The 57,671-nt window shown below is 38.2% G+C and carries 53 protein-coding genes and 2 pseudogenes (1 of these 55 running past the window's edge); 34 read left to right on the top strand and 21 right to left on the bottom strand.

The window, feature by feature from the left end; all coding sequences use genetic code 11:
• The 8 genes from JM83_RS05800 to can (JM83_RS05765) all read left to right on the top strand — a co-directional run.
• Window positions 1-55 carry the final stretch of a vWA domain-containing protein gene (locus JM83_RS05800; protein WP_144960234.1) on the top strand. The gene continues 950 nt to the left of window position 1, outside the view, so 55 of the gene's 1,005 nt are visible here — the last part of the coding sequence; its start codon lies beyond the left edge, outside the window; its stop codon occupies window positions 53-55.
• A 42-nt stretch (window positions 56-97) separates the two neighbouring features.
• Window positions 98-1,138 (top strand): vWA domain-containing protein, encoded by a 1,041-nt coding sequence (locus JM83_RS05795; RefSeq protein ID WP_144960232.1) that lies wholly within the window; start codon window positions 98-100, stop codon window positions 1,136-1,138.
• A gap of 1 nt (window position 1,139) precedes the next feature.
• Entirely contained in the window at window positions 1,140-2,039 is a 900-nt protein-coding gene (locus JM83_RS05790) for a tetratricopeptide repeat protein (RefSeq protein WP_144960230.1), read from the top strand.
• A 35-nt stretch (window positions 2,040-2,074) separates the two neighbouring features.
• Entirely contained in the window at window positions 2,075-3,835 is a 1,761-nt protein-coding gene (locus JM83_RS05785) for a BatD family protein (protein ID WP_144960228.1), read from the top strand.
• A gap of 2 nt (window positions 3,836-3,837) precedes the next feature.
• Window positions 3,838-4,587: a tetratricopeptide repeat protein gene (locus JM83_RS05780; protein WP_144960226.1), complete on the top strand. Its 750-nt coding sequence runs from the start codon at window positions 3,838-3,840 to the stop codon at window positions 4,585-4,587.
• Window positions 4,588-4,664: 77 nt separating this feature from the next.
• On the top strand, window positions 4,665-4,952 hold the full coding sequence (locus JM83_RS05775; protein WP_144960224.1) for a hypothetical protein: 288 nt from the start codon (window positions 4,665-4,667) through the stop codon (window positions 4,950-4,952).
• Between the two features lie 279 nt (window positions 4,953-5,231).
• Window positions 5,232-6,821 (top strand): SulP family inorganic anion transporter, encoded by a 1,590-nt coding sequence (locus JM83_RS05770; RefSeq protein WP_144960221.1) that lies wholly within the window; start codon window positions 5,232-5,234, stop codon window positions 6,819-6,821.
• A gap of 23 nt (window positions 6,822-6,844) precedes the next feature.
• On the top strand, window positions 6,845-7,480 hold the full coding sequence (gene can / locus JM83_RS05765) for a carbonate dehydratase (RefSeq protein WP_144960219.1): 636 nt from the start codon (window positions 6,845-6,847) through the stop codon (window positions 7,478-7,480).
• Window positions 7,481-7,883: 403 nt separating this feature from the next.
• Here the strand turns inward: can (JM83_RS05765) and JM83_RS05760 are convergent, their stop codons facing one another.
• Window positions 7,884-8,096: a hypothetical protein gene (locus JM83_RS05760; protein ID WP_144960217.1), complete on the bottom strand. Its 213-nt coding sequence runs from the start codon at window positions 8,094-8,096 to the stop codon at window positions 7,884-7,886.
• Between the two features lie 187 nt (window positions 8,097-8,283).
• Between JM83_RS05760 and JM83_RS05755 the strand changes: the two genes are divergently transcribed.
• Both JM83_RS05755 and can (JM83_RS05750) read left to right on the top strand, forming a co-directional pair.
• Window positions 8,284-10,131, top strand: a complete 1,848-nt coding sequence (locus JM83_RS05755) for a SulP family inorganic anion transporter (RefSeq protein ID WP_144960216.1) — start codon at window positions 8,284-8,286, stop codon at window positions 10,129-10,131.
• An 18-nt stretch (window positions 10,132-10,149) separates the two neighbouring features.
• A complete protein-coding gene (can, locus tag JM83_RS05750; protein ID WP_144960214.1) occupies window positions 10,150-10,785 on the top strand; it encodes a carbonate dehydratase in 636 nt (211 codons plus the stop codon).
• A 66-nt stretch (window positions 10,786-10,851) separates the two neighbouring features.
• On the opposite strand, the gene JM83_RS05745 is transcribed toward can (JM83_RS05750), so the two are convergent.
• Window positions 10,852-11,379: a CvpA family protein gene (locus tag JM83_RS05745; RefSeq protein WP_144960212.1), complete on the bottom strand. Its 528-nt coding sequence runs from the start codon at window positions 11,377-11,379 to the stop codon at window positions 10,852-10,854.
• A gap of 46 nt (window positions 11,380-11,425) precedes the next feature.
• On the opposite strand from JM83_RS05745, the gene JM83_RS05740 reads away from it, so the two are divergent.
• From JM83_RS05740 to JM83_RS05730, 3 genes are all read left to right on the top strand, one after another.
• Window positions 11,426-11,782 carry a hypothetical protein gene (locus JM83_RS05740; RefSeq protein ID WP_144960210.1) on the top strand — a complete coding sequence of 119 codons (357 nt, stop codon included), beginning with the start codon at window positions 11,426-11,428 and terminating at the stop codon, window positions 11,780-11,782.
• Window positions 11,783-11,850: 68 nt separating this feature from the next.
• Complete coding sequence (gene pheS, locus JM83_RS05735) at window positions 11,851-12,873, top strand: phenylalanine--tRNA ligase subunit alpha (protein ID WP_144960208.1); 1,023 nt, start codon at window positions 11,851-11,853, stop codon at window positions 12,871-12,873.
• Complete coding sequence (locus tag JM83_RS05730) at window positions 12,874-13,269, top strand: hypothetical protein (protein WP_144960206.1); 396 nt, start codon at window positions 12,874-12,876, stop codon at window positions 13,267-13,269. It begins immediately after the preceding gene.
• A gap of 4 nt (window positions 13,270-13,273) precedes the next feature.
• On the opposite strand, the gene JM83_RS05725 is transcribed toward JM83_RS05730, so the two are convergent.
• Together JM83_RS05725 and JM83_RS05720 are read right to left on the bottom strand one after the other, a co-directional pair.
• Window positions 13,274-14,185 (bottom strand): EamA family transporter, encoded by a 912-nt coding sequence (locus JM83_RS05725; protein ID WP_144960204.1) that lies wholly within the window; start codon window positions 14,183-14,185, stop codon window positions 13,274-13,276.
• Window positions 14,186-14,224: 39 nt separating this feature from the next.
• Window positions 14,225-15,220: an NAD(P)H-dependent glycerol-3-phosphate dehydrogenase gene (locus JM83_RS05720; protein WP_144963692.1), complete on the bottom strand. Its 996-nt coding sequence runs from the start codon at window positions 15,218-15,220 to the stop codon at window positions 14,225-14,227.
• Window positions 15,221-16,685: 1,465 nt separating this feature from the next.
• On the opposite strand from JM83_RS05720, the gene lysM reads away from it, so the two are divergent.
• The gene (gene lysM, locus JM83_RS05715) at window positions 16,686-17,186 is read left to right on the top strand and encodes a peptidoglycan-binding protein LysM (RefSeq protein WP_144960202.1); all 501 of its coding nucleotides are present in this window, start codon (window positions 16,686-16,688) and stop codon (window positions 17,184-17,186) included.
• 234 nt (window positions 17,187-17,420) lie between these two features.
• On the opposite strand, the gene nadD is transcribed toward lysM, so the two are convergent.
• The 4 genes from nadD to JM83_RS05695 all read right to left on the bottom strand — a co-directional run bounded on the left by nadD (window position 17,421) and on the right by JM83_RS05695 (window position 20,485).
• The gene (nadD, locus tag JM83_RS05710) at window positions 17,421-18,005 is read right to left on the bottom strand and encodes a nicotinate (nicotinamide) nucleotide adenylyltransferase (protein WP_144960201.1); all 585 of its coding nucleotides are present in this window, start codon (window positions 18,003-18,005) and stop codon (window positions 17,421-17,423) included.
• Window positions 18,002-18,589 carry a guanylate kinase gene (gene gmk, locus JM83_RS05705; protein ID WP_144960199.1) on the bottom strand — a complete coding sequence of 196 codons (588 nt, stop codon included), beginning with the start codon at window positions 18,587-18,589 and terminating at the stop codon, window positions 18,002-18,004. The genes nadD and gmk overlap by 4 nt, the downstream gene beginning before the upstream one ends.
• The gene (locus JM83_RS05700) at window positions 18,589-19,446 is read right to left on the bottom strand and encodes a YicC/YloC family endoribonuclease (RefSeq protein ID WP_144960197.1); all 858 of its coding nucleotides are present in this window, start codon (window positions 19,444-19,446) and stop codon (window positions 18,589-18,591) included. The genes gmk and JM83_RS05700 overlap by 1 nt, the downstream gene beginning before the upstream one ends.
• Window positions 19,447-19,519: 73 nt before the next feature.
• Complete coding sequence (locus JM83_RS05695) at window positions 19,520-20,485, bottom strand: YheT family hydrolase (protein WP_144960195.1); 966 nt, start codon at window positions 20,483-20,485, stop codon at window positions 19,520-19,522.
• A 95-nt stretch (window positions 20,486-20,580) separates the two neighbouring features.
• On the opposite strand from JM83_RS05695, the gene JM83_RS05690 reads away from it, so the two are divergent.
• Entirely contained in the window at window positions 20,581-21,069 is a 489-nt protein-coding gene (locus JM83_RS05690; protein WP_144960193.1) for an acyl-CoA thioesterase, read from the top strand.
• On the opposite strand, the gene JM83_RS05685 is transcribed toward JM83_RS05690, so the two are convergent.
• From JM83_RS05685 to JM83_RS05675, 3 genes are read right to left on the bottom strand one after another with little or no spacing between them, the layout of a single operon-like run.
• A complete protein-coding gene (locus JM83_RS05685; protein ID WP_144960191.1) occupies window positions 21,041-21,952 on the bottom strand; it encodes a DMT family transporter in 912 nt (303 codons plus the stop codon). The two genes, JM83_RS05690 and JM83_RS05685, sit on opposite strands and share 29 nt — an antisense overlap.
• Entirely contained in the window at window positions 21,945-22,298 is a 354-nt protein-coding gene (locus tag JM83_RS05680; protein ID WP_144960189.1) for an arsenate reductase family protein, read from the bottom strand. Before JM83_RS05680 ends, JM83_RS05685 begins: the two co-directional genes overlap by 8 nt.
• Before the next feature lie 37 nt (window positions 22,299-22,335).
• Window positions 22,336-23,088, bottom strand: coding sequence for a DUF3298 and DUF4163 domain-containing protein (locus JM83_RS05675; RefSeq protein ID WP_261376367.1), 753 nt, complete (start codon window positions 23,086-23,088; stop codon window positions 22,336-22,338).
• A gap of 91 nt (window positions 23,089-23,179) precedes the next feature.
• On the opposite strand from JM83_RS05675, the gene JM83_RS05670 reads away from it, so the two are divergent.
• Complete coding sequence (locus JM83_RS05670; RefSeq protein WP_144960187.1) at window positions 23,180-24,322, top strand: cystathionine gamma-synthase; 1,143 nt, start codon at window positions 23,180-23,182, stop codon at window positions 24,320-24,322.
• A 58-nt stretch (window positions 24,323-24,380) separates the two neighbouring features.
• On the opposite strand, the gene JM83_RS05665 is transcribed toward JM83_RS05670, so the two are convergent.
• Entirely contained in the window at window positions 24,381-25,157 is a 777-nt protein-coding gene (locus JM83_RS05665) for a THC0290_0291 family protein (protein WP_144960185.1), read from the bottom strand.
• 198 nt (window positions 25,158-25,355) lie between these two features.
• Here JM83_RS05665 and gdhA point away from each other — a divergent pair, with 198 nt between their 5' ends.
• From gdhA to JM83_RS05630, 7 genes are all read left to right on the top strand, one after another.
• The gene (gene gdhA, locus JM83_RS05660) at window positions 25,356-26,699 is read left to right on the top strand and encodes an NADP-specific glutamate dehydrogenase (protein WP_144960183.1); all 1,344 of its coding nucleotides are present in this window, start codon (window positions 25,356-25,358) and stop codon (window positions 26,697-26,699) included.
• A 74-nt stretch (window positions 26,700-26,773) separates the two neighbouring features.
• Window positions 26,774-27,493, top strand: a complete 720-nt coding sequence (gene recO, locus JM83_RS05655) for a DNA repair protein RecO (protein ID WP_144960181.1) — start codon at window positions 26,774-26,776, stop codon at window positions 27,491-27,493.
• Window positions 27,494-29,899 (top strand): TonB-dependent receptor, encoded by a 2,406-nt coding sequence (locus tag JM83_RS05650; protein WP_144960180.1) that lies wholly within the window; start codon window positions 27,494-27,496, stop codon window positions 29,897-29,899.
• 172 nt (window positions 29,900-30,071) lie between these two features.
• A complete protein-coding gene (gene ileS / locus JM83_RS05645; protein ID WP_144960178.1) occupies window positions 30,072-33,473 on the top strand; it encodes an isoleucine--tRNA ligase in 3,402 nt (1,133 codons plus the stop codon).
• A 4-nt stretch (window positions 33,474-33,477) separates the two neighbouring features.
• On the top strand, window positions 33,478-33,861 hold the full coding sequence (locus tag JM83_RS05640; protein WP_144960176.1) for a TraR/DksA family transcriptional regulator: 384 nt from the start codon (window positions 33,478-33,480) through the stop codon (window positions 33,859-33,861).
• Between the two features lie 74 nt (window positions 33,862-33,935).
• Window positions 33,936-34,553: a hypothetical protein gene (locus tag JM83_RS05635; protein ID WP_144960174.1), complete on the top strand. Its 618-nt coding sequence runs from the start codon at window positions 33,936-33,938 to the stop codon at window positions 34,551-34,553.
• Window positions 34,554-34,595: 42 nt separating this feature from the next.
• Window positions 34,596-35,222 carry a lipoprotein signal peptidase gene (locus tag JM83_RS05630; RefSeq protein ID WP_144960172.1) on the top strand — a complete coding sequence of 209 codons (627 nt, stop codon included), beginning with the start codon at window positions 34,596-34,598 and terminating at the stop codon, window positions 35,220-35,222.
• Here the strand turns inward: JM83_RS05630 and JM83_RS05625 are convergent.
• From JM83_RS05625 to JM83_RS05600, 6 genes are all read right to left on the bottom strand, one after another.
• Complete coding sequence (locus JM83_RS05625) at window positions 35,219-35,638, bottom strand: response regulator (protein ID WP_144960170.1); 420 nt, start codon at window positions 35,636-35,638, stop codon at window positions 35,219-35,221. The genes JM83_RS05630 and JM83_RS05625 overlap by 4 nt on opposite strands.
• 6 nt (window positions 35,639-35,644) lie before the next feature.
• Window positions 35,645-37,096, bottom strand: a complete 1,452-nt coding sequence (locus JM83_RS05620; protein WP_144960168.1) for a PAS domain-containing sensor histidine kinase — start codon at window positions 37,094-37,096, stop codon at window positions 35,645-35,647.
• A gap of 68 nt (window positions 37,097-37,164) precedes the next feature.
• On the bottom strand, window positions 37,165-37,725 hold the full coding sequence (locus tag JM83_RS05615; RefSeq protein ID WP_144960167.1) for a 5-formyltetrahydrofolate cyclo-ligase: 561 nt from the start codon (window positions 37,723-37,725) through the stop codon (window positions 37,165-37,167).
• Window positions 37,715-38,704: a succinylglutamate desuccinylase/aspartoacylase family protein gene (locus JM83_RS05610; protein WP_144960165.1), complete on the bottom strand. Its 990-nt coding sequence runs from the start codon at window positions 38,702-38,704 to the stop codon at window positions 37,715-37,717. The genes JM83_RS05615 and JM83_RS05610 overlap by 11 nt, the downstream gene beginning before the upstream one ends.
• 2 nt (window positions 38,705-38,706) lie before the next feature.
• The gene (gene rimK / locus JM83_RS05605; RefSeq protein ID WP_144960163.1) at window positions 38,707-39,579 is read right to left on the bottom strand and encodes a 30S ribosomal protein S6--L-glutamate ligase; all 873 of its coding nucleotides are present in this window, start codon (window positions 39,577-39,579) and stop codon (window positions 38,707-38,709) included.
• Entirely contained in the window at window positions 39,551-40,000 is a 450-nt protein-coding gene (locus JM83_RS05600; protein ID WP_144960161.1) for an ATP-dependent zinc protease, read from the bottom strand. Before JM83_RS05600 ends, rimK begins: the two co-directional genes overlap by 29 nt.
• A 187-nt stretch (window positions 40,001-40,187) precedes the next feature.
• Here JM83_RS05600 and uvrC point away from each other — a divergent pair, with 187 nt between their 5' ends.
• Window positions 40,188-41,981 carry an excinuclease ABC subunit UvrC gene (uvrC, locus tag JM83_RS05595; RefSeq protein ID WP_144960159.1) on the top strand — a complete coding sequence of 598 codons (1,794 nt, stop codon included), beginning with the start codon at window positions 40,188-40,190 and terminating at the stop codon, window positions 41,979-41,981.
• Window positions 41,982-44,207 carry a patatin-like phospholipase family protein gene (locus tag JM83_RS05590; RefSeq protein WP_144960157.1) on the top strand — a complete coding sequence of 742 codons (2,226 nt, stop codon included), beginning with the start codon at window positions 41,982-41,984 and terminating at the stop codon, window positions 44,205-44,207. It abuts the gene before it with no gap.
• A 121-nt stretch (window positions 44,208-44,328) separates the two neighbouring features.
• Here the strand turns inward: JM83_RS05590 and JM83_RS05585 are convergent, their stop codons facing one another.
• From JM83_RS05585 to JM83_RS05575, 3 genes are read right to left on the bottom strand one after another with little or no spacing between them, the layout of a single operon-like run.
• Entirely contained in the window at window positions 44,329-45,576 is a 1,248-nt protein-coding gene (locus JM83_RS05585) for a hypothetical protein (RefSeq protein WP_144960155.1), read from the bottom strand.
• Window positions 45,548-45,979 carry a ubiquinol-cytochrome c reductase iron-sulfur subunit gene (locus JM83_RS05580; RefSeq protein WP_144960153.1) on the bottom strand — a complete coding sequence of 144 codons (432 nt, stop codon included), beginning with the start codon at window positions 45,977-45,979 and terminating at the stop codon, window positions 45,548-45,550. The genes JM83_RS05585 and JM83_RS05580 overlap by 29 nt, the downstream gene beginning before the upstream one ends.
• Before the next feature lie 3 nt (window positions 45,980-45,982).
• A complete protein-coding gene (locus JM83_RS05575) occupies window positions 45,983-47,170 on the bottom strand; it encodes a di-heme oxidoredictase family protein (RefSeq protein ID WP_144960151.1) in 1,188 nt (395 codons plus the stop codon).
• A gap of 225 nt (window positions 47,171-47,395) precedes the next feature.
• On the opposite strand from JM83_RS05575, the gene JM83_RS05570 reads away from it, so the two are divergent.
• The 9 genes and pseudogenes from JM83_RS05570 (at window position 47,396) to JM83_RS05540 (ending at window position 57,388) form a co-directional block, all read left to right on the top strand.
• On the top strand, window positions 47,396-47,674 hold the full coding sequence (locus JM83_RS05570; RefSeq protein ID WP_144960149.1) for a hypothetical protein: 279 nt from the start codon (window positions 47,396-47,398) through the stop codon (window positions 47,672-47,674).
• A 224-nt stretch (window positions 47,675-47,898) separates the two neighbouring features.
• Window positions 47,899-50,469 (top strand): annotated as a pseudogene (locus JM83_RS05565) (efflux RND transporter permease subunit).
• Window positions 50,375-51,049: pseudogene (locus JM83_RS19760) on the top strand (efflux RND transporter permease subunit); the annotation flags it as partial. The pseudogenes JM83_RS05565 and JM83_RS19760, both read left to right, overlap by 95 nt.
• Before the next feature lie 87 nt (window positions 51,050-51,136).
• Window positions 51,137-51,598, top strand: a complete 462-nt coding sequence (locus tag JM83_RS19755) for a TolC family protein (RefSeq protein ID WP_409994702.1) — start codon at window positions 51,137-51,139, stop codon at window positions 51,596-51,598.
• A gap of 119 nt (window positions 51,599-51,717) precedes the next feature.
• Window positions 51,718-52,689 carry an efflux RND transporter periplasmic adaptor subunit gene (locus JM83_RS05560; RefSeq protein WP_144960147.1) on the top strand — a complete coding sequence of 324 codons (972 nt, stop codon included), beginning with the start codon at window positions 51,718-51,720 and terminating at the stop codon, window positions 52,687-52,689.
• Window positions 52,690-52,734: 45 nt separating this feature from the next.
• Window positions 52,735-53,157: a Fur family transcriptional regulator gene (locus JM83_RS05555; protein WP_144960145.1), complete on the top strand. Its 423-nt coding sequence runs from the start codon at window positions 52,735-52,737 to the stop codon at window positions 53,155-53,157.
• 205 nt (window positions 53,158-53,362) lie between these two features.
• Window positions 53,363-53,923 (top strand): hypothetical protein, encoded by a 561-nt coding sequence (locus JM83_RS05550; protein ID WP_144960143.1) that lies wholly within the window; start codon window positions 53,363-53,365, stop codon window positions 53,921-53,923.
• Window positions 53,924-54,090: 167 nt separating this feature from the next.
• A complete protein-coding gene (locus tag JM83_RS05545) occupies window positions 54,091-56,028 on the top strand; it encodes a heavy metal translocating P-type ATPase (protein WP_144960141.1) in 1,938 nt (645 codons plus the stop codon).
• Window positions 56,029-56,227: 199 nt separating this feature from the next.
• Entirely contained in the window at window positions 56,228-57,388 is a 1,161-nt protein-coding gene (locus tag JM83_RS05540) for a homogentisate 1,2-dioxygenase (protein ID WP_144960140.1), read from the top strand.
• Window positions 57,389-57,671: the final 283 nt, after the last annotated feature.

The following is a 57,671-nucleotide window of genomic DNA, read 5'->3' as shown; positions in this document are numbered from 1 at the left end:
TTTATTGCTGCTGGAATTATTTTTGAGGTTCACGATTTTTAGAAGTTTTATTTAGGGAAACGCACGAGCGAATTCTCACATTTATAAAAGAACACAGATGTATATTTTAGAAGAAGAAAAATTTTTCTGGTTATTGCTGATTATCCCGGCTTTAATAGTTCTTTTTGTAGGTTTATTGTTTTGGAGAAAATCCAAGCAAAAACAATTTGCTTCTCCGGAAATGCTGGAGCAACTCACACCAGATAAATCTGTTTTTAAACCCTGGTTAAAATTCAGTTTGTTGTTATTGGCTTTTGTGTTTTTAATTCTTGCCTTGGTAAATCCTAAAATAGGAACCAAGATGGAAACGGTGACCAGGGAAGGGGTAGATATTGTTTTTGCGATAGATGTTTCCAAAAGTATGGAGGCAGAAGATGTTGCCCCTAATAGATTGGAAAAGTCCAAACAATTGGTAACCCAGATCATAAATAATCTGGCAAGTGACCGAATTGGAATTATTGCCTACGCTGGAAGTGCTTTCCCGCAACTGCCAATTACCACCGATTATGCTTCGGCCAAGATGTTCTTACAGGCCATGAACACCGATATGGTTTCGTCACAAGGAACCGCCATTAAAGAGGCAATCGAACTTTCTTCTACTTATTTCAACGAAGAAGACCAGACCAGCAAGGTGCTTTTTATTATTAGCGATGGGGAAGACCACGAAGGCGATATTGGAAATGTGGCAAAAGAAGCAGCCGATAAAGGGATCCGTATCTTTACAATAGGTGTAGGTTCTTTAAAAGGCGGGCCAATCCCAATCAAAAGAAATGGGGTGGTACAGACGTATAAAAAAGACCAGAATGGTGAAACGGTGATCACTAAACTGAATGAGGCTACTTTGAAAGAAATTGCAGATGATGCCAATGGAGAATATATTCAAGGGAATGTTACCAATGAAGTTCTGGAAAAAGTGACAGAAAGCCTTCAAAAACTGGATAAAACCGAGTTTGAAGCCAAGCAATTTGCAGATTATCAGTCACAATTTCAGTGGTTTTTGGGATTGGCAATATTGTTGCTGCTCTTAGATGTCTTTTTATTGGAAAGAAAAACCAAATGGATCAAGAGATTGAACCTGTTTAATGAACATAAAAAATAAGATGAAGAACTTTTTGAGAAATCATTTAATTCCATCGCGCATCAACTTAATTTTGGTGGGCTTTTTCTTGTTTGTTTCAAGCTTACAAGCACAAACGCTTCAAGAGAACGATAAGAAATTGAATCGGGAAACCAATAAGATCTTAAAAACTGCTGAAGAAGAATTGGGGGAAAACGATTTTTCTTCCGCAGAAGCTTCCTATAGAAAGGCGGTTTCTAAAAACGAATCCAGTACTAAGGCCAGATATAACATGGCGAATATGTACTACGGAAAAGAAAAGCCTGCACAAGCCACTTCCAGATACAAAGAGGCTGCAAAAGTGGCAGAAACAAAGGATGCCAAGCATGATGTTTTTCATAATATGGGGAATTCCTATATGGACCAAAAAAAATATGCAGAAGCAATAGCCGCTTATAAAAATGCGTTGAGAAATAACCCAACAGATGAGCAAACCAGGTACAATTTGGCCTTAGCGAAGAAAATGTTGGAAAAGCAGCAGCAAGAAAACAAAGATCAGGACGACAAAAAGGACGATCAAAAAGATAAAGAGCAGGAAAAAGAAGATCAGAATAAAGAGAAAAAGGAAGACGAGCAAGGGGAAAAGGATAAAAAAGATCAAGGGGATAATAAGGAGAATGAAGGTGGCGATAAGGAAAAGGAGCCTAAAAAAGAACCTGAAAAGCCAGATGATAAAGGAGAGCCTAAAGATCAGAAAGAACAAAAAGATGAAAAAGGAGATCAAGAAAAAGAGCAGCCACAACAGCCGCAGTCAGGACAGCTTTCCCCTCAGCAAATAAAAAATTTATTGGAAGCCATGAACAACGAAGAGAAAAAGGTTCAGGATAAAATAAATGCTGAAAAGGCAAAAGGGGCAAAAACAAGGACTGCCAAAGACTGGTAAGAAATAAGGATTTCAATAAAAAAGTGCAATTACGAATGAAATTAAGAATAATCATACTGTCGTTTTTTCTGGCGATATCTACAATTTCTGTTGCTCAGGTAAAGTTTGAAGCCAAAGCGAGCAAGAATAAGTTGGGAGTTAACGAACGCCTAAGAGTAGATTTTGAGATGAACAAGGATGGAGATAATTTTATGCCACCTTCATTCAATGGATTTACTGTGGTTGGCGGGCCAAATCAGGCAGTTAGCAATAGTTGGATCAATGGGAAACGCACCTACTCTAAAACATACAGTTACTTTCTGGCACCAACATCGCGAGGAAAATTTACAATAGCGCAAGCAGAGATAACCATAGACGATGAGGTCTATAAAACAACGCCAATCCAAGTAGAAGTTACCGGCGCAGTGGCAACGCCCAAAGACGGTGATAATTCAGATTTTGTTGCTTCAGAAAACCTTCATCTTGTTGCAGAGATTTCCGATTCCAATCCGTTTTTAAATGAAGCCATCACGGTGGTCTATAAATTATATGTGAGCCCCTTGGTGAGTGTAAGCAATTGGAGGGAAATGGATAGCCCCGTTTACAGCGATTTTTGGAGCCAGAATATAGATATTAGGCAGTTAAAAATTGAATCAGGTACATATGAAGGAGAACCATATAGGTTTGTAGTTCTTAGAAAGACCATTTTATATCCACAAAAAACCGGGGAGCTTGAAATTCAACCTTTGGCTTTAACAGTATCTGTGGACGTGCCTAGTGAGCGACGGGATATTTTTGGTGGCAGACTTTATAAAACGGTAGATAAGACGGTTACTGCGGGAAAAAGGACCATCAATGTGAAGCCATTGCCACTTGCCAATAAGCCCGCCAACTTCACTGGGGCTGTTGGGAACTTTGATTTTAAGGTGAACGCAAGTAAGACCCAGTTAGCTGCAACCGAATCTTTAACGCTAAAAGTTCAAGTTTCCGGGAAAGGAAATTTAAAACTTTTTGATCTTCCGAAGTTGGAGGTTCCAAGTTCTATAGAATTATACGAGCCGGAACGTATTGAAAATGTTAGAACAGATCTCAACGGCACACAAGGAAGTATTGCAGATACGTATACCGTTGTGCCCAATCAAAAAGGGAATTTTCCAATTCCTGCTTTATCCTTTTCCTATTTCGATTTAAGCAGTAAAAGTTATAAGACCATTAATGCTGAAGAAATTTTGTTGGAAGTTTCGGGTGCCCCTGCAACTTCCTCATTTTCGGCTGGGAATAATGGGGTAAATAAACTGCCTGTTGAAGCCACCGGAAAGCAGTTTGAATATATCAAGTTAAACACTGATCTAAAGCCTATAAATTCCGGGCCATTTTTGGGTTCAGCAATATTTTGGACATTTTTGTCGCTTCCCATTGCAATTGTATTCTTGGGAATTCTTCTTGGGAAAAAGAGACGGGAAATGGCAGATGATGTACAGGGCAAAAAGATTAAAAAAGCGAATCGCCTTGCAAAGAAATACCTTTCTGAGGCTAAGAACAACTTGGGAGATCAAAAGGCATTTTATATAGCTCTGGAGCGCGCATTGCACAATTATCTCAAAGCCAAGTTGCATATCCAGACCAACGAAATGAGCAAAGATAAAATAGATGCGCTGTTGCAAGACAGGAAAGTGGATCCAACAACGACCAAAGAATTTATTTCCCTTATAGAAAGTTGTGAGTTTGCCAGGTATGCTCCTTCGTCCAGTGTTGCCATGAATCAGGATTATGAAAAAGCCGCAGCTACCATTTCAGCATTAGATAAACAGTTATAAGCATGAAAAGAATACTGTTCCTTTTACTATTAATTTGTGCTCCAATGGTGGCGCAGAACAATGCATTGTTCCAAAAAGCCAACAATGCCTATAATACAGGGAATTATCCCGAAGCAATAAGCTTATATACCGAAGTGCTGGAAAACGGGGAAGAATCGGCAGAGTTGTATTTCAATTTAGGGAATGCTCATTATAAGCTCAATCATATAGCTGAAAGTGTTTATAATTATGAAAAAGCCTTATTGCTAGATCCTGCAGACAAAACGATCCAAAACAATCTGGAATTTGCCAATAATATGGTAATAGACGATATTAAGGAAGTGCCAAAATCGGGACTATCCAATTTTATCACCAGTACGATCAGTATTTTCAGTTTTAATGGATGGGCGTGGATCGCGATACTGGGAGCTGCAATTTTTGCAGTACTATTTTTACTCTACTATTTTAGTGTGGCCAGTAAATGGAAACGCCTATTTTTTACCGTTGCAATTACCGCTGTAATAATTTCCTTTATCTCTTTGATTTTCGCGTTTCATTTAAAAAACGTTACTCTAAACAATGAGTTTGCCATCGTTTTTGCTGAAGAAGTACCGGTGCGTAGTGAGCCTAATTTAAGGGGGAACGAGCTATTTCTCCTTCATGAAGGCACAAAAGTGCAAATTCTTAACACCTTTCAGGATTGGATTCAATTAGAACTGGCCAATGGTTCCACAGGATGGACAGACAAGTCTTCACTCAAATTTCTTAGATAGATTGGTCAAATGCTAAGGATAGGTTAAATTGCACCAATATTTTCAGCTAACTAATAAATATTGCTATTTTTGCCGAAATGTTGAAGACAGCTAAAATATTAGTGTTCATTTTCGTGAGTTTCCTCACGGTACCTACTATTGCGGTCCTTATAGATAACAATACCGATATCTCCTTTGTTTTTTCCAATACAGAAGAAGAACAAGCCAAGAACAATATTTCAATAGAATTTGTATTCAACGAGACAAGAGCGAATCATTTGAATATCGAACTATTACCAAAAAAATCTTTGATTATGGATAAAGAGAGGCATGATCTACAATCCCTCTATCCGGAAGTAATATCCCCACCGCCAGAATTGGCCTAAGCCTTTTCGATCTCCGCGTTACTTTTAATTTAAGCTAAAGTTTACTACATACCATCTTCTAATATTTAAGTATTGGCAATGTGTTTCTTGGCCTATTTATATTACAAAAGTACCGTCCATTCTCAATTAATTATAAATAAAAGAATTAACAAGGAGCGGGACCAAAATAAGGTTCCCATCTTCCTTTATGTAATTGCATCTCTTTGGGAGAGTAGCAGCATCAACGCGCTATGACTTGGAGGATATACCATTACAATTCTTGTTACACATAGTATTTAGATGTTTAAAAATTTAAAAAACGACTTACCATCGAGTTTAGTAGTGTTTTTTGTTGCCCTACCCTTATGCTTGGGAATAGCCCTAGCCAGTGGGGCACCTTTGTTTTCAGGAGTCATTGCCGGTATTATTGGAGGAATTATAGTAGGGGCTGCCTCGGGTTCTTCACTTGGGGTTAGTGGCCCTGCAGCAGGTTTGGCAGTGGTGGTGCTCACAGCAATTTCAGATCTTGGAAGTTACGAGCTGTTTCTGGTTGCCGTGGTTCTTGCCGGGATTATGCAGATTATTTTAGGATTGTTAAAGGCTGGGGTAATAGGGTATTTCTTTCCATCTTCGGTGATAAAAGGAATGCTCTCTGCAATTGGGATCATTATTTTCTTGAAACAAATACCATTGGCAATGGGATTTGATGATCAATCTGAGAGTGTTTTTTCCTTCTTTGAGACTACAGGACAGGACACTTTTTTAAGCTTGGCTCACATGACAGATTATGTTTCTGTAGGGGTTGTTTTAATAACAGCTATTTCCTTAATGATCTTGTTGCTTTGGGATAAGGTATTGGCAAAGAGGAGTAAATTCTTCAAACTGGTACCGGGACCTTTGGTTGCTGTTATTGCAGGGATTATTTATCAACTAATCTTTAGGGATACTGCTTCCATTTTGGAAATTACGGGGAACAATCTTGTGATCGTACCTGTACCCGATGGCATTTCAGATTTTATTGGGCAATTTACCTTCCCGGATTTCACGCAACTTGGGAATTCTAAAATTTATATGGTAGCAATTACCATTGCGGTGGTTGCCAGTTTGGAAACATTATTGAGTGTGGAGGCTACAGATAAATTAGATCCCAAAAAGAGAGTAACACCCACAAATAGGGAGCTTATGGCGCAAGGTTTAGGAAACACATTTTCTGGTTTAGTTGGGGGTTTACCAATTACTCAAGTAATTGTAAGAAGTACCGCCAATGTTATGAGCGGCGGTAAAACAAAACTTTCTACTATACTTCACGGATTTTTACTGCTTTTTAGTGTCCTGTTAATTCCGCGTTTTCTCAATTTAATTCCACTGGGAGTATTGGCGGCGGTATTATTGATAATTGGTTACAAATTGGCCAATCCCAAACAATACGTTCAAATGTTCAAACTGGGCAAATCCCAGTTTGTTCCCTTTGTTGTTACGGTTGTGGCAATAGTGGCAACAGATCTTTTAGTGGGCATCCTGTTGGGACTATCCGTTGGGATTATCACCATTTTGATAAATAGCTATAAGAACTCACATTTTCTACATATTGAGGATGTTTCCAATGGCAAAAGCAAAATGAAAATGGTGTTTGCAGAAGAGGTTACATTTCTAAACAAAGGAGCAATTCAACGTGAGCTTAATTCCTTGCCAAAAAACACCTCTTTAGATATTGACGTGACCAAAACCAAATCTTTGGATCTGGATGTTTTGGAGATCCTGGATGATTTTGCAATTACAGCAAGCAACAGGAACATAAACATCAAACTTATTTCTGAAAGGGGGGAGTTTGAAAACCCCGTTAATTATAGAGAGATCTTTGGAGTAGAAGTTTTTGAACCAGCACATTAAAAATAAATTTAAAAAAAACAATCATGAGCAACTTATATAAAAATTTAATAGACAACAACAAGAAATGGGTAGAGAGCAAATTGGATCTTGATCCGGAATTCTTTAAAAAATTGGCGAAGGGTCAAAATCCGCCTATCCTTTGGATTGGTTGTGCAGATAGCCGAGTGCCTGCCAATGAAATAATAGGGGCAGCACCGGGAGAGGTATTTGTACATAGAAATATTGCAAATATGGTGGTACACTCGGATATGAACATGCTAAGCGTGTTGGATTATGCCGTAAATGTGCTTAAAGTGAAACATGTGATAGTTTGTGGACATTATGGTTGCGGTGGGGTAAAAGCAGCAATGGGACAACAATCCGTAGGATTAATAGACAACTGGATCCGTCACATAAAAGATGTATATAGACTGCATAAATCTGAATTAGATGCGATCCCCGATGAAAAGGAGCGTTTTGATTCTTTTGTTGAATTTAATGTGAAGGAACAGGTTTTTGACCTGGCGAAGACTTCCATAATTCAGAATGCATGGAAAAAAGACCAAGAATTACATGTTCATGGATGGGTATATGGAGTGGGATCCGGGATTATTAAGGACCTGGAAGTAAACATAAGTAACGATTCGCAGCTGGATGATGTCTACCAATTGAATTTCTAACGAAATAAACAATAACATAAGTCCGATGACTGGTTCAATTTTGTTGAATCTATAAAATTCCCCGATGGCTCTGCCTCGGGGTTTCCGTTTCAGCTCTCCTTGGGAGCTGGTTGGAACTGCCCTTTTTGGCAGTTCTGGCTGAGGGGGAATATAATCCCGAAAGCTTTCGGGACGGTTTTTGATCCTGAAGCCAAAATGATCCCCATAGTGGGGGACGAAATACCCCTACGGCCTGCCTCCTTTAGATTTTTTACTCATAATTTTTTATGTTCTTAAATGTTTTTTAAGAATGCTTGTTGGGTTTGCTAGTTAAACAATGAAACTTTATATTTAAGGTACATTTAACATTTGGGGTTAACGATTCCCTTAGTTTTACATGTCTCGAATAATAACAGGTGAAATTTTATACATATATCTTCATTTTCTTAGCCTTCTTACTGGCCCCACCTGTCATATCATTTTTGGATATGGATAAAGCTATTTCCAATACTTCTTTTTTTGAAGAAGAAAACACGAACCCCAATAAATGCAAGATCGGGTTGGATTGGGATGTTGTTTTAAAATCAAGTTGTTTCCCCACATTGGAATTAAGTGGTAAAAAACACCATTTTTCCATGCATTTAAATAACAACAAATTTTGCGTGTATTTAAACATCACGGTTCCCCCTCCTCGCATCTCTTAACAAAATTCTCCTGCTTAATATTGATTTAGCGAGGTGATTCACTGGATTTTTCAAATTGATCACCACCATAAATTTCCAATCCTTTTCCACTAGTAGTTGGGTTATAAAATAAAATAATCAATGAAAAATTTATTTGCACATTTTAAAGGTGACGTGTTTGGTGGAATTACAGCAGGAATTGTGGCCTTGCCTTTAGCGCTTGCATTTGGGGTACAATCTGGTCTTGGACCAGACGCCGGATTATATGGAGCGATATTCATTGGGTTCTTTGCTTCCATGTTTGGAGGAACCCCGGTTCAAATATCCGGGCCAACTGCGCCAATGACCGCGGTTTCCATGGTGATAATTGCAGGAATTATCGGGGTTAATGAAGGGGATGTAGCTAAGGCCTTGCCTTTTATTTTAATCGTTTTCCTTTTAGCAGGTCTTTTTCAGGTTATATTGGGGGTCTTAAAATTTGGGAAATATATAAAATATATTCCTTACCCTGTGGTCTCTGGATTTATGACCGCCATTGGGATTATCATTCTTATTACTCAATTTCTTCCGTTATTGGGATACTATGTTCAGGATGATAAAGCCTTTATTGACAGTTTTAAACCCCAAGCTCAAGAGGTGTTATTAAAAATCCTTCTTAAGGAAGAGGCCGGGGAAGGTATCTTGGTGCTTGAAAATCTAAAGGAAACCATAGTTAAGGCTGAAAACACCACCGAGGCAGATATCCAAAAGGAAGCACAAAATATTGCGAAAAGTGAAACTTCTGGGGTTCTAGGGGCTATAAAATCCTTGCCGAGAGCTTTTCAGCAAATAGATTATTTAGAATTTATTCTGGCGTTCTTGACCATCTTTATAATTTATGGTTTCAAGAGGATCACGACAGCAGTACCGAGCACATTGGTTTCGCTACTGGCAGTATCTTTTGGGGCATATTTCCTTGGATTGGATTATAGGCCAATTCAGCAAATTCCAGGGGGATGGCCAATGCCACACCTAGATATTTTTTCGAATTTTAATTTCGGGGTGATATCTCCATATATATTTACAGCGCTTACACTCGCGCTTTTGGGAGCAATAGATTCTCTGCTTACCTCTGTAGTGGCAGCTAACATGACCAAAACGAAACACAACCCCAATAAAGAATTGGTGGGCCAAGGTATTGGAAATAGTATAGCGGCTTTATTTGGTGGATTACCAGGTGCGGGAGCAACCATTAGGACTGTTGTGAATATTAATTCTGGTGGGAAGACAAGGTTGTCTGGGATGGTTGCATCCATTGTTCTTTTGATAGTTTTATTGGCATTGGGACCTATCGCCTCACAAATACCGGCAGCGGTGCTGGCCGGGATCTTAATTACCGTTGGTATTGGAGTGATGGATTATAAAGGGCTTAAGGCAATCCCATATATGCCGACAACAGAAGTAATTATTATGATCACGGTGCTTTTATTGGCCACTTTCTGGGACTTGGTTTACGCCGTTGGGATTGGACTGGTAATAGCTTCCTTGATCTTTATGAAAAAGATGGGAGAAGTTTCTGCAGGAAAATCGAATGTTGTGAGATTAGATGCCGCAGATGAATTGAAGAAGCGATGGGCAGATGAAATGAACTTTCCAACCCGATTAAAGGAAGAGATCTACATTAAAAGATTGGATGGGCCCTTGTTTTTTGGGTATACAAATGAGTTTCAGTTATTGGTAAATGAAATTCCGGCAACGGCTTCCCATGTAATTATAAGAATGGGGCGTGTTCCTTATATAGATCAATCTGGATTGTATGCATTGGAAGAAGTGTTGATGAAATTAAGAAATAATGGAATTACCCCACTTCTCACAAACCTTCAGAAACAACCAAGATATTTGATGGAACGCATAGATATAATTCCCGATCTGGTTGCAGAAGAACACATTTTTAGTAATTTTAAAGAAAGTATGAGTTTCATTTATCAAAATGTAAAAGACACTTTTTAATCAAAAAACAATAAAAATATGAACGATTTATATAAGAATTTAATAGATAACAATAAAAAGTGGGTAGAGAGCAAGTTAAAACTCGACCCAGAATTCTTTAACAAGTTAGCTCAGGGTCAAAGTCCACCAATTTTATGGATTGGGTGCGCAGATAGTAGAGTGCCAGCAAATGAGATTATTGGTGCAGAACCTGGAGAAGTATTTGTACATAGAAATATAGCAAATATGGTGGTGCATACAGACATGAACATGTTGAGTGTGCTGGATTACGCCGTAAATGTACTGAAAGTGAAGCACGTAATTGTATGTGGACACTACGGTTGTGGAGGTGTTAAAGCAGCAATGGGACAACAATCTGTTGGCTTAATAGATAACTGGATTCGTCATATTAAAGATGTTTATAGGTTGCACAAAAAAGAATTAGATAGTATTTCTAATGAAAAACAACGTTTTGACACCTTTGTAGAGCTGAATGTAAAAGAGCAGGTTTTCGACCTTGCAAAGACTTCAATAATTCAGAATGCATGGAAGAACAATCAGGAGCTACAAGTTCATGGGTGGGTGTATGGAGTAGGATCTGGAATAATAAAGGATCTTGGAGTAAATGTTGGTAATGATTCACAACTAGACGATGTGTATCAGTTAAATTTCTAGTAAAACAATCAAAGAATATAGTACGCCAACTTAATTCACTTTTATTGAATTAAGTTGGCGGATTTTTTATGCTTCAGATTCTTCTTTCTCCTTAATAAGATCCAAATCCCGGGCCTCCCTTAGAATTGCTGGAATAAAATTTGGAGCAATAGTTCTTATGGGGGCATATAAAATGGATTCTTCTAGTGTGTCTTGCTCTACAATATTGATATTCTCGTTGGTAGACACGAAGAACATAATTACCACACTGGCTACAAAAGCCACTTTTATAAAGCCGAAACCGGCACCAATTAGCTTGTTTAAAATTCCAAGCGCAGCAAACCCTGCTATTTTGGTCAAGAATTTTCCTGCAAGTGAAATTAGGAAAACCACCATTATAAAAGTGATGGCAAAAGAAGCTAGATTAACAAACCTCATGTTCCACGAAACCCTTTCAACTAAATAATCACTTAAATAATGCGAAAAATAGACCGCGATGTAAATTCCTAATATAAAACCAATCAGGGAAGCCAATTCAGCAAAAAAACCGCGAAAAAAACCTCGTACAAGTCCGTATAGTAGGATTACGCCCAATATAATATCTACAATATTCATCTTTTTTGGATAGTGTTGCAAGCCCTAAGATACGTATCTTTGCCAAATGGCAAGAGATGAACAATTAAAAGAACGTTGGGGTGTTTTACAACAAAAAATATCCAATCAGTTTGCAGATGGGGATGTATTGGACCTGGACGCAATTATATACTTGGTGGGGGTTCAGGAATTGGGGCAACCTCATAAGAAATTCAAAAAGGACCATAAACTAGATTTGATGCATATTGCAATATGCAGGCTTTTGGAACCTTATGGATATTATGAATTCGATTATTTCGATGAAGAGAGCTGGCCACATTATAAGGTTTTGGAGGCTTTGCCAAGTTTAAAAGCTGGGGAACAATCAGTATTGATGAAAGAAGCGATCGTGACCTATTTTATTGAAAAAGGATATATAGAATAAGCGTATTGGGATAGTGGGCAAAATGCTCATTTTTAGTAAATTTGCCCCCTCTTTAAAAAAATATATTGATGATTGATAAGATAAAGGAGCATATTTCGAAGGTGGAAGGATTTAATTCAGGTAATCCTTCAGAAATTGAAGCTTTTAGAATTGAATATTTGGGAAAGAAAGGTTTTTTAAATCAGTTTTTTGCTGAATTTAAAAATGTGCCCAATGGTCAGAAAAAAGATTTTGGTCAAGCCATCAATGCGCTAAAGAATGCTGCTACCGAAAAAGTGGCTGCTTTAAAGGAAGCCTTGGAAGGAAAACAAGAGGAAAAAGGGAAGTATGGTGATCTTACACGACCATCGGAACCTATCCAAATAGGAGCTAGACACCCGATTTCCATTGTTAAAAATCAGATTATAGAGATCTTCTCCAATATTGGGTTCAATGTTTCTGAAGGACCAGAAATTGAAGATGACTGGCATAATTTTACGGCATTGAACCTTCCGGAATATCACCCTGCAAGAGATATGCAGGATACGTTCTTTATTCAAACCGATCCATCAGATATCCTATTGCGTACCCACACGTCTTCTGTACAGGTGCGATATATGGAGGAAAACAAACCGCCAATTAGGACTATTTCCCCTGGAAGGGTTTTTAGAAATGAAGCGATTTCGGCAAGGTCCCATTGTATTTTTCATCAAGTAGAAGGTTTGTATATAGACAAGGATGTTTCGTTTGCAGACCTGAAGCAAACCTTGCTTTATTTCACAAAACAACTCTTCGGAAAATCGAAGATTCGCTTAAGACCTTCTTATTTTCCGTTTACAGAACCTAGTGCCGAGGTCGATATTTATTGGGGGCTGGAAACAGAAACCGATTACCGTATTACCAAAGGAACCGGTTGGTTGGAAATTATGGGCTGCGGAATGGTGGACCCCAATGTTTTAAAGAACTGCGGAATAGATCCTACAGAACACTCTGGTTTTGCCTTTGGGATGGGGATAGAGCGAATTGCGATGTTGTTGTACCAAATAGGGGATATTAGAATGTTCTATGAAAATGATGTTCGTTTTCTGGAACAGTTTAAATCGGCCTTGTAGTTGAAAAAAGATATTGAAATACCCGAAGTGAAGGATGTGTATGTTGCGGCTGTCCATGAACAGCATCCGGAATATAAAACCATGGATTGGAACGTCTATATTATTAACGACAAGAAACTTCCTTTGGAGATGGTCCTTATTGTTGCCAGTGGCTCTAACGAGAAAAAAATCACTCCTGCTATGAGGCATTCCATAAAAATGCTTCCTGCTAAATACTTCGCTAAAATCGAGTTTTTACAAGAAAAACTATTGCAATTGGACAACAAATTTGCCATTACCTTTTTTGCTGAAGGAAAAATGTATGAACGTACTTTTACCCTTGCTAAAAACACCGTAAAAGAAGCTGCTTTAGGAGAAATCCCGATCATGAATTTGAAAGGTATTTTGGCGGTTTAGATAACTATTTATCTACTTGCTTCTTGGTTTTAAAAAGTTTTGGCAGGTTCATAAGGAACACCGATCCTAGAATAATTATAATTCCAGCCCATTGATAGATATTTATTACCTCATCTAACAATAGGTAAGCCAGAATTACGGCCACGGGAAGTTCCACCGAAGAAATAATTGCCCCCAAGCCTACATTTATTTTGGGCATTCCGCTTGTAAAAAGGATAGGTGGCAAGATGGTGCCAAATAAAGCCAACAATAATCCCCATTTTTTAAAGATCTCCAAGTTGAATTGCTCTAATAGAAAAGGAGCAGAGATTATGGCAATAATTATTGTTCCGCCCAACATCATCCATAAACTGCGTCTAAAGGAATGCAAATGCAGTGCTAAGGTATTCGATGTGTAGATGGTTACAGTATAAGATACCGCAGCCAAAAGCCCCCAGCCAATACCTCGCCAATCCAACTCTAGAGAGTCCATTAGGATATTTGTCGCCAATACGGTACCAATTAGGATTACTATTACAGCCAATATTTTATTCAAACCAGGTTTTTTCCTGGTCATAAAAGCTTCAAGTAATACACCCATCCAAACGCTTTGCATCAACAAAACGATTCCTATGGAAACAGGAATATATTTAACCGAGATATAGTAAAAAATGCTTGTTAGGCCTAAAGAGGTTCCTGCGGCCATCAGTTTTAAAATGCTTTTGGTCTTGGTTTCTGTAGTATAGCTCTGTTTTTCTTTAACGAAGAGGAAATTGATGATTATTAGTCCAATAAGACCCAATAACATTTGAGAAAAGGTGATTTCATAAGAAGTGTAACCTTCAGCATACGCCATTTTTACAAAGGTGGTTAGCATTCCATAGCTGGATGCGCCTAAGGCAACCAATAAGCTGCCCTTTAGGACGGAGTTGTTCATAAGATTGAAGATAAGGAAGTTGTAAAGCCAGAAGCCTTTTTAATCCAGTTTTTCGGCTAGTTTCTTAAATACGTTCTTTGGGTTTTTCCCTTCGTACAAAATGCTGTATACTGCATCGATAATTGGGGTTTTTGCTCCTTTTTCTTTGTTTATTTTGTAAGCACTTTCCGCAGCGTAGTAGCCTTCAGCAACCATACTCATTTCCATTTGCGCACTTTTCACGGTATATCCTTTCCCAATCATGTTCCCAAACATCCTATTTCTACTAAAAACAGAATACCCGGTAACCAAAAGGTCTCCCAGATAGGCGGAATCATTGATGTTGCGTTTCATCTTGTGCACTTTTTTGATGAACTTCTTCATCTCTCGAATGGCGTTGCTCATTAATACACTCTGGAAATTATCGCCATATCCAAGTCCGTGGGCGATTCCCGCAGCAATGGCATAAATATTCTTTAACATAGCGGCATACTCGGTTCCATTTACATCGTCGCTGGTTTTACAGGTAATGTAATCGCTCTGTAAATGTTTCGCCATAATTTGTGCTTTTTCTTCATCCAAGCAAGCAATGGTTAGATAAGAAAGACGCTCAAGTGCAACTTCTTCAGCATGGCAAGGTCCCGTGATCACTCCTATATTATCTTCGGGCACAAAAAACTCCTGATTAAAATGTTCTCCTACAATCAAACCGGTTTCCGGCACAATTCCTTTAATTGCTGAAAAGATCACTTTTCCCTCCACGGATTCTGTGAGATGATCCAATTCTCTTTTTACAAATGCTGAAGGAATGGCAAATATTAAATAATCTGAATTCTTCACCACTTCATTAATATCATTGCTTAAATGAAGCTTTTTCACATCAAATTCAACTGAACTTAGATAGTTGGGGTTGTGGTCTTGTGTTCTTATATGTTCTATGGCAGATTCGTTACGCATATACCAGTTAATTTCGTCAAGATTCTCGGTGAGCATCTTAACGATTGCGGTGGCCCAACTTCCGCCGCCAAATACACCAAATTTTGGAGAGTTAGTCATAATAGATTTTATTCGTACCAAAAATACATAATTTTAACATAAAGTAAATTCTTCGGGTTTTAATTATATGTATATCCGTTTTTTGTCCTAATAGATAGTTCTTTCGTCACGCTGTCCCGAAAGCTTTCGGGATTATTTCAGGGTCTCAATATTGCATTGGTTTCCATTGAAATGAGATTCTGAAACAAGTTCAGCATGACGAGGGGCCTTAGATACAAACATGGGATGACAATTTTATTCCTATATCATCCCGACGCTAGGAGGGATCTCTATTGGATCGAAGTGCTTTTTACTGCACGAATTCACGAATATTTTAAAAAAAAGCGTTATTTCGGGCATTTCGACTTCGCTCAATACAGGCTAAAGTCGAGAACTATTTTTATAACGCATTACTGCTTCATTAAGATTCTTCCCTATGTTTAGAAACACATTTCGATTTTCATATTATCGGGGCAGAACGACTTCTCGACTCCGCTCGAAGGGACAATTATACCCCCTTTTGTCATCCTGACGAAGGAAGGATCTCTTTTATTATATATTATTGCTGCTCCTTAGAGATTCTTCACTATGTTCGGAATGGCAAAAAGAGGCTCTCAGACTGAGCTTGTCGAAGGGTCTCAAAACAGCTCGCCATTCGTCACCCTGAACTGGATTCAGGATCTAATTTGACATACATGAGATGCTGAAACAAGTTCAGCATGACGAGAGGCCTTCGATACAAACATGGGATGACAATTTATTCCTATATCATCCCGACGCTCGGAGGGATCTCAAGGCAGCTTCCCATTTGTCACCCTGAACTTGATTCAGGGTCTAATTTAACATACATGAGATTCTGAAACGAGTTCAGAATGACGAGGGGCCTTAGATACAAACATGGGATGACGATTTATTCATATGTCATCCCGACGCTAGGAGGGATCTCTATTGGATCGAAGTGCTTTTTACTGCCACGAATGCACGAATATTGTTCAGGATTTTTCAAATCAATAATTCGTGCATTCGTGGCCAAAGATTTTTTTCATTGGTAGCCATTCTAAAACCATTGTGATTTATCACAGGAAATCGATATTTCTAAAAAATATGTCAATGGTAATTTATTTCAGGGTCTCCATGTTGCATTGGTTTCCAGTGAAATGAGATTCTGAAACAATTCCGATAGCTATCGGAACTGAATGACGTCCTTTTTCAGGTTGGGAACTTTACGGACAAACAATTTATTATTAATCCTCTACAATGTTTTCGTTTTATATCCGTTATAATTCTAAAGATTGGTAATAGCAGATATTATCGTCTTTATATTTAGTTTTTTGGTTGGTTAGTTAATGAAACAGCGCATGGGTTTTAAAGCTCCGCGCTGTTTTTTTATATACTAACAAAACTTTAATGCAAAAATAATAGTTTGTGTAAAGTTGAATTTGTAATTTGTAGGAAGAAATCTAAATCAATAAAAAATAAAAATAGAATGGGATTATTTACTTTTATTAAAAATGCGGGCGCCAAAATTTTTGGATCTAAAAAAAACACTAGGGATAAAGCTGCTGTAGTAACTGTAGAAAAGGAGAGAGAAGAGGAGTTGGAAAATAAAAAAGCAGCCCAAAAACTGGAAACCACCATACATGACCTCAACCTTAAAATTGAAAACCTCAAAATTCGTATCGAAGACGATATGGCCACAATAAGTGGTAAAGCATACGATCAGTCCACTAGGGAAAAAATTATTTTGGTTGTTGGAAATGTAGAAGGAATCGCACAGGTAGACGATAATATGGTAGTGGAAAACAAAGAGCCCGAAGCTATTTTCCATACGGTAGAAAGAGGCGATACCTTAGGTAAAATAGCAAAAGAACATTACGGGTCTGCAAATAGATATCCAGAAATATTTGAAGCAAACAAGCCAATGCTTACAGATCCAGATAAAATATATCCGGGACAAGTTTTAAGAATCCCGGCTTTGAAAAAGTAAAGGATTGTTATTAAAGTTAAAAATTTCGGGTTAAACTTTTAAAGTGTGAATTCGGAAGTTAATTTTATGGCAAACCTTGGTAAATTAAACCCTCAATGAGGGATTAAAGGACTGTTTAAAAAATTTGAGATTTTATATTGAGCGCAGTCGAAGTGCTATGTTATAGTTCCACAATGAAAAAAGTAGGATCAATTAACACAACTGAAAGATCAAAATAATTTTTTAAGCAGTTTTTTATTTATAGAAATTCATCTTATCCAAATAGGCCCAGACCTTCTCGGGCAACATGGGCCTAATGTTCTTAGCGTCTTTAACGGCTTTTCTTATAAATGTAGAAGACAATTCGATTATTGGAGCTGGAACGCGTTTAATTTTTCCGTGAGTTAGAAACTCATTTTCCACCAATCCTTCAGAAATTCTGGGATATACAAAAATAGGGTACCGCTCCAAGATCACTTCGTAGTTCTTCCACTTATGGAACCCCTTTAAATTATCCTCCCCCATAATCAGCGAAAATTCCAGGTTTGGATATTTTTCTTCTAATTGGATCAAGGTATTTACGGTGTAATTTGGTTGTGGAAGCCCAAATTCAATATCGCTAGGTTTTAATTTGGGATAATCCTCACAGGCTTTATAAACCATCTCTATTCTATGATGGTTATCCAGCAAGCTGCTTTTCTTTTTAAGGGGATTGTGGGGCGTAACAACCATCCAAACTTCGTTAAGTTCAGAAAATTCCACCATATAATTGGCAATTATAAGGTGCCCGGAATGGATAGGGTTGAATGTGCCAAAATAAAGACCTACCTTTTTTTTCATTCTACTTCGCTATTGGCTTCAACAAAAGTGGAAACAAGGTTATAAGCTTCCTCCAGCGCAACTTGTAAATTATTGTTCTCTATAACAAAATCGAACTGGGGAGCGGTAGCAAGTTCAATAGAAGCCTTCGCCACCCGCATGTTGATTTTATCCTCGCTTTCGGTCTTGCGCTTTTTTAATCTGATTTTAAGCTCTTCAATACTTGGGGGCTTTACAAATACCGCCAAGGTTTGTTTTGGATAAATGTGTTTTATGTCCAAGCCTCCAACTACGTCTATATCAAAGATCACATTTTTGCCAGCTGCCCAAATACGTTCTATTTCCGATTTTAATGTTCCATAAAAATTATCCCTGTATACCTCTTCCCATTCTAAAAACTCTTCGCTTTTGATCTTTTGTTTGAATTCGTGCAGGGTCAAGAAATAATAATCTTTTCCCTCCACTTCATCACCTCTTGGTTCCCTAGATGTTGCTGAAATTGAAAATTCCAGGTTTAATTCCGGCTGAGCCAATAAATGCTGAACTATGGTGGTTTTTCCTGATCCCGAGGGTGCAGAAAACACAATTAATTTCCCGGTTTTCATTACAGTACGTTTAAAAGTTGTTCTTTTATTTTTTCCAGTTCATCTTTCATTTGCACGACCAATTGCTGCATTGGAGCGTAATTGGATTTACTACCAATAGTATTGATCTCCCTTCCCATTTCTTGAGAAATAAAACCTAATTTTCGTCCATTGGAGTCGGCAGAATTAATGGTTTCGAGAAAATAAGATAAGTGGTTTTCCAATCGTACCTTTTCTTCGGTGATATCAAACTTTTCTATATAATAAACGAGTTCCTGCTCAAACCTGTTTTCGTCCACTTTTTCCTGAAGCTCTGCAACCCCTTTTCTTAAACGTTCCCGTACCCCTTCAATTCTATCGGGATCCATCGCTATGATATCCTGAAGCAATTGTGCAATATTGGAAACCCTAAACAACAAATCTTTTTCCAAGGCATTGCCTTCATCGGTTCTAAAAGAATTGATTTCGGTTAATGCTTGTTTCAAGGTTTTTTCGATCTCGATAAATTCGGTTTCATCAATCTCTTCCCTTTCGGTTTTCATGGTATCGGGCATATGAATGGCCATTTTTAGCAACTCATTATCATCAGCATTGGCAATTTCTCTCAACTGCTCCATGTATTTTTTTACTACCACAGGGTTTACAGAAGCGGTGGTTTCCTCGCCGGTAACTTCAACATATAGTGAAAAATCCACTTTTCCCCTAACCAGGGATTTTGCAATAAGGTTTCTTAAAAGCAATTCTTTTTCCCGGTATTGACCCGGGATTCTGGCGTTAAGATCCAGGCTTTTACTGTTAAGGGATTTAATTTCTATGGTGATTTTTTTGGATGGAAGCTGTAAAAGGCTTTTTCCAAAACCGGTCATTGACTGAATCATGCTTGATTTTTAAAAGGTTGGGCAAAGATAACCAAATCTTAAGCAGGACAAAGAATCTTAGGGAAAGTATGCGCTATAAATGGGAAGTTATAAATTCCAATGCCCGTTCCTCGGTATAGGTTGCTTCTTTCTTCTGAAGAAATCCCACATGACCACCATATTCTGGAGTTTCCAAATAAAAATCTGGATTGTTTTGGGCGATTTCTTTGGGAGAGGAATTCTCTGAAAGAAATCCGTCGTTTTTGGCATTTATCAATAAGGTTGGGATATGGATGGTTGGAATAAAGCTCATGGCACTGCTTTTTTCATAATATTCCAGGGCATCGGCAAACCCATGAGCTTGGCTAGTATACAATTGGTCTATTGCATATAAATTGGTGCACTTATCAATTTGCTCTTTGGTGATTTCTTCAGGAAAATGTTTCTCCCTTAAAAACAATTGCTTTTTAAGCTGCATGACAAAACGCTTGGAATAAATCCAGTTCCTGCCCTCATCCAATTTTTTAAGAGAGGCATGCAGATCGCAGGGAGCAGAAATCGCAACGCCGGCCTTTAATTCTTTAGGTAAGTTGTTTCCTTCCCCTAAATATTTCAACAATAAATTCCCTCCCAAACTAAAACCGTTAATAGCCAAGGATTCATATTTCTTAATGGAAAGAATACTGGTAACTACATGGTTTAGATCTTCGCTAGCCCCCGCATTATAGGACCTATATAAATTATTTATTTCCCCGCTACACCCGCGAAAATTAATAGCCGCTACATCCCAGCCATGATGATTAAAATAATGCGCCAATCCTAAAACATAGGGACGCTGGGCATTGCCGTCCAATCCGTGTAGTACGACAAGAACCTTATTGGAGCTGCAGGAACTAGCGTAACTCCAGTCTATATCCATAAAATCCCCATCCTCCAGTTGCAAACGTTCCCTGGTTTGGGGCACAGCCTTTACACTCCTTAACTTTGCAGCGTAAATTGTGGATATATGATAATTCCTAAATATATAAGGCGGATTATAGGTGCTTTCCAGTATTGGCATAGACGCAAATCTCGGGAATTAAATTGGCATATACTTAGCTTATTTAATTATGCACGCATAACAAAAAATAGTAGTTTTGTAAAAATTTTGAATACATGTACACAAAGGAATTTGATATAAGATGGAGCGATATAGATGCTAACAGGCATTTGGCAAATTCGGCATACATCAATTTTATGAGCCATACCAGAATGGGTTACTTCATGGAAAATGGTTTCGACCAGCATGAATTGGCCAAAAATAATCTGGGGCCAGTGGTTTTCTATGAGCATATTTATTATTTCCGCGAGGCTTTTATGGGAAAGCCTGTAAAAGTGAGCCTAGAGTTAAAAGGCCTTTCTGAAGACGGAATGTATTTTGAATTCCTTCATAATTTCTACGATCACAAAGGAAGAAATTTCGCTTCGTGTGAAGCTATGGGAGGATGGATAGATCTAAAAGAGCGCAAGCTTACTGGATTGCCAGCCCATATGAGAAAAGATATAGATAAAATCCCTCACACACAAGACTTTAGGATCTTGACGAAAGAAGACACTCGTAAATTCGGAAAAACCCCTAAAGATTTGGAGTTGAAATCTGCTTAGGTTTGGATTTTTTAGTTACCAAATAAACTCCCGTAAACACTAAGATGGCGGCGGTTATTTTTACAATATCCAGAGAATCTGCCCCCATCGCCACAGCAAAGGTAATAGCTATGAGTGGTTGTAAATAAATGAATGCGCTTATGGTAGCAGCACTTAGTTCTTTTAGTGCATAAATATTGAATAGGTAGGTTAAAAAAGTAGTTCCCACCACTACAAATCCCATTTTCCAGATAGCATGCGCCGGTAATTCCAACCATTCCACCCGTGCGAATTCGGAAATTGTAATTGGGAAGTTTATGATCACCGCAAATAAGAATAGCCATTTCATCAGTGTGAATGAATGATATTTTGCGGTCAATGGTTTTACAAGGATTAAGTAGATCCCATAGGAAAAAGCATTTACAATAAACAACATGTTTCCCACTGGAATATTTGGGGCATTAACAGTTTCGGTATTACTGAAAAGCACCAAAGTCAAAGCACCGGTTAAACCGATTACAATTCCTAAAGTTTTTAAAAGCGTTATCCTTTCTTTGATTAGCACTGCGGCGAGCAAGAGCACAAGAATGGGCGAAACGGTAATTATAACCGAACTGTTTATTGGTGTAGAAAGACTAAGGCCTTTAAAGAACATCAGCATGTTAATTACCATTCCAAAAATGGCACAAGCAACAATTCTCATCCAATCACCTGTAGCCACTTTTTCCTTTGGACCCCAAAAACCAATAAGCCAAAATAATATTGCAGCACCGGTAACCCTTAAAAATATAAACCCAAAAGGCTCTATATAAATAGGCATTAATCCTTTGGCAATGGTATGGTTTATCCCGTAAATTGTACTGGCTCCCGTTGCCGCTAGAATGGCAAGCGTACGGCTATCCATTCATGGCATTTTTTGCTGCTTCAATAGTACTTTTGGAATTCCCTATAAAAATCGTATCGTTGTTTATAATAACAGGACGCTTTAAAAAGGTGTAATGTTCGAGGATTAGATTTTTGTAATTTTCTTCGTCCAGCTTCTCGTTTTTTAGACCCTTCTCCTTGTAAAGCTGAGCTCTTTTGCTGAAAAGTGACTCATAATTTCCAGCCAATTCGAACATTTCATCGAGCTGCTCTTCGGTAATTGGGTCTTCTTTTATATCCTGTAAAATATAAGCTGAAGACGGTTCCAATTCATTTAAGATCCTTTTACAAGTAGAACAGGAAGAGAGGTGGTAGATCTTTTTCATAATAACTTTTATTGATTTTTTGGGGAACTTGTCAAAATTAAAGAATTTTGAAATACTTTTTAGCCTCTTCCATTTTGAATACCAACTGAATATTCCCTTCAGAATAAGATGCGATCTCGTAGGCATTATATCTTAAAACAACTTTATTTGGATAAAACCCGATATTTTGTGGAAGTTGAAATTTATCACCTTCAAAAAAGAAACCGGTACTGTTGATGGATTCATTCTCTGGAATATCATTATTCTTTCTGAACCTTTTTTCAGCAAAATCTTTAAAATCCTGCGAGAACAATTCTTTATTGGAAAGTAACCTACCCGTTTCGGGATTAAAATTCAAAAAAGTAATGCTCGTATAGCCGTGGGCGCCACCAGTAAATAGCGCGAGATCGAATTGAATAGAGATCAGTTTTTCAGATTCATAAGTAACCTTTCCTTCCACAAATGCCTCCCAAGGAATATTGTATTCTGCGAACTCTTTGGCGCTAGCTTCATAGTCGTCAATAAAGGTTTGTGCCAAGTTTTCCAGCGAATTTAATTCCTTGGCATCCTGGTAATCGATCAGTTTAATTATATGATCTTCTATGTGACTGTTCAATAAGTTGCTTCTGGTGTCTTTTCCCATTGCCCAAGGAACTTTAATGCCAATAAAGGTGCAATTTTCTTCTTCTGGATTGCAGTTCATTTCAGAAACTTGCTCGATATTCAGTTCATCAAAACTTAATTTGGGAACATCTTTATTGCAGCCAAGGAACAATAAGTTAAGTGTCAGGACTAAAACCAGTTTTTTCACAATGGGATTTCTATGTTAAATTCGGGATAAAGGTACGTGCTATTTTGTAGTTCCCCAATACGAGTAGTACATTTGCGACAAATATTTATTTATGAAATTCAACACTAAAACTATCCATGGAGGGCAACATAATATAGATCCCGCATACGGTTCTGTAATGCCTCCAATCTATCAAACCAGCACGTATTCTCAAACTACTCCTGGTGGACATAAAGGCTTTGAATATTCGCGTAGTGGAAATCCAACAAGATCTGCATTGGAGAATGCGCTTGCCAGTATTGAAAATGGAGAATTCGGACTTGCTTTCGGCTCTGGATTGGCAGCGATAGACGCAGTTATGAAATTATTCAAGCCCGGTGACGGGATCATCTCTACAAATGATCTTTATGGAGGTTCTTATAGACTTTTTACAAAGATTTTTGAAGGACTTGGCCTTAAATTTCATTTTGTTGGAATGCAAGATGTATCCAAGATCGAGGAACATATCAACGAGAACACAAAGTTATTATGGGTAGAAACGCCTACAAACCCGATGATGAATATTATTGATATTGTTGCGTGTTCCAAGCTTGCTAAAAAACACCATATTTTATTGGCGGTAGACAATACGTTTGCTACACCGTATTTGCAACTTCCGTTGGATTTAGGCGCAGATATAGTAATGCATAGTGCCACTAAATATTTAGGAGGGCATAGCGATGTAGTAATGGGTTCTCTTGTTGTTAAGGATAAAGAACTTGCAGATAGATTGTATTTTGTTCAAAATGCAAGTGGTGCCGTTTGTGGGCCACAAGACAGCTTTTTAGTACTTAGGGGAATTAAAACCCTTCATATTAGAATGCAAAGGCATTGTGAGAATGGAGAAAAAGTGGCAAAGTTCTTAAAATCCCATCCTAAAGTAGATAAGGTGTACTGGCCTGGTTTCGAAGATCATCCAAATCATGATATCGCAAAAGCGCAAATGAACGGTTTTGGAGGAATGATCTCTTTTACCACTTCAGAAAAAACTTTGGAAAGTGCCATTAAGGTTATAGAAAACCTAAAAGTTTTCACTTTAGCTGAATCCCTTGGGGGTGTGGAGTCTTTAGCTGGTCATCCAGCTAGTATGACGCATGCCTCTATTCCCAAAGAGGAAAGGGAGAAAACAGGAGTGGTAGATTCTTTAATTCGATTAAGTGTAGGGATCGAAGATGATGAGGATCTTATTGAAGATTTAAAACAAGCTTTGGGATAGAGTATCCCGAAATATAATTATAAGAAAAGGTATCAACTTGGTTGAGACCTTTTTTGCTTTAATAATTTAGGTAATAGATAAATCCGAAGTTCAGCCAGAAAACCATATCGTTATATTTGTTTTGTGGCGCATCTATATTCAATCCATCTATCCAATCTACGTCGTAATATTGAAACCTGCCTTCAATCAAGATATCTGCAACCGGGCTTATTTTATATCTGGTCCCCGCAATTCCCACGATAGCCCAAGTAGAACCCCCATCTAAATCTATTCCTCCTACAAAAGTTGGGAAAATATTATTAGGATCGCTTAAAGGCCCAAAATCTGAATAGGCATCAGGGTTATAATTCACAAAGTGAACACCTAAACTAACAAAAGGCATAAAGAGATAAGAGAAAGCACTGTAATCGCGAATGCTCAGTGGGTAATACTCTAAATGTGTTCCAATTTCAAAGGTTTGGGTTTTACCGTGCATTCCTCTTAGGAGTTTACCACCAAGCGTATTTTTATCTGCGACCGGGCCAATGTGCTCCAAATTTGTCTTAAAATAGTCCAATTCGGTTCTAATTTTAAAATGATCGTTGAAATATCTGTCCACACTATAGCAATTACACTCGGCCCTGTAGGCAAAATTCAGGTAATGCACGAGGCCTATTCCTATTCCGGAGTTACTTATATTATTTTGTAGGTCGTAGCGCTCCCCGTAATCTGTCAAAAAGGAGGTAGGCCCTACCAATACTCCAATTTCGTGAGAAATCCCGAGTTGGGCAAAACCACGTTCTTTACAGAAAAGAAGGAGGAATAAGATCAAAATAATAAGCGGGGGTCTTACCATACACAACGAGTTGATGTATAAACAAATATATAAAAATGGAAATAACGAAGATATAATTATTAATACTACTTATATCTACTAGCCGTATAAAGAGTTAATATTATATGAAAATTCAAAATTTGAAGGTACTTCTTCATATAAAATTTATATTTGCAATTAATTACGAAAACGTTATAATTAACAATTTAGCACTATACTATGGAGCAAAGTGTAAAAGACTTTTTGGAGGTGGTTTCTAAAAGAAATCAGAACGAACCAGAATTTATGCAAGCCGTACATGAGGTTGCCGAAACGGTAATCCCATTTATAGAAAAAAACAAAAAATACCAGAATGCCATGCTTTTAGAGCGAATGGTGGAACCAGAGCGCATAGTCATGTTCAGGGTGCCATGGTTGGACGATAAAGGAAATACACAAATAAACAGGGGTTTCAGAATCCAAATGAACTCTGCTATTGGACCTTACAAAGGTGGTTTGCGTTTTCACCCAACTGTCAACCTTAGTGTTTTGAAATTCCTGGCTTTCGAGCAGGTTTTCAAAAACAGCTTAACCACATTGCCAATGGGTGGTGGTAAAGGAGGATCGGATTTTGACCCAAAAGGAAAATCCGATAATGAAGTAATGAAATTTTGCCAAAGTTTTATGACCGAACTACAACGCCACATTGGAGCAGATACAGATGTGCCTGCAGGAGATATAGGAGTTGGTGGTCGTGAGATTGGATTCTTGTTTGGACAATACAAGCGCATTAGAAATGAATTTACCGGGATCCTTACTGGAAAAGGGCGTTCTTATGGAGGTTCGTTAATTCGTCCAGAAGCAACAGGGTACGGAAATGTTTATTTCGCACAAAACATGTTGGCTTTAAAAGGAGATAAGTTGGAGGGAAAAAGAGTAGTAATATCAGGTTCTGGGAATGTTGCGCAGTACGCTGCAGAAAAAGCGACGCAACTTGGAGCTAAAGTGATCACCATGTCCGATTCTGGTGGATATATCCTAGATGAGACTGGGATAGATGCTGAAAAATTGGCATTTGTAATGGAACTTAAGAATGAAAAGCGTGGTAGAATTTCTGAATATGCCGATAAATTTAAAAGCGCTAAATATTTCGAAGGAGAAACTCCGTGGAGTACCAAATGTGATATCGCTTTGCCATGTGCTACCCAAAATGAACTGCACGAAGACGATGCCAAGCAATTGGTAAAAAATGGTTGCAAATTGGTTGGAGAAGGTGCTAACATGCCAACTACCCCAGAGGCTATTGAAATTTTCCAAAAAGCTAATATTTTGTTCTCTCCCGGAAAAGCTTCCAACGCAGGAGGGGTAGCAACATCTGGTCTTGAGATGTCCCAAAACTCAATGAGATACAACTGGACAGCAGAAGATGTAGATAAAAAACTTCATGAGATCATGAAAAATATTCATGATGCATGTGTGGAGTACGGAAGCGATGGAAATGGAAATGTAGATTACGTGAAAGGAGCGAACATCGCTGGTTTCGTAAAGGTAGCAGATGCTATGCTTGCGCAGGGAGTAGTATAATTTCACTTATATTATAGAATTAAGAAAGCCGCTATTAGCGGCTTTTTTATTTATCTTTCCGCAAAATTTTAGCCATGGTAGTTCATACCAATGCAATTGTAATAAGCGCTTTAAAATATGCAGAGGCCGATTTGATCGTGAAATGTTACACGCAAAAATCGGGGCTTAAAACCTATATGTTGCGAGGGATTCTAAAATCCAGAAAAGGAAAATTCAAAGCCTCTCTTTTTCAGCCTTTAACACAGTTGGAGCTAGTGGCGAAACATAAAGATAAGGGGAGTCTGGAATATTTGCAAGATGCCAAGATTTTAGTGCATTATCAAACCCTACATACCGAGGTGGTTAAATCTACCATGGTGATGTTTATTTCAGAAATGCTGAAGAATACCATTCATGAAGAGGAGAAAAATGAAGAATTGTATGATTATTTGGAAAACACCTTTAATTGGCTGGATTCACATTCGGACATTGCGAATTTTCATCTATTGTTTTTGCTGAAATTGACCAGGCACCTAGGTTTTTACCCTGAAGATTCAGAAAAAAATCTCATGTATTTTAATTTACTGGATGGTGTGTTTCAACATTCAAAAACAAATGTTTATTGTATAGGTGGCGGTTTGCTCAATAATTTGAAGCTTTTATTGGGCACAAAATTTGAGGCACTAGGCCAAGTAAAACTCAGCAAACCCAATAGGGCTGAATTGCTGGAATTGTTGCTGAACTATTATCAATTACACATAGAATCCTTTAAAAAACCCAAATCCCTGACCGTACTTCACGAAATATTTAATTAAATGCGATTTTCCCACCTTGCCCTTTTTTGTTTTTTAATTGTTGTTTCTGGCCTTCGGGCTCAGGAAATTGTTGTTTTGGATCAGGATTCAAAAGAACCATTGGTGAATGTGGCCATCTATAATATTGGTAAAACCAAGAACAGCATTACCAATTTAAATGGGAGGGCAGATATTTCGAAATTCAATTTAGATGAGGTATTGATTTTTAAGCATATTTCGCATTTGGAGAAGCGTATGTTGAAATCGGAAATAAGTACAAGTAGCAAGGTCTTTTTATTACAAGATGAAAACATGTTGCAGGAAGTAGTGCTTTCTGTGGCCAAATTTCAGCAGGAGAAAAAAGACATCCCACAAAGAATAGTAAGTTTATCTTCAGAAGAAATAGCTTTTTCCAATGCTCAAACTGCCGCAGATCTTATGGAAAGTTCGGGGAATGTATATGTTCAAAAAAGTCAGTTGGGAGGAGGAAGCCCCATGATTCGAGGTTTTTCGACCAATAGATTGTTAATTGCAGTGGATGGGGTGCGTATGAATACCGCAATTTTTAGGAGTGGAAACATCCAAAACATCATTTCCATAGATCCCCTCGCTGTGGAGCGGGCAGAGATCATTTTGGGCCCGGGATCGGTAGTGTATGGAAGCGATGCTATTGGAGGGGTAATGAATTTTTATACGCTGAAACCTTCTTATTCCCTTGAAGGGAAAAAACAATTGTCAGTAAATGCTTATTCGAGATATGCGACTGCCAATGAGGAAAAGACAACTCATGCCGATTTTAATATCGGGATCGAAAAATGGGCTTTTTTAAGCAGTGTTACGTATTCAGATTTTGGGGATCTTAAAATGGGAAGTCATGGCCCGGATGAATTTTTGCGACCGGAGTATGTAAGTAGCATAAATGGAGAAGATAGGGTGGTTTCCAATCCAGATCCTAAAGTGCAGGTTCCTACTGGTTACAATCAGATAAACTTGCTTCAAAAAGTGGCTTTTATGCCAAATGAGGATTGGGATTTTAGTCTTGGATTGATCTATTCCAAGACATCAGACTATTCCAGATACGATAGATTGGTTCAAAAAAGGGATGGAAATTTACGCTATGCTGAATGGTATTATGGACCACAATCCTGGTTTATGGGGAACTTCAACCTTAATAAAAACGGAAATGGTAAACGCTACGATAAAGTGCAATTTACTGCTGCGTACCAAAATTTTGTAGAAAGTCGTTTCGATAGAAAATTTGAAGACGAAAAGCTTTATGAAAATGAAGAAAAGGTAGCTGCCTATTCTGCCAACCTGGATTTTGAGAAAGACTTTGGTGAGGACAAACTTTTTTATGGGATGGAATATGTTTTGGATATTGTGAGCTCAACTGGAGCAAATAGGAATATTTTAACCAGTGAAATGGGGCGAAATGCTTCCAGATATCCCGATGGGGCCACCTGGCAATCCTTAGCGGCTTATTCCAGTTATAATTGGAAACTGAACGAAGCTTTAAGTTTGCAATCTGGATTGCGTTACAATCATATTATTATCAAAGCAGATTTCCCGGCTTCGGTTTATGATTTTCCTTTTAGCAATGCTAACATTAATACGGGAGCCCTTACGGGGAGTGCCGGGCTTAGTTGGCAACAAAACAAGAATACAGAGTGGAAATTGAATCTATCTACCGCATTTCGCGCACCGAATATTGATGATATCGGAAAGATATTCGATTCTGAGCCGGGCGCTGTTGTTACGCCAAATCCCAACCTGAAACCAGAATACGCCTACAATGGGGAAATGGGCGTAAAATGGCATTTGTTTGAAGGTTTCATTTTAGACCTAGCTACTTTTTACACCTATTTGGATGATGCGATGGTAAGGCGGGATTATACGATGGATGGAAGAACGACCATCGAATACCAAGGAGAACCGAATAGGGTACAGGCGATACAAAATGCGGCTAGCGCCTATGTTTATGGGTTTGAAGGAGGATTGGAAGCAAAATTGCTGAACAACTTAAAACTTGTCTCTCAAATTACAATTACCAAAGGAAAAGAGGAACAGGAGGATGGAAGTAAAGCACCGCTTAGACATGCTGCACCGCTTTATGGAAACACGCATTTGGTCTGGAACAAGAATAGGTTGAAACTGGACCTGTTTTCAGAATATAATGGAAAATTGGATTTCGCGGAGCTAGCTCCTTCAGAACAGGACAAGGCTTATTTATATGCCATGGATAGCAATGGAAATCCTTATTTCGCAGGTTGGTATACTTTAAGTTTCACGGGACAATACCTTCTTTCAGAAAATTGGACAGCAACCATTTCTCTAGAGAACATCACGGACCAGCTGTATAGGACTTATTCTTCAGGAATCTCGGCCGCTGGTAGGAATTTAATTTTGGCGGTGAGGTATAGTTTGTAAGTATATTACTTCTTCAAATTTAGAAGCTTTCAGATTACCTAAAAACACTCTTTTTTTAACGCGCGTTTTTATTGAATTATCTGATGGTTAAATCCTTAGCTTTTTACTCAATAACAGTCTTCTCTTTATTCAAAAATCATTATTTTCGCAACTCAAAAGAAATTACGAGATAATGAGCGCAAAGTTCCCTGAGTATAAAGGACTTGACTTACCAAAAGTTGCTGAAGAAATTCTTGACTATTGGAAAGAGGATGAGATTTTTGAAAAAAGCATGAGTTTGCGAGAGGGCGCCAAACCTTTTGTGTTTTTTGAAGGACCTCCTTCGGCAAATGGCCTACCGGGAATTCACCACGTGATGGCGCGCTCCATTAAAGATATTTTTTGCCGATATAAAACTCAAAAAGGATTTCAGGTTAAGAGAAAAGCAGGATGGGATACCCATGGGTTGCCCATTGAGCTTGGCGTAGAAAAAGAACTAGGGATCACTAAAGAGGATATTGGCACCAAAATAAGTGTAGAGAAATACAACGAAGCCTGTAAAAGTGCAGTCATGCGTTATACGGGAATTTGGAACGATCTTACCGAAAAAATGGGATATTGGGTAGATATGGAAGATCCATATATCACCTACAAGTCCAAATATATGGAAACGGTTTGGTGGTTGCTTTCTGAAATATATAAGAAAGGGCTTATCTATAAAGGATATACCATTCAGCCTTATTCCCCAAAAGCAGGAACTGGATTGAGTTCTCATGAGCTGAATCAGCCGGGGACCTACCAAGATGTCACAGATACCACGGTGACGGCGATGTTTAAAGCTAAGCCAGAAACCTTACCGGATTTCCTTTCGGAAGTTTCCAACGAGATCTATTTGACCGCATGGACAACGACTCCTTGGACCCTACCTTCCAACACCGCGCTTACTGTTGGACCAAAAATAGAATATGCATTGGTTTCTACTTTTAATCAGTATACTTTTCAGCCAATTCATGTTATCATGGCGAAGAATTTGGTAGCAAAGCAATTCGATAAGAAATTCAATAAAGTTGAAAATAAGGAGGCTCTGGAAGCCTATAAGCAAGGAGATAAAATCCCATATTTTATAGAAAAAACCTTTAAGGGAGCCGATCTGGTTGGGATGAGATATGAGCAATTAATGCCGTATGCACAGCCTTACGAAAATCCTGAAAATGCGTTTAGGGTGATCGCCGGGGATTTTGTTACTACCGAAGATGGTACCGGAATAGTACATACTGCTCCAACTTTTGGTGCAGATGATGCCATGGTTGCAAAACAAGCAGTTCCTGAGGTACCGCCATTATTGGTGAAAGACAAGAACGATAATTTAGTGCCTTTGGTAGATCTTCAGGGAAAGTTTAGGGAAGAACTTGGAGCGCTTGGCGGAAAATATGTGAAGAATGAATATTATGAAGATGGAGAAGCGCCAGAGAGATCTGTAGATGTAGAGATCGCAATTCAGTTAAAAGAAGACAACCGTGCTTTTAAAGTTGAAAAATATGTGCACAGTTATCCAAACTGCTGGAGAACAGATAAACCTATTTTATACTACCCTTTAGATTCTTGGTTCATTAAAGTGACCGATTTTAAGGACAGAATGTTTGAGCTGAACCAGACGATCAACTGGAAGCCAAAAGCAACCGGCGAGGGAAGGTTTGGAAATTGGTTGGCCAATGCAAACGACTGGAATTTATCCAGAAGTAGGTATTGGGGCGTGCCATTGCCTATTTGGAGGACAGAAGACGGGAAAGAAGAAATAATGATAGGTTCTATTAAAGAACTAAAAGCGGAAATAAGCAAGGCTGTTGAAGCCGGATTTATGACCGAAGACATTTTTGCTGAATTTGAAGAGGATAATTTCTCTGATGAGAATTACGAACTGGTAGACCTTCACAAGAATGTGGTAGATACTATTATTCTGGTTTCAGCTTCAGGAAAACCGATGAAACGTGAATCAGATCTTATAGATGTGTGGTTCGATTCTGGTTCTATGCCGTATGCGCAGTGGCATTATCCTTTCGAGAACAAGGAGATGGTGGAGGGCGGCGAGCGAAAAGCCGATTTCATTGCGGAAGGAGTAGACCAGACCCGGGGTTGGTTCTATACGCTGCACGCTATTGCAACGATGATCTTTGATGATGTTGCCTACAAGAATGTTGTTTCCAACGGGTTGGTACTGGACAAGAACGGACAAAAAATGTCCAAACGCCTTGGAAATGCAGTAGATCCTTTTGAAACCTTGGCTGCTTTTGGGCCAGATGCCACCAGGTGGTATATGATCTCCAATGCAAACCCATGGGATAACCTGAAATTTGACATTGAAGGTATTGCAGAGGTCAGCAGAAAATTCTTCGGAACACTTTATAATACGTATTCTTTCTTTGGTTTATATGCCAATTTGGATAATTTCAGTTATAAAGAGGAAGATGTGCCAATGAAAGACCGTCCGGAAATAGATCGTTGGGTACTTTCAGAATTGCATACGCTTATTGAAAAAGTAGATAAATTCTATGCAGACTATGAGCCAACCAAAGCTACCAGGGCGATTTCAGAATTTGTTCAGGAAAACTTAAGTAACTGGTTTGTAAGATTGAGCAGAAGAAGGTTCTGGAAAGGCGATTACGAGCAGGATAAAATTTCAGCATACCAAACTTTATATACCTGTTTATTAACGGTAGCTAAATTAGGTTCTCCGGTAGCGCCATTTTTTATGGATAAACTATATAAGGACTTAAATGAAGTTTCAGGAAAAGAGCAATTCTCTTCGGTGCATTTAGCAGATTTCCCTGTTTTTGATAAATCGATGATCGATGCATCCTTGGAGCATAAAATGCAAAAAGCACAAACCATTTCTTCCTTGGTGCTTTCTTTACGTAAAAAAGAAATGATCAAAGTGCGCCAACCTTTACAAAGAGTGATGATCCCGGTTTTGGATGAAGCGCAAAGAGCAGAGATCCTGGCCGTGGAAGATCTTATAAAATCTGAAGTGAACGTAAAGTCCATAGAGCTAATAGATGATGCTTCGGGCTTGCTTGTAAAACAGGTAAAACCTAATTTTAAAGTTCTGGGGCCTAGGTATGGCAAGGATATGAAGGCTGTAGTTGGAGTTATTAACAATTTCACCGCAAAAGACATAGAAACTGTTGAGAAGGATGGCGAAATTGCTGTTGATGTTAACGGAAAAATGATTAAATTGGCGGGCACAGATGTTATCATCACATCGCAGGATATTGAAGGATGGTTAGTTGCCAGTAGCGGAAAGATTACGGTAGCGTTAGATGTAAGCATTTCGGAAGAATTGAAAAAAGAAGGAATTGCTCGGGAATTGGTAAATAGAATTCAGAACTTAAGAAAGGATTCCGGCCTGGAAGTAACCGATACCATAGATGTGACCCTGCTTAGAGATGGCATTGTCGAGGATGCTGTACAACAAAATATAAAGTATATTAAGAACGAGACACTCACTGCAAATCTCGAGTTTGCAGATGTAATTAATATTGGTACGGAAATTGAATTCGACGATATCGTTACAAAGCTGAGTATCAAAAAACATTAAGCCAATGTCAACAGAAATTAAAGAACGTTACAGCGATGCCGATCTGGCAGAATTCAAGACCTTGATCTTAGAAAAGATAAGAAAGGCACAAGAGCAATTAGATCTTTACAAGAGTGCATATGTGAACGATGGTAACAATGGGACCGATGATACCTCGCCCACGTTCAAAGCTTTTGAAGAAGGAAGTGAAACACAAAGTAAAGAAGCCAACTCTCAACTTGCAATTAGGCAGGAGAAATTTATAAGGGACTTAAAAAACGCACTGGTGCGTATTGAAAGTAAAACTTATGGAATATGTAGGGTTACTGGAAAGCTAATTGCAAAGGAGCGTCTAAAGTTGGTTCCTCATGCAACCTTAAGTATTGAAGCAAAAAACATGCAGCGTTAATTTTTAAGGCTCTTACAATAATTTAAACGCTCCAGCTATTTATGGCTTGGAGCGTTTTTTGTATCACACTAACCATGAAAGTCAACCTAATTTTTTTGCTTTTCTTGTTTACGCTTTTTGCTTCTGCACAAAAGGACACTTCTCGGCAATTGGAGGCAGCCGGGATTAAAAGTGTATATATAAATACAGATGAAGTCTTTAAGATCCTTATTAAAACCACAAATAGCGACCAGATTTCTATTTCTACTCATTCTGAAGGAGAATATTTTAATGACATCACTTTGAATTCTGAAGCGAAGGGAAATTCACTTTACCTTTCAACACAGTTTCCTGAGATCTTGCAAAGTGGGTACGATAAATTAAGCGCACATAAAGTATTTTCGCTAGAAGTAATCTTAGAAATTCCTGAAAATTTACAGGTTTTTATAAGGTCCAATATAGCAGCGGTGGAAGCTGAAGGATCGTATAATTTCATTGAGGCGCAATTAAAATCGGGGTATTGCAGTCTCTTTAATTTTACAGGAAATGCGCTAATTAACACCTATAATGGAGCTATCTCCATACAAACTACAGATGCAACCCTAACCGCTTCGTCTAGAAATGGGGAAGTTATTGTACCATTGGCCTTTAGTGGAAAACATCTAATAAAAGCCACCTCCATCAATGGAGCTATTAGAGTGGTGAAAAACTAAATAATATTAGTATTTTTGAGCCGATTTAATACAAGCCCATTCATGTCTTTAAAAAAAGCTTCCCTAATTATAATTTTGATCCTTTTGGTAGATCAAATCTCTAAAATCTATATTAAAACAAATTTCGTTTTAGGAGAGGAAGTTAAGGTGTTTGAATGGTTTAGTATCCTTTTTGTGGAAAATGAAGGGATGGCTTGGGGCGCAAAAATCCCCGGAGAATATGGTAAATTATTGCTTACCCTTTTTAGATTGGGTGCAATAGTTGGGATAGGCTATTGGTTATGGGATTCTGTAAGAAATAATGGTTCACGTATTTTGATTACTGCTATAGCATTTATTTTTGCGGGTGCTTTTGGAAATATTATAGATTCGGTTTTCTATGGTCTTATCTTCAACGATAGTTACGGCCATGTAGCTCAATTTTTGCCTGAAAATGGTGGCTATGGCACCTTGTTTCACGGGAAGGTGGTGGATATGCTTTATTTTCCCTTATATGAGGGAGTATTGCCCACGTGGATCCCTATTTGGGGCGGGGATTATTTTTCTTTCTTCGATCCTGTGTTCAATATAGCAGATACTGCAATTAGTGTAGGGGTTGGATTGTTGTTGCTTTTCAACAAAAAAGCATTTCCTAAAGCGGAAACAGAGGAAGTAGGGCATTCTTCTTAAGCAACACTTGCAACCCTGTCGAATATTTTTTCGAATTTCTTTAATTCTATCGGCTTTATCAAATAATCTGTAACCAGATTAAAAGATTTTGCCCTTTCCAGATCTCTGGGGTCTATAGAAGAGGAAACCACGTACAGCGTGATCTTTTTGTCGAATTGGTTTTTAATCTTGATAAACTCTCCCAAAAACTCCCATCCATCCATCACAGGCATGTTTAGGTCCAGGAAAATGATATCCGGCAACTTTTCTTCGGTCATATTGGTTAGGATAATTTTGAAGTATTCCAATGCTTCCAGCCCATTTTTGAAGATCAGTAAATTTTCCGATAATTTTTTGATTTCGATGATTTTTCTTACTAAGTTCACGTATATTTTATCATCATCGATAATACACGCTAGCTCCATTTTTTGCCCCATTAAGATCTAGAATTTAATTTTAAACGTTGTTCCAATATTCACGGTACTGGTAACAGAAATAGACCCTCCCATCGTTTCCACCTGATTTTTGGTGATAAACAAGCCTATACCTTTAGCATCTGGATTACGGTGAAATGTTTTGTACATACCAAACATTTTATCGCCATATTGATCCAGATCGATACCAATTCCATTATCGCTTATCTCCATGAAATTCTGGTCGTTAACAGAGTAGGTCTGTATGAAAATAACAGGGACTCTTCCAGGTTGTTTATATCGAATAGCATTAGTGATTAAATTTAGTAAAATACTTTCCAAGTATTCAGGAATATATGAAATTTCTTTCAAAGCCTTAAATTCTGCTATTATTTTGGCGCTTTCCCTGTTGATCAACGAAGACACCGAAGAAATAACAATGTCCAAAGATTGCTTGAAAGAAACCACCGTTCGCTCCTTTTTCAAAAGATTTTGATGGGAAACCATATCGTTGAGCCTTGAAATAGCTACATCTAGATTTTCTGATATATCTTCTACATTCTCTATAAGATCAATTTTGTCTTGTGCGTTTTTTGCTTCATTTAGCAATTGTACTACCAAACTTAAATTACTGCTGTGCGATCTTAGATTATGGGACACCACATGGGCAAAATTGAACAATCTGGAATTCTGGGCCGCAATAATGTCCAATGAGTTCTGCAAATTGAGCTCATTGCTTTTATTGTCATCTATATTTTGAAGGACTCCCCGAATTCCTATAATTTGCTGTTCCTCATTATAAACAGGTTTTCCAGTTGCTTGTACCCAAAATTCACGCCCGTAAAGCGTAACCATTTTAAGTTCTGTCTTAAAGGGGATCCCATATTTCTCACATTTTTCGAATATGGAATTGGCTTGTTCCTGATGTTCCGAAGCATAGAACTGTAACCTTTTATCGTAATCTGGATTGAAATCTTTTGGACAGTCCAAGATTTTTTTGGTAACATCGTCCCAATAGATCGATTTGGTGTTAATATCCATATACCATCCCCCGGTTGTGGTCATTTCTGCTGTTTCCCGGTAGTAGAAGAAGTTTTCCTCTATGGTATATTGGTCCCTTTTGGATTGATGGATGTTTACAAACAGCAGCACCGCAGTTTCTGTATTGTTGCTGTCCTTGCTTTTTAAATCCCGGCATTCGAACCATCTAAATTTCTCGTTCTTGAGTTTCAGTCTTATTTCTTGATTCAAGTCCTCGGAGCCCGATGTAAGATTTTCAAAAGCAACGCGAAAATCGTACCTATAGTCCTTGTGAAGGACGTTGTTCATAAAATATTCAAATATGGATTCATCAGCTGGAGGAGTGCCCACCAATGCTTCAAAATGATCGGACCAGCTAATTTCTTTTGTAAGAAGATCGATCTTCCAATAGGCAATGTCAAAGTCTTCTAAAATATTATTTAACTGAAGGTCGTTGAGCATCAATTATCTATCTAGGTAGATTAAATGTAAGGTAATGTTAAAAGCTAAGCAAATATAGGCGGTTATTTTTAAAAAATATATGTTTTATAGGGCGTAACACAGTAATCTAGTGGAATATCACTAATTTCCAATTCAGGAATCATAGTTTCAGCTTCAAAAAATGAAACCCCAACTTTTATTACATCTGGTTTACAGGATGCCAGAAAGATGTCGTAAAAGCCTTTCCCATACCCCACTCTATGGCCTTTTAGATCGAAAGCAAGCAAGGGAATAAAGACAACATCGATTTTTTCGGAAGGAATTTCTATTCCGTCAACAGGCTCTGGAATATTCCATTTATTCTTCTTTATAACGGTCGTGTCCGTAAGTAAAAAATTATGTAGTTTTCTTGTATTAAAATCGCTTTTTGAAAGGATTACATTTTTATCCTTTCCTTGTAAAATGTGAAGGATGAATTCGGTTTCAACCTCTTTTTTTTCAGCAATACTTAGAAATAGATGATAATATTCCAGATCCCAAATAGGTAACTGAAGCAATCTGTTGGCGATTTCCAGGCTGAATTCTTCAATTTGATCTGGTGTCAATTCGTTCCTCTTCGACGCATATTTTTTGCGCAGCTTATTCTTCATCGGGCAATTTAGCGGGGATAGATAAATGAAATATAGCATCTCCTTGATAAACGATTGGAGACTCGTTCACATTAATTACATAACCTGCATAGGAAGCAGTTACTTTATGCCTGAATTTCCCATAAGGATCTGTAATGGTAGCTATATATTCCCCTTTTTCTACATGCTTGCCACAGGCTATCTTTACGTGGATTAGGCCGCTATATTTTGCGCGCATCCATGTGCTGTTTTCAATAATAATACTGTCCAAAGGCGGATCTTCACAGATAAAACGGGGTTTTAGCATTTCCATATGCTTAAGGACCCTCATGGTTCCATCTACTCCAAACTTTGCAATATCCTTATTGCTGTCCAAAGATTTTCCACCTTCAAATAACAGCACGGTCTTCCCTAATCGTTTACAAGTTTCCCTATATGATTTGCCAATAGTCTTGGAGTAATAGGTGAAAGGCGCATTGAATATTTTGGCATATTTCTTCCCTTCTTCGTCGTCCTTTTGAATTCTTATTTGTGCCACATTGAACCTGCTGGCCCCTCCAGTGTGAAAATCCATGCAAAAATCGGCTACGGGAAGTATTTTTTGGACAAACTGATAGGCAAACCTACTTGCCAAAGAGCCATTTTTGGTTCCTGGAAAAACCCTGTTAAGATCCCTTCCATCGGGAAATTCACGGGAAAGATTTAAAAACCCAAATACATTTACAATGGGAATACAAATAACGGTACCAATAACAGGCTTATTGATCCCTTTAGAAATTAGTTGGCGCACAATTTCCACTCCATTTATCTCGTCTCCATGGATTCCTGCTGTAATTAGGATAACAGGCCCTGGTTTTTTGGAACGTTCAATTATTACCGGTACTTCCACAGAAGTCGTTGTATATAATTTTGCCATATTTAGGTTGATGACAGCACCTTGACCAGGCAAAATTTTCTTGCCCAAGATTTCCAAAACATTGCTTTTATCTATATGACCCATATTTATGAATGTCTTTCTATATATCTAATGATGGATTTTGCGATATCCCGCCCCGTAGCAGTTTCTATCCCTTCCAATCCAGGAGACGAATTTACTTCTAATATAAGTGGTCCCCTAGAACTTTGCAACATATCTACTCCAGCAACCCCCAAGCCCATTGCTTTTGCAGCTTTTATGGCAGCAGCTTCTTCCTCATCTGTAAGTTCTATGATACTGGCTGTTCCCCCACGGTGAAGGTTGGACCTAAATTCTCCTTCTTTTCCTTGACGTTTCATAGCGCCAACAACCTGTCCATCCACCACCAGGGCTCTTATATCTGCACCACCAGCTTCTTTGATAAATTCTTGGACTATCACTCTTGCCTGTAAACCATTAAAGGCTTCGATCACAGATTCTGCTGCGTTTTGGGTTTCTGCTAAAACTACACCTAGACCTTGTGTCCCTTCCAATAACTTTATAACTAAGGGAGCGCCTCCTACATGAGCGATCACTTCTCCCACATCTTTAGAGTAGTTTGTGAAAATTGTTTTTGGCAGACCCAATCTGGCTCTGGATAAAACCTGTAAACATCTTAATTTATCCCTGCTGCGCATTAAAGATTGGGCAGAAGTTGTGGTAAAGACACCATTCATTTCAAACTGCCGCACTACTGCCGTACCATAAAAGGTGATGGATGCGCCAATCCTGGGGATTACGGCATCTGTTGCTTCTAAAACCCTCCCCTTATAAAAAATAGAAGGCTTCTTTTTTTCAATAATCAAGTCACATTTTAGGGGATCTATAACCTCTACGTGATGATCTCTTTTTTTGGCAGCTTCAACAAGTCGCCTAGTAGAATAAAGACTGCTATTTCTTGACAGTATTTTTATGTTCATTTAGTTTCAAATTATAAGAGACATCTGTTAACTCGGTATCTACAATAAACTTTTTGGTAAGGAATTTCCTGCCTATTAACACGGGGTAACGCATTTCCTGCCTGGCAGATAAAGAAAGCGAAATTTTATAAAGCTTATTAAAAATTTTAATGGTGGATTGCACCTGAAACCGCTTTTGAATAATGCCATTGCTGCTCCGTACAAACACAATGTCATAATCTTTAAAAACGATTTCTTTTCCATTGTAAAGTGGATGCTCTTCATCCAAAAAAGTACAGTGCAATGCATCTTCTTTTTCCACAATATTATTGCAATGAATGGATGAAGTATATGCTCCTGTATCGATTTTTATTGCGATGTTTTCCATTTTCAACATCGGGAAATCGGCTTTGTCAAATTTTCCTATTACTCTTTTCTCCATGGTCGCAAGGTACTAAATTGATTATTGAGAATGTTTTTGAACTGGCGAAATACCAAATTATTTAAAAACATGCTTCCCAAGGAAGAAGAACTAAAATTTAAAGTATTTCAGAAAGGCAGAAAGAAATTTAACATTTAGTATCAGCAAAAATTTAATGCTCCCAGGAATATGTAATATATTTGAAAAAATGGAAACAACGCCCCTAAAAATACAATTGCAAACGCTTCCCGACAGCCCGGGGGTTTATCAATATTACGATAAGAACGGGAAAATCCTGTATGTAGGGAAAGCTAAGAACCTTAAAAAAAGGGTTGCCTCCTATTTCTCAAAATCCCATGACAGCCATAGGATAGATGTAATGGTAAAAAAGATCCACGATATTAAACATATTGTGGTGAATTCTGAAACCGATGCGCTGTTGTTGGAAAACAATCTTATTAAGAAATATCAGCCACGGTTTAATGTGATGCTCAAGGACGATAAGAGCTATCCTTGGATATGTATTAAAAATGAACGTTTTCCCCGAGTGTTTCCTACCAGAAGGTTAATAAAAGATGGCAGTGAATATTATGGACCGTTTACAAGTTTTAAAACCGTTAATACCTTGCTGGACCTTATTAAAGGCCTATATCAGTTGCGCACCTGTAACTATGACTTAGCTGCAGAAAAGATAAAAAATGGCAAATATAAGGTGTGCCTTGAGTATCATTTGGGTAATTGCAAAGGACCTTGCGAAGGTTTGCAGGCAGAAAAGGAATACAATGAAAATATTGAAGCGATCCGGAATATCGTAAAAGGGAATTTTAAAGAGTCCTTGCAATTGTTCCATCAGCAAATGAAGGATCATGCGGATAAAATGGAGTTTGAAGATGCGCAAAGGATCAAGGAAAAGATCCATGTGCTGGAAAATTATCAGTCCAAATCTACCGTGGTAAATCCAAAGATCAATAATGTAGATGTCTTTTCTATTGTGAGTGATGAAGGATATGGATATGTGAATTTCTTACAGATCTCCCACGGTGCGATCATTCGCTCTCATACCATAGAGATGAAGAAAAAACTGGAGGAGACAGATAAGGAATTATTGGAACTTGGAATCATTGAAATACGGCAACGATTTAACTCGATGTCCAAAGAAATATACGTGCCTTTTAAAGTAGATGTTGGGGAGGACATTAAGATCACTGTTCCAAAACTGGGAGACAAAAAGAGCATTATAGACCTCTCCCATAGAAATGCAAGATATTACCGCCAAGAACAATTCAAGCAAATGAAAATTGTGGATCCAGATAGGCACGTTAATAGGATCATGGCACAGATGAAGGAAGATCTGCGATTGGGTGTAGAGCCCAGGCATATAGAATGTTTCGATAATTCCAACATACAAGGAACCAATCCGGTTGCTGCATGTGTGGTTTTTAAGAATGGAAAACCAAGCAAAAAAGACTATCGTAAGTTCAATATAAAGACAGTAGAAGGCCCCGATGATTTTGCATCTATGGAAGAAGTTGTTTTTAGAAGATATAAGCGTTTGTTGAATGAAGAAGAGCCATTGCCACAACTAATAATTGTAGATGGGGGAAAAGGGCAGCTTTCTTCTGGAGTTAAAGCGCTAGAAGCATTGGGATTACGAGGAAGAATAGCAATAATAGGAATTGCGAAAAGGCTGGAAGAACTATATTACCCGGGAGATTCTATTCCGCTGTATCTCGATAAAAAGTCTGAAACATTAAAAATCATCCAGCAATTGCGAAATGAGGCGCATAGATTTGGAATTACATTTCACAGAAATAAACGGAGCAGTGAGGCGTTAAATACAGAGCTGGAATCTATAAGTGGAATTGGGGATAAGACCGTGGTGGAATTATTGAAGCATTTTAGGTCGCTTAAAAGAGTAAAAGAGGCTACCTTAGAGGAATTAGCACCCGTAATTGGAAATTCCAAAGCGAGTATTATCTATAATAAATATCATTCCGATTAAATGAAAAATCACCTGCTACTTATTGCTTTTTTACTTGCTTTTTCTGGATTTGGCCAGGAGAAGGAGGAAATGAAAGTAGGCTTGGTTTTAAGTGGGGGAGGAGCCAAAGGACTGGCGCATATTGGAGCTTTAAAGGTAATTGAAGAAGCAGGGATTAAAATAGATTATATAGGGGGGACTAGCATGGGAGCTATTGTTGGGGGCTTGTATGCTGCAGGCTATACTGCAAACCAGTTGGACTCTATTTTCCATGAGATCAATTTCAATATTCTAATACAAGATGATATTCCCAGAAGTTCAAAAAATTTTTACGAGAAAGAAGAAGATGAAAAATACGTAATAACCCTCCCGTTCGATAATTTTAATATCTCTTTTCCTTCAGGACTTTCCAAGGGACAAAATATTTATAACCTAATGTCCAAACTTACGCTGCATCTCGGTGCGAATCAAGATTTTAGTAAGTTGCCCATTCCATTTTTTTGTATTGCAGCAGATATTGAAACCGGGGAGCAAGTAATATTGGAAAGCGGATCCTTGGCAAAAGCTGTTTCGGCTAGCGGGGCCATCCCCTCTGTATTTAGTCCTGTAACCATAGATGGAAAGATATTGACAGATGGCGGGATTGTAAATAATTATCCTGTTGCAGAACTTAGAAAGCGGGGAGCAGAGATAGTTATTGGAGTGGATGTTCAGGATAGCTTGGCAGACAGAAAAAATTTAAAAGGCGTTTTCGAGATTCTTACCCAGATAAATAATTTTAGGACCATCGCTCATATGGAGGAGAATATAGCACTGACAGATGTCTATATCAAGCCAAATATCAAAGGTTTTAACGTGCTTTCTTTTGAAAAAGGTTCAGCAATCATAGATTCTGGTGAAGTAGCCGCGAGAAATAAATTGAAAAATCTTCAATTAATCAAAGAGAAGCAAGGAGATAAAGTAAGCCTTCCAGTAAAAATAAATATGGTAGATACCATTAACATCGACGCCCTTAGCATTGAAGGCAATAGTAGCTATCCAAGAGCGTATGTTCTGGGGAAACTGAATTTAAAATACGATTCCGGTTATACTATTGAAAATTTAACCGACGGCATCAATAAACTATCTGCTACGGGAAATTTCAATAGGATCAACTATAGCTTAACACCCAAAAAGGATGCCTATACCCTCGCTTTGCAATTGGAAGAAAGCCAAAATAAGATGTTTTTAAGGCTCGGTTTGCATTATGATGACTTGTACAAAAGTGCGGCACTAGTAAACCTTACCAAGAAAAGTTCTTTATTTGCGAACGATGTAGCTTCATTGGATGTGGTCTTGGGGGATAATTTCAGGTACAATTTTCAGTATTACATAGACAAAGGATATTATTGGAGTTTAGGGGTTAAGTCCAGATACAATACGTTCAATAAAGGAATTCCTTTTGATTTTGTGGATAGCAATGCAGATGTGGATGGTATTGGAATCAATAAGATCGAGGTAGATTATCAGGATTACACCAATCAATTTTATGTAGAAACACAATTTCAACAAATATTTTCTTTTGGGGTGGGGCTCGAACATAAATACCTGAAGATTACCACAGAAACTCTAGGGAATCTCACTACCAGTGATAATCCAAATGGGACTTTCGAAAAAAGCAATTACTACAGCACCTTTGGATATTTAAAACTGGATAGTTTTGATAACAAACATTTCCCCACCAAAGGTGTCTATTTCGACGGGGAATTTCATTTGTATTTGTTCTCTTCAGATTACAACAATAACTTTAACGAATTCTCCATAGCCAAAGGAACTGTGGGTTATGTATTTACTCCTTTCAGTAAATTTACAACTCGAATTTCTTCTGAAACAGGATTCAGAATTGGGCAAGGAGGCCCCAACTCCTTGGATTTCTTTCTTGGGGGTTATGGCAACGATTTTATAAATAATTTCATTCCGTTTTATGGGTACGATTTTATAAGTATTTCCGGCGATGCTTATATAAAATGGATGCTGGAATTGGATTATGAGCTTTTCAAAAAAAATCATATTATCCTGAGCGCCAATTTTGCGAATGTAGAGAACGAGTTATATTCTTCAGGAAACTGGTTTTCTGCCCCAGATTATACTGGTTACGCATTAGGTTATGGACTAGAAACCTTCTTGGGCCCCGTGGAAGTGAAATATTCGTATTCTCCAGAAATCAAACAAAATGAATGGTTCATCAGTGTTGGATTTTGGTTTTAAAGTTGAAATAAGAGAATCAAGAATCTGGGGCAAGCCCACGAAGTATGTCCCGAATTCTCGCGGGGAAAATACTTTCATAAATTTGAGGCTTGCCTCGGGTAATTAAACCCTCAATGAGGGTTTAGAAATAAGTACTGAACCCAAGAAGCCAAGACGCACTTTTTGCAGCCGAATTACTTAAAATATCCTTTTGCCATGAGTATTTATAGTTCAACCTAAAAACCGTTTGGCTGGTTGGTCTAAAACTAATGGCAGGAGTAACAGCCAATATTTGATCTCCAATTTCCAAATTAGTTCCTTCAAATTTTCCAACATTCCAATCTACATAATCGAACCTTGTGGCGATATTTAATGTGGCATCTTCCCAGGCTAAAATTCTTCTCTTTAATATGGGCTGCACCACATCTATAAATGCTCCCTGCTGCTTATTACCAAACTGCTGAGTAAAGCTTGATGGCACAGCTATAAGAGCATAAACGGCTTCACCAACTAGATAAGTGCCAGTTTTTTTGATGGTCGTATTAAAATCGATGGCAAAAACAGCTACTCTTCTTTTTTCGTCCAAAACAAGACCGTCTTCTTCAAACTTATTGTAGGCTCCGCCCATATAAGAAAACCCGACCTCACCTATTCTTCTGTTTTTTATGGCAATTTTACCAGAGACTAATGGCTTGCCACTAAAATTCTCTTCAAATCGTTCTTCATTTTCTTTTGCTGCCGGCATAAAAGTTTTGTTTTCTTCATTATCTATAATATTGCTGTCAAGACCATTGGTTAAATAAGCTTCATATCCAAAGATCCAATCTCCTTTATATGTTTTTCCATACATCCCAAAACCGGCATTGGACCAGGTTGCAGGCAATAAATTCACTGCAACATCTGGACGCTCTACAAATTCCCATTTTGGGCCATCGTGGTTTTGATTGAAGGCTCCAATAGGGTTCATAATGATACCTCCCCTGAAATTAAAAGCCGGATGAAATGCAACATCCATGGCAGCAAATTCGATCCCAATTTCTTTGGTACCATCTTCAAATTCGATCTCGGTTAGGAATTTTATTCGCTTACTTAGTGAAGCAGACATGAATATGGTAAGTCTTCTGGCTTGAAAAGAAAGACCATCAGTAATTCCATCTTTATTTGTATATATGGAATTGGCTTCTAAATACCCTCCTACAGCTGCTGGGGATTTGTTCACTGTTAAAAATGGCCTGTCGTAAACAGCATCCATGTTCATGGTTTTTACGGTGGAATCTTGGGGTACTCTTTGGATGATTGGCTCTTCCTCTTGTGCGAAGATTGTTGCTGAGGTTAGTAAAGTGATTCCTAAAGCTGTTTTTTTAAGATACATAGATGTAAATATTGTCATTATCGGTAGTCGTTTTAAACGTTTTTAAGTCTTGATCTGCGGGTCCTTCCAATACCTTTCCTGAAGTTGAAAATTCGCTTCCGTGGCATGGGCAACTGTAAATTCCGCCACCTACATTCAATTCGCAGCCTCTATGGGTGCATTTAAGTAAGGAAGCGACATAAGAATCTTCAGAAGTTTTAAAAAGACAAATTGGAAATCCGTATTCTTTTATGGAAAGCAACACAAAAGATCGGGCGCTTTTTCCTTCCGTTATGAATTCAGATTTTAGAACCGTTAATTTTTCGGCATCGCTTTTTACGGTTGCGTAATGGGCAGCTTCACATGATTGAAACCCAACACCTAACAAAGGCAAGCCCAGCCCTACGGTGCAGCAGGATTTTATAAATTTTCTGCGTTCCATCTTTTATAAAGATTCCAAGAATTTGATTAATTTTTGTTTTTGTTCAGTTACCAGATCCATAAACTTGTTTTTAGAAACCTCGGCCTCACCTCCGTGTAATAAAATAGCTTCTTCAATACTCATTGCTCTTCCGTCGTGCAATAAAAAGTAATTCCCCCCTTGCGATTCCTTACTTAGTCCTAATCCCCAAAGTGGCGGAGTTTTCCATTCAGAAGTCAAGGCATAACCTTCGGTATAGTTGTCGTCTAAACCAGCACCCATATCGTGCAATAACATGTCCGAATATGGGTGAAAATCTTTTTCAGAAAGAGCCTTTATAGGTGAAAATCCGGTTCTTAAGGTGGGAGTGTGGCATTTGGCGCAATCTATTTGTACAAACAGTTGCTTTCCTTCAATTACATCCGGATTGTCTTGATCTCTAGGGATTGGCTCTTTTAGTGTTTTAAGATAAAAAACGAGGTCGTTCACCGTTTGAGTGCTCACCTCTGGATCAACTTCTAGCCCGCTGTAAGGATCTATGGGTTCAAACAAAGAAGTAATTCCCATGTCTTGATTATAGGCTGCCGATGTTTGATGAAGTAAATTGTAAGCCGCCCCTTTTTTGCCGAAACGAGAGATATATCTCCCATTTTTTTCGATGCTGTTTGGTCTTAACCGAATATATTCGGGAACTGTATTATAATGTGGTCTCCCGCTAATTCCATCGCCATCCATATCATTAGGATCAGATAAAGTTATTAATGCTTGATCTGGAACCGCATCTAAAAAACCAAGACCTGTAACTGCGGGTGCAATAAGATCTGAAGAAGTAGCTCCGGAAGGTAATTTTTCCGGTTCGAAACCCGGGATTGCTTTATGTTGTAATTGGGGTCCACCCATATTTAAAAACTGGTTTCCCAGAGTGTCCGATTGTCCAAACCTTGTGAATCGTACAAATAGTGATCCTTTCCCGTCTCCTGCATGGCAACTGGCACACTGATTTGAAACGAAAATTGGCCCTAATCCACGATCTGTGGTGAAAACTTCACCAAATGCGATGTCTCCTTTTAAAAATTGAGCTTGTTGTTCTATGGACAATCCTTCCACTGGATCATCTAATACCTCAAATTGTTCTGGGCCGCTTGGCGATGTCTTTTCGCAAGAAATGAATATAAAGGTCATTAGTAGGCCTAAAGTAATTTTTAAATTCATCGTGTTAAAATAAATATTTAGGCAAAACTAAAAATTGTTTATGCAATAACCTAAAATTTATTTAGATTTATTAAAATGTTCTGAAATATTGATAATAAATGAATGTTTAGCATTATTTTTACTTTCTGTATTTATTTTTTGGGCAGAATTAGGGAAAATCAATTTCAATAATATTGGTCTTAAATGCAACGGCATTGTACTTCCAAAAAAAGTACTTTTGTGCCAATGAATTTTATTACTTCCATATCACTTACTTTTCTATTCCTGCTTCAGGGATTTGGACTCACTTTGGATTTGTGTTGTGAATTGCCAAAAATTTCCAATCTTTTAGAACACAATGAGGCTTTTGGAGACTCTTTTATGGAATTTATAGAGGAAGATTATTTTACTTTTGATGGTTCCCAGAAGCATCATGACACCCCAGACCATGAGCATTTACCATTTCAAGGCAGTCATCATTGTTGTGCCCATTTTCTTTTGAATCAATCTTTAGACACAGATTAGATGATTTCTTCTGAAATCGCAGAATTAAAGCCGCAATATTCATTTTATATCTCTGAGCTCTTTTCAGAATTTTTGGATTCCCCTTTTCAGCCCCCGCAAGGATAATTTTAGTTAGGGTTTTAGTAATGCTCTTTTAATACAGCCTCTTTTGTTAGGTGCTTAATCTGTTGGTCTTAATAAAACCGGTCCCTTCAATTATTTTTTAATCAATATTCAGCTTAAATATGCTTAACAGTATTATAAAATTTTCCATTACCAATAAATTGGTAATAGGATTACTCACATTTGGATTGATACTTTGGGGTGTTTACTCCTTAAATCAGTTGCCGGTAGATGCCGTGCCGGACATTACAAACAATCAAGTACAAGTAATAACCACTTCTCCAAATTTGGCAGCAGTGGAAGTAGAAAGACTCATTACGGTCCCAATCGAAATCACGATGGCAACAATTCCCGAGATTGAGGAAATACGGTCTTTTTCGAGATTTGGATTGTCTGTGGTCACCATTGTATTTAAAGAGAAAACTGGGAACTCCGGGAGTTGCAGATGTGAGTAGTTTTGGAGGGCATCTTAAGCAATATGAAATTGCAATTTCGCCAGAGCGGTTAAACGCCATGGATATTTACATTGGTCAGATTTTCAGTGCTTTAGAAGCTAACAATGAAAATACCGGGGGAGCTTATATTGAGAAGGGCAACAATGCGTTGTTCATAAGAAGTGAAGGTTTGGTTGGCTCTTTAGAAGATATTGAAAATATAGTAGTGAAGAACAACCCAAGTGGAAGCCCGGTTTTAATTAAGGATGTAGCCAAAGCGCAAATTGGAAGCGCGGTAAGATATGGTGCCACTACCCGTAACGGTCAAGGGGAAGTGGTAAGTGCGATTGTAATGATGCTAAAAGGAGCCAATTCTGCTGAGGTTATAAAAAGCATCAAGCTAAAAATGGAGGAAATCAAGAAAACCCTTCCGGAAGGAGTAGTGATAGAGCCTTTTTTAGATAGAACAAAATTAGTAGATAAAGCGACCAGTACGGTCACAACAAACCTCGTGGAGGGAGCCCTTATCGTTATTTTTGTTTTACTGCTTTTATTGGGAAATCTAAGAGCGGGGCTTATAACAGCTTCGGTGATTCCATTAGCCTTGCTTTTTGCATTTGGAATGATGCATATATTTGGGGTTTCAGCAAATCTTATGAGTTTGGGAGCCATCGATTTTGGACTGATCGTAGATGGAGCCGTAATTATTGTAGAAGCCACACTTTTTTCATCTTGGAGCGTTAAAAATCGGTAGGAAACTAACGCAATGCGAGATGGATGAAGAAGTGTTTCAATAGGCTAGTAAGATTAGGAACTCCGCGGCATTTGGGGAAATAATTATCCTTATTGTATATCTGCCTATCCTGGCTTTGGTGGGAACCGAAGGAAAGATGTTTGGTCCCATGGCGCAAACCGTCAGTTTTGCCATTTTGGGGGCATTTATTTTATCATTGACCTACGTGCCCATGATATCTGCTTTAGCGTTAAGCAAGAACACAAAGCACAGGCCAAATATTTCAGGTAAAATCATGGCTTTTTTCAATAGGATTTATTCCCCTGTGATAAAGAGGGCGATGAATTTTAGGATAGGGGTTTTACTAATCATTTTAGGATTGTTTATCGCATCCTTGCTTGTGTTTCTGAACATGGGAGGCGAGTTTATCCCCACCCTGGAAGAAGGGGATTTTGCGGTAGAAACCCGTGTAATTACGGGGAGTTCATTAAAAAATACTATAGCAGCAACCACGAAGGCTGAAAAGATTTTATTGGACAACTTCCCCCGAAGTTGAGCAGGTGGTTTCCAAAATTGGATCGGGGGAAATCCCTACAGATCCTATGCCCATTGAAGCTGCCGATCTTATGATCATTTTAAAAGACAAAGACGATTGGACCTCGGCTTCTTCCAGAGAGGAACTGGCAGACAAAATGAGCGAAGCATTGAAAGTGATCCCGGGAGTAACTTTTGGTTTTCAGCAACCCATCCAAATGAGGTTCCATGAATTGATGACCGGAGTTCGGCAGGATGTTGCTATAAAAATTTATGGGGAAGATTTGGATGAGCTATTGAACCAAGTGGCAGAAGTAATTATAGAGGATGGTCCTTACCAGATTCAGCGGGATAATACCCAAAGAAGGATTGTAGTGGCTTTTAATGTTCGTAATAGGGATGTAGAAAGTGTAGTAGAAGAAATAAGTGCTGAAATAGAAGAGCAAATAAGTGTTGCCCCTGGTTATACCGTGGGTTATGGAGGGCAATTTGAAAACCTTCAGGAAGCGACAAAAAGACTGAGCTATGCAGTGCCTTTGGCATTATTGCTCATATTTATCTTGTTGTATTTCACTTTTGGGTCTATAAAACAAGGGATATTGATATTTACTGCGATCCCACTTTCGGCAATTGGCGGTGTGTTTGCACTCTATTTTAGGGACCTTCCCTTTAGTATTTCGGCAGGGGTTGGTTTTATTGCCCTTTTTGGAGTGGCAGTGCTAAACGGAATCGTACTTATAGCCGAATTCAACCGACTTAAAAAAGATGGAATGACAGATGTTTTTCAAAGAGTGTATCAAGGTACTGCCACTCGTTTACGCCCAGTGATCATGACGGCTTCTGTAGCCTCTTTGGGATTTCTTTCAATGGCACTCTCGGGGGTCATCAGGGGCAGAGGTGCAACGCCCGCTGGCAACTGTGGTTGTTGGAGGTTTAATTTCGGCCACCTTGCTTACTTTAATTGTGCTTCCTGTATTGTATTATTATTTTGAAAAAGGATGGAGAAAAACGCCAAAAGCAGCAGTTTTAATGGTGATTTTTGGAATGGGCTTTGGAAGTATTGGCTTTGCTAAAGAACAGGATCCAATAAAAATGTATCCATCTTTAGAGGAATTAATAACTGTCGCAATTCAAAATAACCCAGAAGTACAGGCAGCAAAGTTTAAAACACGGCAAACGGAAGCCTTGGGCGGAAATTCCTGGAACCTTCCTAAAACCGAATTTAAAGGGGAATATGGTCAAAATCACAGTATTTATAATGATGATCTTCGGTTGAGTGTAAGTTAGCGATTTGAGTTTCCTTCTGTTTATATAAATAGGTCCAAACTGAATAAAGCTGAAGTTAAGAGCAGCGAGATTAGGGAAGCTCTATCCAAAAATGAGCTTATCGCGCAGGTAAAATCGGCTTATTACATGCTTTTGGTGGAAAAAGGCAGGCGCGGGATCTTCCTTAAACAAGACAGTATCTATTCCAATTTTAATAGGGCGGCAGAGATCAGGTATAAAACGGGGGAAAGCAACATCCTCGAACGCGCAACTGCAAGTTCCAGGGTTGCAGAGATTGAGGTACAGCAGGAAGAAAACAGTGTAGCAATTAGAAGGCAGCAAAGAGAACTACAGCAATTGCTAAACTCGGATAAATTGGTGAATGTCCCATTTATGGCAATACAGTTTTTGTTGGAAAATGAAAATTTCATGCTTCAAAAAGATTCGTTAAATAATCCAAGACTTGCTTATTTTGGACAACAAATAGAAATCTCACAATTAGAAAGAAAAATAGAACAAGCGAGGCTTTTACCAGATTTAAGCATTGGATATTTTAACCAATCTTCCAATGGCCCAGGACAAAATTTAGCGGGAGATCGGGTAATATATGATTCTTCCGATAGGTTTTCTGGAGTATTATTTGGAATTTCCCTTCCTATCTGGGCACGACCGCAACTCTCTAAAATTAAAGCAGAAAAATTTAAAACCAAAGAAAGGGAAGCAACCTACCAAGCGATAAGCAATAAAATGAATACCCAATATGTGGTTTTACAGGAAAGATTGGCACAGCTTCAAACAAGCCTAGAATCTTACAGTGAATATGCGCTTCCGCAGGCCAAACTTATTTTTAAATAGGCTCAAAGAGGTTTTAAAGAAGTAGAAATTGGCTATGTGGAATATATCCAAAGCTTGGATAGGGCCGCAAAAATAGAGTTGGATTATTTAGGGATCGTCAATCAATTCTTTTCATCTCTATGGCGGGTTGTGGGGAATCTTCTTCAGAAGAAAAAACAGGTGAGAAAGCAGGGCAACATTCAGAAGAGAATGAAAATCATATAGAACTCACAAACGAGCAACTTAAGAACACCAATATTGTAATTGGTAAAGCCGAAATGCGATCGTTGGGAAGTGAGATTAGCGTGAATGGAATGATAGATGTTCCACCACAAGGAAATATCTCCATTAATATCCCTTACGGTGGCTTTCTAAAATACACAGAAATGTTGCCTGGAACCAAGGTGAAAAAGGGACAATTATTAGCAGTTATAGAAAATCCTATGTTAATAGGAGTCAATTTAAAAAATTTGAAAGCCGGTAAAATTAGCTCAACAGTGAATATTTATTCCCCGGTTACCGGCCAGGTTCGTGAAGTTTTTAGCAATATAGGGAAATATGTAGGACCCGAAAACATTATCATGGATGTTACAGATTCTAAAGATCTTCATGTAGAACTTACGGTATATGAAAGTGATATATTAAAAGTACAAACAGGTCAGAAAATAAGATTTAATTTGGCCAATAAACCTGAAAGTTGGAAAGAAGCTGAGGTATATTTGATTGGAAGTGGTGTTCGGGACGACAGAAGTATTACGGTGCATGGTCATTTATCCAAGGAATATGAAGATCTATGGCCTGGTATGTTTGTGAATGCAAGGATCGAGACGGGAACTTCAGATAGTTATACGCTTCTGGAGAATGCTGTAGTGCGGTTTAATATGAAAAACTATATTTTTATTAGTAAAGGCAGCAATAAAAAAGATGGCGTTGAAAAGCATAACTTTGAAATGGTAGAGGTGAAAACTGGTTCCTCTGAAGCAGGAATAATTCAAATAAGCACAGTGGAGCAGGAGCTTGATTTTAAGAAGGTTGCTAAAGTGGTGAAAGATGCAAATACCTTGCTAGCCACAGCTAAAAACAGTGAAAATGAGGACGGGCATGCTCACTAAGCTTTGATGGATTTGCTACGGATTCTTTAATTGAACAAACCTAAAATGACAAAAAGCATCGAAAATTTATTGGAGCAAAAGAAAATAAGGCCCACAGCCATGCGGATTCTTATTTTTAAGTTTTTATATAATCAGGAAGTAGCTACAAGTCTTACGGATATTGAAAATGCTTTTGAAAAATCTGATAGGACCACTTTATATAGAACGCTTAAAACTTTTGAAGAAAATGGGGTGGTGCATAAAATTGATGATGGTTCCGGGGTAACAAAATATGCCTTATGCGAGGAAAATTGCAACTGCGAGGTAGAAACAGATCTTCACCTACATTTCCACTGCAATCAGTGCGGGGAAACTGTTTGTTTAACGAATCATAAAATTCCGCATATCAATTTGCCCGAAGGGTTCAGCGCAGAGGATGTTAATCTTGTGGTAAAAGGGGTTTGTGATAAATGCCAAAATATACTCTAAACGTCTTCATTTGTAGGGAAGGAGTTTGGGTGTAACTATTTGCAATACAATATTTTATGGTTCATTATGTTAGGGCGATCATAAATTTAGATCCAGTTTTAAAAAAGTTAATAGAACATAAAAACTACGTTAATCAGGGTTAAAATTGCAGTGGCACCCTCTTTTAGTTATTAGATTTGGTAAGAATCAAAAAAAAACCAATTCTATGAAAACCATTAAAATTATCAGTTTAAGCTTACTATCTGTAATAGGATTTACGAGCTGTAGTTCCGACGATGACAACAATGACGATGACATCCCAGTTGTAACAACTTATTCTACCTCTTTTGGCGAACTTAATAATTCTGCTGTAAGCGGTACTGCCACTATTAGTATAGAAGACAATAAAATGACCGTTGAGATAAATGCTTCAGGTCTTGTTGCCGATCAAGCACACCCTCAACATATACATGGGAAAGACGCCAATAATGAAGATGCTACCTGTCCTCCTGCAAGTGCAGATACAGATGGGGATGGTATAATAACCATTCCAGAAGGAGCTCCATTTTACGGTGGGGTTTTATTGCCTTTGGATGAATTTCCCACTGCAGATGCCACGGGAAATATTAACTACACAAAAACTTTTACTTTAGGAGAAGGGGACATGCCTACATTGGAGGCATTACTTCCATTGGAAAATAGGGCAATTGTATTACATGGTTTAATGCAAGATGACACCTATGTAGCAACCATTCCTGTAGCTTGTGCTCAAATAGTTAAGGATTAATTCGGTTTAAAACCAGTTAACTTTTAATAAAAAACCCATCTTAAAGAGATGGGTTTTTTTTTGCTCCCTCGTAAAATGCCAAATCTCAGCAAGATCATCGTACAGATTTTAATGCACTACAATTGCAGGGCTTTGGGCTGTATTTTTGTAAAATAAATTCAGCCTACATGCCTAGTGAAAAAATTGTTTTAGAAGATGTAACTCAAGATTGTTGCGGATCTTGTGAATCCACCTCTACAAGATCAAAACTCAAAATTTATTCGCCTGTCCTTTTCAGTTTTTCAATGCTAACGATAGGTTTAATGATCGATAATTTATTGGAAACCAGCTTTTTTGATGGTTGGTTTAGAATTGTTTGGTATGTTTTGGCCTATCTCCCTGTAGGCTATCCTGTATTGATGCTCGGGATAAAAAACATCTTGAAAGGGAATTTTTTCACTGAATTTTTCCTGATGGCCATTGCCAGTATTGGTGCATTTGCTATTGGTGAATATCCAGAAGGTGTTGCTGTGATGCTCTTCTATGCCGTAGGCGAGCTGTTTCAAAATTCAGCCGTGACTCGGGCGAAAAGCAATATAAAAGCCTTGTTGGATGTAAGGCCCAATGAGGCACTGGTATATCGTAAGAACAATTACCTATCAGTACATCCAGAAAGCGTTGAAATTGGAGAAAAAGTACAGGTCCGGGTTGGCGAAAAAATTCCTTTGGATGGTGTTTTGCTTTCTGAAAAAGGTTCCTTCCACACCGCAGCCTTAACAGGTGAAAGCAAGCCTAATACCCTAACAAAGGGCGAAAAAGTATTTGCAGGAAGCATTAATTTGAATGGGGTAATTGAAATTGAAACTACTAAAGAGTTTAAGGACAGTTCTATCGCCAGAATTCTTGATATGGTGCAAAATGCCACCAAAAGAAAATCCAAAACCGAATTGTTCATTCGGAAATTTGCGAGAATTTATACGCCCGTAGTGGTGTTTCTTGCTATTGCCTTGACGTTTTTACCTTATTTTATCGTAGAAAATTATGAGTTTCAAGATTGGTTATACAGGGCATTGATTTTCTTGGTTATTTCTTGTCCGTGTGCGTTGGTTATCTCGATTCCGCTGGGTTATTTCGGCGGCTTGGGAGCTGCTTCCAAAAATGGAATTCTGTTTAAAGGCGCATCATATCTAGATGCAATGACCAAGGTAAATACGGTGGTGATGGATAAAACCGGAACTGTTACCAAAGGTGTTTTCAAGATCAAGGAAATAAAATCCATTGGTTTGGAGGAAGCTGAATTCATGAAATACCTCATGTCGATGGAAGAACAATCCACCCATCCCATTGCAAAGGCGATTATGGAATATAAGACCGATGGCCATAATTATGGGGCTTCAAATGTTTCCGAAATTGCAGGAAAAGGATTGAAAGGGACCGTGAATGGTAAAATGGTTTTAGTTGGAAACAAAGTTTTGATGACTTCAAACAACATTGAAGTGCCGGCAGAAACAGATAATATAGTGGAATCAATAGTCATGGTGTCTATGGAAAACAAATTTGCTGGATATGTAATTATAGCAGATGAATTGAAGGAGGATGCGCATGAAGCCATTAAAAAAATCCGGGAATCGGGTATTACCAAAATTATAATGCTCTCTGGCGATAAGGATTCCATAACGCAACAAGTTGCAAGAGAATTGGGGATCGATATGGCAAAAGGTGGTTTGCTTCCAGAAGATAAATTGAAAGAAGTAGAAGAAATAAAGAAACAGTTAGGACCAAAAGTGGCTTTTGTGGGAGATGGTATAAACGATGCCCCCGTGCTTGCCGTAAGTGATGTTGGAATTGCGATGGGGGGATTGGGAAGCGATGTTGCCATTGAAACCGCAGACGTTATTATACAAACCGACCAACCTAGCAAAATTGCTCGAGCCATTAAAATAGGGCGCTCCACACGTAAAATTGTATGGCAGAATATTGGTTTGGCCTTCGGAGTAAAAATAATTGTACTTATTTTAGGGGCCGGTGGCTTGGCCACTATGTGGGAAGCCGTTTTTGCCGATGTTGGGGTAGCTTTATTGGCGATTTTAAATGCAATTAGACTTCAGAAAATGGAATGGAAATAAATCTGTTTTTAAATTAGCAAATCCTAATTTTTAGAATAAATAATGCAGCATAGTCTTGTTGTGCACCTTTTACTTTTAAGGCTTCTTTAGTATATTTTTGATAAAAAATAGCGATATTTGTTACACTTGACAGTAAACTTAACAGGGAGTTAATGATAAGTATAACTCACAGAAGTTTTTAACCAAAAATTAAGATCTCATGCCATTTTATCATAAGCTCGGGAAGATTCCACATAAGCGCCACACTGTTTTCAAAAAACCAGAGGGCAGCTTGTACCATGAACAACTTTTTGGGACTATAGGTTTCGATGGGATGTATTCAAATTTATATCACGAACACAGGCCTACACAGGTAAAGGAAATTAAAGGAAATTATAGCGTTAAGCCGAAAATTTCAAATGCAAACAATATAAAATCTTATAGATTTAAAGGATTTCAAATTGTTCCACACCCGGATTATCTGGAAAGCAGAAAAGTGATGCTAACCAATAGCGATGTGGATATCGCGTTGGCGGCACCGCAACAATCCACGCAAGACTATTTTTATAAAAACGCAGATGCAGACGAGCTCCTTTTTATTCATAAAGGGAGCGGAAAACTAAGAACCCATTTAGGAAACTTGGATTTTAAATATGGGGATTATTTATTGATTCCTCGGGGTGTAATTTATAAGTTGGATTTTGATGACGAAAACAACCGTCTTTTTATAGTAGAATCCAGAAGACCTATTTATACCCCTAAAAGATATAGAAACCATTTTGGACAATTATTGGAACATTCCCCATTTTGTGAGCGCGATCTAAGGCAGCCTTATGAATTGGAAACCAATGATGAAAAAGGGGATTTTTTGATCAAGGTTAAAAAACAAGGAGAAATCTTCGATATGATCTATGCAACGCATCCCTTTGATGTTGTTGGGTATGATGGCTATAACTATCCGTATGCATTTTCCATACATGATTTTGAACCAATTACAGGAAGGATACATCAACCGCCACCGGTGCATCAAACTTTTGAGACCGATGCCTTTGTGGTTTGTAGTTTTTGCCCTAGAAAATACGATTATCACCCAGAAAGTATTCCTGCGCCATACAATCATAGCAATATAGACAGCGATGAGGTGTTGTATTATGTAGATGGGGATTTTATGAGCCGGAACGATATTGAGGCAGGTCATATTTCGTTACATCCAGCCGGAATTCCCCATGGACCACACCCGGGAGCAGTAGAACGCAGCATAGGGCAGACAGAAACAGAGGAACTGGCAGTGATGGTAGATACGTTCAAGCCTTTAATGGTTACAGAAGCGGCTATGGAAATTGCAGATGATACCTATCATAAATCTTGGTTGGATCATTAATTTTTAATTAGATAATTAGAAGATTAGAAAGAAAGAAAATTTGGATTATGACTTTTAATGAAAGATATAAGGATAATATAATTCTAATTAAGAGTTTTGAATTTTCTAAGAATATTATAAAACACCCTTGTCATTCTGAAGGAAACGTAGTGGACTGAAGAATCTCAATAATACAGCATCAATTTACCTAGAGATCCCTCCTAGCGTCGGGATGACATACAACTAAATTACGTCAATGGGAACTTTTTAGGGGTCTCCTCACCGATTCATGGGATGCTGAAAC

This window comes from Gillisia sp. Hel_I_86 (assembly GCF_007827275.1).
GTDB lineage: Bacteria > Bacteroidota > Bacteroidia > Flavobacteriales > Flavobacteriaceae > Gillisia.
Note: the sequence above shows the minus strand (reverse complement) of the source record. Positions and strands in the feature narration are given on the sequence as shown.

Excerpts from the sequence above, each read along its gene's own strand:
- JM83_RS05760 (WP_144960217.1), bottom strand. The coding sequence starts at position 8,096 with ATGGAAAAATGGTGTTTTTTACCACTTAATTCCAATGTGGGGAAACAA.
- JM83_RS05545 (WP_144960141.1), top strand. The coding sequence starts at position 54,091 with ATGCCTAGTGAAAAAATTGTTTTAGAAGATGTAACTCAAGATTGTTGC.
- JM83_RS05740 (WP_144960210.1), top strand. The coding sequence starts at position 11,426 with ATGGCAAGAGATGAACAATTAAAAGAACGTTGGGGTGTTTTACAACAA.
- JM83_RS05550 (WP_144960143.1), top strand. The coding sequence starts at position 53,363 with ATGAAAACCATTAAAATTATCAGTTTAAGCTTACTATCTGTAATAGGA.
- JM83_RS05635 (WP_144960174.1), top strand. The coding sequence starts at position 33,936 with ATGAAAGTCAACCTAATTTTTTTGCTTTTCTTGTTTACGCTTTTTGCT.
- JM83_RS05630 (WP_144960172.1), top strand. The coding sequence starts at position 34,596 with ATGTCTTTAAAAAAAGCTTCCCTAATTATAATTTTGATCCTTTTGGTA.
- JM83_RS05690 (WP_144960193.1), top strand. The coding sequence starts at position 20,581 with ATGTACACAAAGGAATTTGATATAAGATGGAGCGATATAGATGCTAAC.
- JM83_RS05575 (WP_144960151.1), bottom strand. The coding sequence starts at position 47,170 with ATGAATTTAAAAATTACTTTAGGCCTACTAATGACCTTTATATTCATT.
- JM83_RS05610 (WP_144960165.1), bottom strand. The coding sequence starts at position 38,704 with ATGGGTCATATAGATAAAAGCAATGTTTTGGAAATCTTGGGCAAGAAA.
- JM83_RS05560 (WP_144960147.1), top strand. The coding sequence starts at position 51,718 with ATGGCGGGTTGTGGGGAATCTTCTTCAGAAGAAAAAACAGGTGAGAAA.
- JM83_RS05685 (WP_144960191.1), bottom strand. The coding sequence starts at position 21,952 with ATGGATAGCCGTACGCTTGCCATTCTAGCGGCAACGGGAGCCAGTACA.
- gmk (WP_144960199.1), bottom strand. The coding sequence starts at position 18,589 with ATGAAAACCGGGAAATTAATTGTGTTTTCTGCACCCTCGGGATCAGGA.
- uvrC (WP_144960159.1), top strand. The coding sequence starts at position 40,188 with ATGGAAACAACGCCCCTAAAAATACAATTGCAAACGCTTCCCGACAGC.
- pheS (WP_144960208.1), top strand. The coding sequence starts at position 11,851 with ATGATTGATAAGATAAAGGAGCATATTTCGAAGGTGGAAGGATTTAAT.
- JM83_RS05650 (WP_144960180.1), top strand. The coding sequence starts at position 27,494 with ATGCGATTTTCCCACCTTGCCCTTTTTTGTTTTTTAATTGTTGTTTCT.
- JM83_RS05670 (WP_144960187.1), top strand. The coding sequence starts at position 23,180 with ATGAAATTCAACACTAAAACTATCCATGGAGGGCAACATAATATAGAT.
- JM83_RS05580 (WP_144960153.1), bottom strand. The coding sequence starts at position 45,979 with ATGGAACGCAGAAAATTTATAAAATCCTGCTGCACCGTAGGGCTGGGC.
- JM83_RS05780 (WP_144960226.1), top strand. The coding sequence starts at position 3,838 with ATGAAAAGAATACTGTTCCTTTTACTATTAATTTGTGCTCCAATGGTG.
- JM83_RS05600 (WP_144960161.1), bottom strand. The coding sequence starts at position 40,000 with ATGGAGAAAAGAGTAATAGGAAAATTTGACAAAGCCGATTTCCCGATG.
- JM83_RS05625 (WP_144960170.1), bottom strand. The coding sequence starts at position 35,638 with ATGGGGCAAAAAATGGAGCTAGCGTGTATTATCGATGATGATAAAATA.
- JM83_RS05665 (WP_144960185.1), bottom strand. The coding sequence starts at position 25,157 with ATGGTAAGACCCCCGCTTATTATTTTGATCTTATTCCTCCTTCTTTTC.
- can (WP_144960214.1), top strand. The coding sequence starts at position 10,150 with ATGAACGATTTATATAAGAATTTAATAGATAACAATAAAAAGTGGGTA.
- JM83_RS05775 (WP_144960224.1), top strand. The coding sequence starts at position 4,665 with ATGTTGAAGACAGCTAAAATATTAGTGTTCATTTTCGTGAGTTTCCTC.
- JM83_RS05640 (WP_144960176.1), top strand. The coding sequence starts at position 33,478 with ATGTCAACAGAAATTAAAGAACGTTACAGCGATGCCGATCTGGCAGAA.
- gdhA (WP_144960183.1), top strand. The coding sequence starts at position 25,356 with ATGGAGCAAAGTGTAAAAGACTTTTTGGAGGTGGTTTCTAAAAGAAAT.
- JM83_RS05725 (WP_144960204.1), bottom strand. The coding sequence starts at position 14,185 with ATGAACAACTCCGTCCTAAAGGGCAGCTTATTGGTTGCCTTAGGCGCA.
- JM83_RS05590 (WP_144960157.1), top strand. The coding sequence starts at position 41,982 with ATGAAAAATCACCTGCTACTTATTGCTTTTTTACTTGCTTTTTCTGGA.
- JM83_RS05720 (WP_144963692.1), bottom strand. The coding sequence starts at position 15,220 with ATGACTAACTCTCCAAAATTTGGTGTATTTGGCGGCGGAAGTTGGGCC.
- JM83_RS05570 (WP_144960149.1), top strand. The coding sequence starts at position 47,396 with ATGAATTTTATTACTTCCATATCACTTACTTTTCTATTCCTGCTTCAG.
- JM83_RS19755 (WP_409994702.1), top strand. The coding sequence starts at position 51,137 with ATGGCAATACAGTTTTTGTTGGAAAATGAAAATTTCATGCTTCAAAAA.
- JM83_RS05680 (WP_144960189.1), bottom strand. The coding sequence starts at position 22,298 with ATGAAAAAGATCTACCACCTCTCTTCCTGTTCTACTTGTAAAAGGATC.
- JM83_RS05700 (WP_144960197.1), bottom strand. The coding sequence starts at position 19,446 with ATGATTCAGTCAATGACCGGTTTTGGAAAAAGCCTTTTACAGCTTCCA.
- JM83_RS05620 (WP_144960168.1), bottom strand. The coding sequence starts at position 37,096 with ATGCTCAACGACCTTCAGTTAAATAATATTTTAGAAGACTTTGACATT.
- JM83_RS05770 (WP_144960221.1), top strand. The coding sequence starts at position 5,232 with ATGTTTAAAAATTTAAAAAACGACTTACCATCGAGTTTAGTAGTGTTT.
- can (WP_144960219.1), top strand. The coding sequence starts at position 6,845 with ATGAGCAACTTATATAAAAATTTAATAGACAACAACAAGAAATGGGTA.
- JM83_RS05615 (WP_144960167.1), bottom strand. The coding sequence starts at position 37,725 with ATGAAGAATAAGCTGCGCAAAAAATATGCGTCGAAGAGGAACGAATTG.
- JM83_RS05555 (WP_144960145.1), top strand. The coding sequence starts at position 52,735 with ATGACAAAAAGCATCGAAAATTTATTGGAGCAAAAGAAAATAAGGCCC.
- recO (WP_144960181.1), top strand. The coding sequence starts at position 26,774 with ATGGTAGTTCATACCAATGCAATTGTAATAAGCGCTTTAAAATATGCA.
- JM83_RS05540 (WP_144960140.1), top strand. The coding sequence starts at position 56,228 with ATGCCATTTTATCATAAGCTCGGGAAGATTCCACATAAGCGCCACACT.
- JM83_RS05785 (WP_144960228.1), top strand. The coding sequence starts at position 2,075 with ATGAAATTAAGAATAATCATACTGTCGTTTTTTCTGGCGATATCTACA.
- JM83_RS05745 (WP_144960212.1), bottom strand. The coding sequence starts at position 11,379 with ATGAATATTGTAGATATTATATTGGGCGTAATCCTACTATACGGACTT.
- ileS (WP_144960178.1), top strand. The coding sequence starts at position 30,072 with ATGAGCGCAAAGTTCCCTGAGTATAAAGGACTTGACTTACCAAAAGTT.
- JM83_RS05755 (WP_144960216.1), top strand. The coding sequence starts at position 8,284 with ATGAAAAATTTATTTGCACATTTTAAAGGTGACGTGTTTGGTGGAATT.
- nadD (WP_144960201.1), bottom strand. The coding sequence starts at position 18,005 with ATGAAAAAAAAGGTAGGTCTTTATTTTGGCACATTCAACCCTATCCAT.
- rimK (WP_144960163.1), bottom strand. The coding sequence starts at position 39,579 with ATGAACATAAAAATACTGTCAAGAAATAGCAGTCTTTATTCTACTAGG.
- lysM (WP_144960202.1), top strand. The coding sequence starts at position 16,686 with ATGGGATTATTTACTTTTATTAAAAATGCGGGCGCCAAAATTTTTGGA.
- JM83_RS05585 (WP_144960155.1), bottom strand. The coding sequence starts at position 45,576 with ATGACAATATTTACATCTATGTATCTTAAAAAAACAGCTTTAGGAATC.
- JM83_RS05790 (WP_144960230.1), top strand. The coding sequence starts at position 1,140 with ATGAAGAACTTTTTGAGAAATCATTTAATTCCATCGCGCATCAACTTA.
- JM83_RS05695 (WP_144960195.1), bottom strand. The coding sequence starts at position 20,485 with ATGCCAATACTGGAAAGCACCTATAATCCGCCTTATATATTTAGGAAT.
- JM83_RS05795 (WP_144960232.1), top strand. The coding sequence starts at position 98 with ATGTATATTTTAGAAGAAGAAAAATTTTTCTGGTTATTGCTGATTATC.